45 protein-coding genes (2 of these 45 cut by a window edge) are annotated in these 57,671 nt (G+C 72.5%); 12 read left to right on the top strand and 33 right to left on the bottom strand.

Annotated elements, in window-relative coordinates; translation table 11 throughout:
• Positions 1-595, bottom strand: the start of a protein-coding gene (gene eccD / locus ACIGAN_RS06945; protein WP_399855625.1) for a type VII secretion integral membrane protein EccD. The gene continues 806 nt to the left of window position 1, outside the view; the window shows 595 of its 1,401 coding nt (coding positions 1-595); it begins with the start codon at positions 593-595; the stop codon falls past the left edge of the window.
• Between the two features lie 462 nt (positions 596-1,057).
• Between eccD and eccCa the strand changes: the two genes are divergently transcribed.
• Positions 1,058-5,059: a type VII secretion protein EccCa gene (gene eccCa / locus ACIGAN_RS06940; RefSeq protein WP_399855623.1), complete on the top strand. Its 4,002-nt coding sequence runs from the start codon at positions 1,058-1,060 to the stop codon at positions 5,057-5,059.
• A 128-nt stretch (positions 5,060-5,187) separates the two neighbouring features.
• Here eccCa and ACIGAN_RS06935 read toward each other — a convergent pair whose 3' ends face one another.
• From ACIGAN_RS06935 to ACIGAN_RS06920, 4 genes are all read right to left on the bottom strand, one after another.
• Positions 5,188-6,420 carry a S8 family serine peptidase gene (locus tag ACIGAN_RS06935; RefSeq protein WP_399855621.1) on the bottom strand — a complete coding sequence of 411 codons (1,233 nt, stop codon included), beginning with the start codon at positions 6,418-6,420 and terminating at the stop codon, positions 5,188-5,190.
• Positions 6,417-9,734, bottom strand: coding sequence for a right-handed parallel beta-helix repeat-containing protein (locus tag ACIGAN_RS06930; protein ID WP_399855619.1), 3,318 nt, complete (start codon positions 9,732-9,734; stop codon positions 6,417-6,419). Before ACIGAN_RS06930 ends, ACIGAN_RS06935 begins: the two co-directional genes overlap by 4 nt.
• Positions 9,735-9,879: 145 nt before the next feature.
• Entirely contained in the window at positions 9,880-11,148 is a 1,269-nt protein-coding gene (locus ACIGAN_RS06925; RefSeq protein WP_399855616.1) for a ricin-type beta-trefoil lectin domain protein, read from the bottom strand.
• Complete coding sequence (locus ACIGAN_RS06920; protein ID WP_399856215.1) at positions 11,145-11,840, bottom strand: type VII secretion system-associated protein; 696 nt, start codon at positions 11,838-11,840, stop codon at positions 11,145-11,147. The genes ACIGAN_RS06925 and ACIGAN_RS06920 overlap by 4 nt, the downstream gene beginning before the upstream one ends.
• A gap of 472 nt (positions 11,841-12,312) precedes the next feature.
• On the opposite strand from ACIGAN_RS06920, the gene ACIGAN_RS06915 reads away from it, so the two are divergent.
• Positions 12,313-13,551, top strand: coding sequence for a mannose-binding protein (locus tag ACIGAN_RS06915; protein WP_399855613.1), 1,239 nt, complete (start codon positions 12,313-12,315; stop codon positions 13,549-13,551).
• A 27-nt stretch (positions 13,552-13,578) separates the two neighbouring features.
• On the opposite strand, the gene ACIGAN_RS06910 is transcribed toward ACIGAN_RS06915, so the two are convergent.
• The 10 genes from ACIGAN_RS06910 to ACIGAN_RS06865 form a co-directional block, all read right to left on the bottom strand.
• Complete coding sequence (locus tag ACIGAN_RS06910) at positions 13,579-14,577, bottom strand: aldo/keto reductase family protein (protein WP_365743909.1); 999 nt, start codon at positions 14,575-14,577, stop codon at positions 13,579-13,581.
• 183 nt (positions 14,578-14,760) lie between these two features.
• Entirely contained in the window at positions 14,761-17,073 is a 2,313-nt protein-coding gene (locus ACIGAN_RS06905; protein ID WP_399855610.1) for an FdhF/YdeP family oxidoreductase, read from the bottom strand.
• 36 nt (positions 17,074-17,109) lie between these two features.
• Entirely contained in the window at positions 17,110-17,730 is a 621-nt protein-coding gene (locus ACIGAN_RS06900) for an SRPBCC family protein (protein ID WP_365743913.1), read from the bottom strand.
• A 345-nt stretch (positions 17,731-18,075) separates the two neighbouring features.
• Complete coding sequence (locus tag ACIGAN_RS06895) at positions 18,076-18,756, bottom strand: class I SAM-dependent methyltransferase (protein ID WP_399855608.1); 681 nt, start codon at positions 18,754-18,756, stop codon at positions 18,076-18,078.
• Between the two features lie 81 nt (positions 18,757-18,837).
• Positions 18,838-19,947 carry a glycoside hydrolase family 43 protein gene (locus tag ACIGAN_RS06890; RefSeq protein ID WP_399855606.1) on the bottom strand — a complete coding sequence of 370 codons (1,110 nt, stop codon included), beginning with the start codon at positions 19,945-19,947 and terminating at the stop codon, positions 18,838-18,840.
• Positions 19,948-20,246: 299 nt separating this feature from the next.
• On the bottom strand, positions 20,247-21,077 hold the full coding sequence (locus tag ACIGAN_RS06885; protein ID WP_399855603.1) for a DUF1684 domain-containing protein: 831 nt from the start codon (positions 21,075-21,077) through the stop codon (positions 20,247-20,249).
• A gap of 60 nt (positions 21,078-21,137) precedes the next feature.
• Positions 21,138-22,274 carry a homoserine O-acetyltransferase MetX gene (locus ACIGAN_RS06880; RefSeq protein WP_399855600.1) on the bottom strand — a complete coding sequence of 379 codons (1,137 nt, stop codon included), beginning with the start codon at positions 22,272-22,274 and terminating at the stop codon, positions 21,138-21,140.
• Positions 22,275-22,279: 5 nt separating this feature from the next.
• A complete protein-coding gene (locus tag ACIGAN_RS06875; RefSeq protein WP_399855597.1) occupies positions 22,280-23,641 on the bottom strand; it encodes a bifunctional o-acetylhomoserine/o-acetylserine sulfhydrylase in 1,362 nt (453 codons plus the stop codon).
• A 271-nt stretch (positions 23,642-23,912) separates the two neighbouring features.
• Positions 23,913-24,041: a hypothetical protein gene (locus ACIGAN_RS06870; RefSeq protein WP_399855594.1), complete on the bottom strand. Its 129-nt coding sequence runs from the start codon at positions 24,039-24,041 to the stop codon at positions 23,913-23,915.
• 47 nt (positions 24,042-24,088) lie between these two features.
• Positions 24,089-25,033 carry an SDR family oxidoreductase gene (locus tag ACIGAN_RS06865; protein WP_399855591.1) on the bottom strand — a complete coding sequence of 315 codons (945 nt, stop codon included), beginning with the start codon at positions 25,031-25,033 and terminating at the stop codon, positions 24,089-24,091.
• Between the two features lie 448 nt (positions 25,034-25,481).
• Between ACIGAN_RS06865 and ACIGAN_RS06860 the strand changes: the two genes are divergently transcribed.
• The 4 genes from ACIGAN_RS06860 to ACIGAN_RS06845 all read left to right on the top strand — a co-directional run bounded on the left by ACIGAN_RS06860 (position 25,482) and on the right by ACIGAN_RS06845 (position 29,674).
• Positions 25,482-25,829, top strand: coding sequence for an SAV_915 family protein (locus tag ACIGAN_RS06860; RefSeq protein ID WP_399855588.1), 348 nt, complete (start codon positions 25,482-25,484; stop codon positions 25,827-25,829).
• Positions 25,830-25,843: 14 nt separating this feature from the next.
• The gene (gene lysA / locus ACIGAN_RS06855) at positions 25,844-27,178 is read left to right on the top strand and encodes a diaminopimelate decarboxylase (protein WP_399855585.1); all 1,335 of its coding nucleotides are present in this window, start codon (positions 25,844-25,846) and stop codon (positions 27,176-27,178) included.
• A gap of 25 nt (positions 27,179-27,203) precedes the next feature.
• Positions 27,204-27,584, top strand: a complete 381-nt coding sequence (locus ACIGAN_RS06850; protein WP_365095343.1) for a hypothetical protein — start codon at positions 27,204-27,206, stop codon at positions 27,582-27,584.
• Between the two features lie 344 nt (positions 27,585-27,928).
• On the top strand, positions 27,929-29,674 hold the full coding sequence (locus ACIGAN_RS06845) for a hydroxysqualene dehydroxylase (protein WP_399855582.1): 1,746 nt from the start codon (positions 27,929-27,931) through the stop codon (positions 29,672-29,674).
• 154 nt (positions 29,675-29,828) lie between these two features.
• On the opposite strand, the gene ACIGAN_RS06840 is transcribed toward ACIGAN_RS06845, so the two are convergent.
• Positions 29,829-30,434, bottom strand: coding sequence for a lytic polysaccharide monooxygenase auxiliary activity family 9 protein (locus tag ACIGAN_RS06840; protein ID WP_365095338.1), 606 nt, complete (start codon positions 30,432-30,434; stop codon positions 29,829-29,831).
• Positions 30,435-30,744: 310 nt separating this feature from the next.
• Between ACIGAN_RS06840 and ACIGAN_RS06835 the strand changes: the two genes are divergently transcribed.
• Positions 30,745-31,971, top strand: a complete 1,227-nt coding sequence (locus ACIGAN_RS06835; RefSeq protein WP_399855579.1) for a cytochrome P450 — start codon at positions 30,745-30,747, stop codon at positions 31,969-31,971.
• Between the two features lie 103 nt (positions 31,972-32,074).
• Here the strand turns inward: ACIGAN_RS06835 and ACIGAN_RS06830 are convergent, their stop codons facing one another.
• The 10 genes from ACIGAN_RS06830 to ACIGAN_RS06785 all read right to left on the bottom strand — a co-directional run bounded on the left by ACIGAN_RS06830 (position 32,075) and on the right by ACIGAN_RS06785 (position 44,716).
• Positions 32,075-33,334 (bottom strand): cytochrome P450, encoded by a 1,260-nt coding sequence (locus ACIGAN_RS06830; RefSeq protein WP_365743725.1) that lies wholly within the window; start codon positions 33,332-33,334, stop codon positions 32,075-32,077.
• Positions 33,331-33,948 (bottom strand): GTP-binding protein, encoded by a 618-nt coding sequence (locus tag ACIGAN_RS06825; RefSeq protein WP_365743727.1) that lies wholly within the window; start codon positions 33,946-33,948, stop codon positions 33,331-33,333. Before ACIGAN_RS06825 ends, ACIGAN_RS06830 begins: the two co-directional genes overlap by 4 nt.
• Positions 33,929-34,285, bottom strand: coding sequence for a DUF742 domain-containing protein (locus ACIGAN_RS06820; RefSeq protein ID WP_365095327.1), 357 nt, complete (start codon positions 34,283-34,285; stop codon positions 33,929-33,931). The genes ACIGAN_RS06825 and ACIGAN_RS06820 overlap by 20 nt, the downstream gene beginning before the upstream one ends.
• Positions 34,282-34,701, bottom strand: a complete 420-nt coding sequence (locus ACIGAN_RS06815) for a roadblock/LC7 domain-containing protein (protein ID WP_351357490.1) — start codon at positions 34,699-34,701, stop codon at positions 34,282-34,284. The genes ACIGAN_RS06820 and ACIGAN_RS06815 overlap by 4 nt, the downstream gene beginning before the upstream one ends.
• Positions 34,702-34,827: 126 nt before the next feature.
• Positions 34,828-36,552, bottom strand: a complete 1,725-nt coding sequence (locus ACIGAN_RS06810) for an ATP-binding protein (RefSeq protein ID WP_399855575.1) — start codon at positions 36,550-36,552, stop codon at positions 34,828-34,830.
• 584 nt (positions 36,553-37,136) lie between these two features.
• On the bottom strand, positions 37,137-39,926 hold the full coding sequence (locus ACIGAN_RS06805) for a glycosyl hydrolase (RefSeq protein ID WP_399855572.1): 2,790 nt from the start codon (positions 39,924-39,926) through the stop codon (positions 37,137-37,139).
• A gap of 255 nt (positions 39,927-40,181) precedes the next feature.
• Positions 40,182-41,783: a PTS ascorbate transporter subunit IIC gene (locus ACIGAN_RS06800; RefSeq protein ID WP_399855569.1), complete on the bottom strand. Its 1,602-nt coding sequence runs from the start codon at positions 41,781-41,783 to the stop codon at positions 40,182-40,184.
• Between the two features lie 20 nt (positions 41,784-41,803).
• Complete coding sequence (locus ACIGAN_RS06795; protein WP_399855567.1) at positions 41,804-42,598, bottom strand: PTS sugar transporter subunit IIA; 795 nt, start codon at positions 42,596-42,598, stop codon at positions 41,804-41,806.
• A 592-nt stretch (positions 42,599-43,190) separates the two neighbouring features.
• Complete coding sequence (locus tag ACIGAN_RS06790) at positions 43,191-43,796, bottom strand: dihydrofolate reductase family protein (RefSeq protein ID WP_365743736.1); 606 nt, start codon at positions 43,794-43,796, stop codon at positions 43,191-43,193.
• 251 nt (positions 43,797-44,047) lie between these two features.
• A complete protein-coding gene (locus ACIGAN_RS06785) occupies positions 44,048-44,716 on the bottom strand; it encodes a TetR/AcrR family transcriptional regulator (protein WP_399855565.1) in 669 nt (222 codons plus the stop codon).
• Positions 44,717-44,838: 122 nt separating this feature from the next.
• Between ACIGAN_RS06785 and ACIGAN_RS06780 the strand changes: the two genes are divergently transcribed.
• The 3 genes from ACIGAN_RS06780 to ACIGAN_RS06770 all read left to right on the top strand — a co-directional run bounded on the left by ACIGAN_RS06780 (position 44,839) and on the right by ACIGAN_RS06770 (position 47,811).
• Positions 44,839-45,786, top strand: coding sequence for an SDR family NAD(P)-dependent oxidoreductase (locus ACIGAN_RS06780; protein WP_399855563.1), 948 nt, complete (start codon positions 44,839-44,841; stop codon positions 45,784-45,786).
• A 333-nt stretch (positions 45,787-46,119) separates the two neighbouring features.
• The gene (locus ACIGAN_RS06775; protein ID WP_399855560.1) at positions 46,120-47,328 is read left to right on the top strand and encodes a metallophosphoesterase; all 1,209 of its coding nucleotides are present in this window, start codon (positions 46,120-46,122) and stop codon (positions 47,326-47,328) included.
• A gap of 192 nt (positions 47,329-47,520) precedes the next feature.
• Positions 47,521-47,811 carry a hypothetical protein gene (locus ACIGAN_RS06770; RefSeq protein WP_399855558.1) on the top strand — a complete coding sequence of 97 codons (291 nt, stop codon included), beginning with the start codon at positions 47,521-47,523 and terminating at the stop codon, positions 47,809-47,811.
• A gap of 196 nt (positions 47,812-48,007) precedes the next feature.
• On the opposite strand, the gene ACIGAN_RS06765 is transcribed toward ACIGAN_RS06770, so the two are convergent.
• The 6 genes from ACIGAN_RS06765 to ACIGAN_RS06740 form a co-directional block, all read right to left on the bottom strand.
• On the bottom strand, positions 48,008-49,762 hold the full coding sequence (locus tag ACIGAN_RS06765) for an ankyrin repeat domain-containing protein (protein WP_399855555.1): 1,755 nt from the start codon (positions 49,760-49,762) through the stop codon (positions 48,008-48,010).
• A gap of 309 nt (positions 49,763-50,071) precedes the next feature.
• Positions 50,072-51,040 carry an STM4011 family radical SAM protein gene (locus ACIGAN_RS06760; RefSeq protein ID WP_399855552.1) on the bottom strand — a complete coding sequence of 323 codons (969 nt, stop codon included), beginning with the start codon at positions 51,038-51,040 and terminating at the stop codon, positions 50,072-50,074.
• A gap of 9 nt (positions 51,041-51,049) precedes the next feature.
• Positions 51,050-52,417 carry an STM4012 family radical SAM protein gene (locus ACIGAN_RS06755; protein WP_399855551.1) on the bottom strand — a complete coding sequence of 456 codons (1,368 nt, stop codon included), beginning with the start codon at positions 52,415-52,417 and terminating at the stop codon, positions 51,050-51,052.
• Positions 52,414-53,274 carry an STM4013/SEN3800 family hydrolase gene (locus ACIGAN_RS06750; RefSeq protein ID WP_399856213.1) on the bottom strand — a complete coding sequence of 287 codons (861 nt, stop codon included), beginning with the start codon at positions 53,272-53,274 and terminating at the stop codon, positions 52,414-52,416. The genes ACIGAN_RS06755 and ACIGAN_RS06750 overlap by 4 nt, the downstream gene beginning before the upstream one ends.
• 226 nt (positions 53,275-53,500) lie before the next feature.
• On the bottom strand, positions 53,501-54,634 hold the full coding sequence (locus ACIGAN_RS06745; RefSeq protein ID WP_399855548.1) for an STM4014 family protein: 1,134 nt from the start codon (positions 54,632-54,634) through the stop codon (positions 53,501-53,503).
• Positions 54,631-55,590, bottom strand: coding sequence for an STM4015 family protein (locus tag ACIGAN_RS06740; RefSeq protein ID WP_399855547.1), 960 nt, complete (start codon positions 55,588-55,590; stop codon positions 54,631-54,633). The genes ACIGAN_RS06745 and ACIGAN_RS06740 overlap by 4 nt, the downstream gene beginning before the upstream one ends.
• 178 nt (positions 55,591-55,768) lie before the next feature.
• Here ACIGAN_RS06740 and ACIGAN_RS06735 point away from each other — a divergent pair, with 178 nt between their 5' ends.
• Together ACIGAN_RS06735 and ACIGAN_RS06730 are read left to right on the top strand one after the other, a co-directional pair.
• Positions 55,769-56,095: a hypothetical protein gene (locus tag ACIGAN_RS06735; protein ID WP_365095287.1), complete on the top strand. Its 327-nt coding sequence runs from the start codon at positions 55,769-55,771 to the stop codon at positions 56,093-56,095.
• 100 nt (positions 56,096-56,195) lie between these two features.
• Positions 56,196-57,419, top strand: coding sequence for a DUF6745 domain-containing protein (locus tag ACIGAN_RS06730; protein ID WP_399856210.1), 1,224 nt, complete (start codon positions 56,196-56,198; stop codon positions 57,417-57,419).
• Positions 57,420-57,489: 70 nt separating this feature from the next.
• Here ACIGAN_RS06730 and ACIGAN_RS06725 read toward each other — a convergent pair whose 3' ends face one another.
• Positions 57,490-57,671, bottom strand: the 3' portion of a protein-coding gene (locus ACIGAN_RS06725) for a hypothetical protein (RefSeq protein ID WP_399855543.1). It continues 94 nt past the right edge of the window; the window shows 182 of its 276 coding nt (coding positions 95-276); the start codon falls outside the window, past its right edge; its stop codon occupies positions 57,490-57,492.

The following is a 57,671-nucleotide window of genomic DNA, read 5'->3' as shown; positions in this document are numbered from 1 at the left end:
CGCCGCCGGGCAGCACCCAGCCGGCCAGGGCCAGACAGGGCGCGACCAGCAGCCCGAGAGCCGCGGCCGAGAGCCGGTCGCCCACCGCGCGACTGGCCGTGCCCGCGCCCGCCAGCAGGAGCAGCCCGGTCACGCCCGCGTGGACCGGCCGCACCGAGGAGTCCACACCCGGCCAGAACACCAGCAGCAGTGCCGCCAGCACGGTCGCCACCGCCGTGCCCACCAGCAGGCCGCGGGCCGCCCCGGGGTGCCAGTCGTGCAGCCGCCGGGCCGTGGTGTCGGCTATCCCGTCCACCAGGTCGTCCAGCCGGGCCTCCGGCAACGCCTCGGTGTGCGGGCGCAGATACAGCACCTCGCCGTCGGTGAGCCCGGAGTGGGCGAGGGTGGTCTCCTCGTCGAGCGGGGCGTCACCGAGCCGCTGGAGCACCCAGCCGGCGTGGTCGAGACCGGCCTCCTCGGCCTCCTCGCCGACATAGCGCAGGAGCGTGGGCAGCAGATCGGCGACCGGCACGTCGGCGGGCACCGCCAGATCGACGGAGACGCTCGGCGCGCGTACGGTCAGGCGGCACAGTTCGGCCACCGCGCTGTCGGTCATCAGCTGAACTCTCGTTTTCCGTGGGGGGCTTGGCAGGGAAACGTCCCCCGGGGGAACGGGGAATGGTGAACGGGTGAAGAGTACGTAGGGTGTGTGCGGGTGGGGGAACGCGGGCCGGGGACAACGGAATTGCACCATGCGCGACGGTGAGCACCCCTCCCGCGTGGACAGGTCGCGTCGGGTGAATGCAGACTACTGCCGACACCCGCCGGATTGTGCTGCGGCCCGGACCCGCGCCGGACACGGAGCCGATCCACCCGTGTAGTTGACCACCCTTCCCGCCCGGAACACGCCCCGCATTTCGCCGTGCCCGGTAACCCGCACGAGTCGGCACGGTGCGGCATTTTTCCGCTACCGCCCGTAGCGGCAATCGAAGCGGGCCGGAAAGCCCAGTGAACCCGGAGGTTCTGTCCCTTGAGCGTGGTGCTCTTTCGCCGGCCGGCCCGCAGGCGCGGACCGGAGATGCCCGAGGGCCAATTGACCCTCCAGGAACCACCGGTGCTGTCCGAGACGATTCCGGACACCTCGGCGATATGGACGTATCTGCCGATGGCGCTCATGTCGGTGTCGATGATGCTGATGTTCCTGCGCCCCGGGGGCGGCAACGGCGTCTTCATCTATCTGGCGATGGGCGTCATGGCCCTGTCCGCCGCCGCCATGCTGCTGGGTCAGCTGATGCGCCGCTCCAGCGAGCGCAAGCAGCGCCTCAGGGGCGAACGCCGTGACTACCTGCGCTACCTGGCCCAGATCCGCAAGCGCGTCCGGAGCACCATCGTCGAGCAGCAGCGGGCGCTCGCCTGGCGCCACCCCGAGCCCGCCTCCCTGCGCTCGCTCGCCCGCACCTCGCGCCTGTGGGAACGCCGCCCCGCCGACGAGGACTTCGGCGAGGTCCGCCTCGCGGTCGGCGAACAGCAGCTCGCCCTCACCCTGCAGCCGGTCTCCACCCGCCCCGTGGAGGACCTCGAACCGCTGTGCGCCCACGCCCTGCGCCGCTTCATCCGCGCCTACTCCACCATCCCCGACCAGCCCCTCGGCCTCTACCTGCGCTCCTCCGCCCGGATCCTGCTGCGCCCTGAGGACACCTCCGGCGACCCGTCCGCCGAGCCGGGCACCACCGGCGCCCCGGCCGGCAACGCGGACGGCGACGCCGTGCGCGCCCTGGTACGCGCCGCGCTCGGCCAGCTCGCGGTGTTCCACGCCCCCGAGGAGCTGTGGCTGGCGGTCTGCGCGAGCGACGAGCGCCGGCCCGACTGGGAATGGGTCAAGTGGCTGCCGCACGCCCTGCACCCGCACGAGGAGGACGGCGCCGGCCAGGTCCGCCGCATCACCGCCGACCTGACCGAGCTGGACGACCTGCTGGGCGCCGAGTTCGCCGAACGCCCCGGCTTCGACCCCGACGCCCGCCCCGGCCGCGACGAGCCCTACACCGTCGTCGTCCTGGACGGCGTCACCGTCCCCGAAGGACACCGCTGGGAGGGACACGGCTACCGCAACGCCGTGGTGCTCGACGTCTCCGGGGCGCTGCGCTGGCGGCCCGGCCGCAACACACTCCGGCTCACCGTCGGACCCGGGCAGGTCAGCCTGGTGCGCACCGACCGCAGCCGCAAGGAGCGCTCCGTGCCGCTCGGCCGCCCCGACCGGCTCGGCCCGCTCGGCGCGGAGTCGCTGGCCCGGCTGCTCACCGCCCGCCGCATCAGCCTGGGCACCGACATCGCACAGCCCCTGGACACCGACGTCGAACTGACCACCCTGCTCGGCATCCCCGACCTGCACCGGCACGACCCGCAGACCCTCTTCGCCCGGCACACCGGATCCGCCCGGCTCAGGGTGCCCGTCGCCGTCGGCGTGGACGGCCGCCCCGTGGAACTCGACATCAAGGAGTCCGCGCAGGGCGGCATGGGCCCGCACGGCATGCTCATCGGCGCCACCGGCTCCGGCAAGAGCGAACTGCTGCGCACCCTCGTCCTCGGCCTGGCCCTGACCAACTCCTCCGAGACGCTCAACTTCGTCCTCGTCGACTTCAAGGGCGGCGCCACCTTCCTCGGCCTGGAGGAACTCCCGCACACCTCCGCCGTCATCACCAACCTCGCCGACGAAGTCGCCCTCGTCGAACGCATGCAGGACGCCCTGCACGGCGAACTCATGCGCCGCCAGGAGCTGCTGCGCGCGGCCGGCAACTACACCTCCGCCCTGGAGTACGAGCGGGCCCGCGCCGCCGGCGCCGACCTGGCCCCGCTGCCCAGCCTGTTCGTCGTCGTCGACGAGTTCAGCGAACTGCTGTCCGCGCACCGCGAGTTCATGGACCTGTTCGTCATGATCGGCCGTCTCGGCCGCTCCCTCGGGGTGCACCTGCTGCTCGCCTCGCAGCGCCTGGACGAGGGCCGCATGCACCAGCTGGAGAGCCACCTGTCCTACCGCATCGGCCTGCGCACCTTCTCCGCCATGGAGAGCCGCGGCGTGCTCGGCGTCCCGGACGCCTACCAGCTGCCCGCCCAGCCCGGCAGCGGCTACCTGAAGTCCGGCGTCGAGGCACTGACCCGCTTCCGCGCCGCCTACTCCTCCGGCACCTACCGCCGCCGCACCGGCGCCGTGGTCCAGGCCCGGGTGGCCAGCCAGGTCGTGCCCTGGACCAGCGGCTGGGTCGTACCGCGCACCCTGGAGGCGGCACCCGAACCCGAGCCGGACACCAAGGAGACCGGCGACGAGGAGACCCTGCTCGACGTGGCCCTGGACCGGCTGCGCGACTCCGGCCCCGCCGCCCACCAGGTGTGGCTGCCGCCGCTGGACGAGCCGTCCCCGCTGGACGCCCTGCTGCCCGGCATCGCCCCCGACCCCGAGCGCGGCCTCACCGCCACCGGCTGGCCCGGCACCGGCAAGCTGCGCGTCCCGGTCGGCCTGGTGGACAAGCCCTTCGAGCAGCGCCGCGACCCGCTGGTCGTGGACCTGTCCGGGGCCGGCGGCCACGTCGCCATCGCCGGCGGCTCGCAGAGCGGCAAGTCCACCCTGGCGCGCACCCTGATCGGCGCGCTCGCCCTCACCCACACACCCGCCGAGATCCAGTTCTACTGCCTCGACTTCGGCGGCGGCGGCCTCTCCCAGCTCGCCGGACTGCCGCACGTCGGCGGTGTCGCCGCGCGCCTGAACCCCGAGCGGGTGCACCGGGCCGTCGCCGAGGTGATGACGCTGCTCGCCCGCCGGGAGCAGTTCTTCGTCGACCACACCCTGGACTCCATGCAGTCCTACCGGCGCCGCCGGGCCGCCGGCGAGTTCCCCGACGAGCCGTTCGGCGACGTCTTCCTGGTGGTCGACGGCTGGTCCACGGTCCGCCAGGACTACGACGACCTCATCCCGAAATTCAACGAACTGGCCGCCCGCGGCCTCAACTACGGCATCCACCTGTTCATCACCACCACCCGCTGGGTGGAGCTGTCCGCCCAGGTCCGCGACCAGGCCGCCACCCGCCTGGAACTGCGGATGGGTGACCCGATGGACTCCGAGATCGACACCCGCAAGGCCCGCTCGGTGCCCCGCAGCGGCGGCCGCGGCATCACCGCCGACACCAAGATGCACTTCCTGGCCGGACTGCCCCGGCTCGACGGCAGCGGCTCCCTGGACGACCTCGGCGACGGCGTCTCCCACCTGGCGTCCGAGATCGCACGGCACTGGCCCGGGGCCATCGCACCGCAGATCCGGATGCTGCCCCACCGGCTGCCGCTCGCCGAACTGCCCGCCCCCGAGGCCACCGAGGGCGGCGGCATGCGCCTGCCGCTCGGCATCGACCAGGACGCCCTGGAGCCGGTCTGGCACGACTTCAGCCGCACCCCGCACCTGATCGTGGTCGGCGACACCGAGAGCGGCAAGACCAACCTGCTGCGCCGCGTCGCCGAGGGCATCACCACCCGCTACGCCCCCAACGAGGCGAAGATCATCGTGGTGGACTACCGGCGCACGCTCGTGGACACGATCCCCGAGGAGTACCGCATCGGGCACGTGATCTCCCTGGACAACCTCAAGGAGACCGTCGAGGGCGCGGCCCGCGCCATGAAGACCCGCGTGCCCGGCGCGGACATCGCCCCCGCGCGCATGCGCCGGTGCGACTGGTGGAGCGGCCCGCGTCTGTTCATCCTGGTCGACGACTACGACATGGTCTCCGGCAACGCCTTCCAGAGCCCTTTCGAGCCGCTCTTCGAGCACCTCACCCTCGGCTTCGAGATGGGCCTGCACCTGGTCGTCGCCCGCAGCGCCATGGGCGCCGGCCGCGGCCTGAGCGACGGCCTGCTGCGCCGTCTCGACGAGGCCAACAACCCGGCGGTCCTGCTGTCCTGCCCGCCCACCGAGGGCCGGCTGTTCGGCAACGCCAAGCCGCGCAACCTCCCTCCGGGCCGGGCCCTGCACATCGCCCGCCGCCGCGAGCGGCTCATGCAGACCGCCCTGGTGGGGGAGGGCGAAGGGCAGCAGACCTGACCCGGCGGACGCACGAGGGCCGCACACGGACAGCGGGGGCCACCGAGGTGGCCCCCGCTCGGGGTTTCCGTGCCCTGGGGGCCACTTCGTGTGGCGCCCGCTCGCGGTTGCGTGCCTGACCGGTCAGCTCATCCGCGCTCCGGCTCACCCGCACCCGCCGCCCGCCACCCGCGTGCGCGGGCCCGCGGAACGGCGAAGGCGGCCCACAGGACCGACAGCACGGCCGCGGTCCCCAGCAGGACGAACAGGGTGGCGCGGCCGGTGGCGCGATCGGCGGCGGAGGTGTCGCGCAGGGACACGGGAGCGGAACCGGCGCGGTCCGCAGCGGCCGCCGTCGTGTCCCCGAGGACGGCGGTCACGGCGGCGTAGGGATCCAGCTGCGGCAGATCGGCGGGGTAGGCCGTGGCGGTCAGACGGCGCGTCACGGCCGCCGGGGAGGCACCCGGGTGGGCGGCGCGCACGACCGCCGCGGCCCCGGCGGCGTAGGCGGTCGCCACCGACGCGCCGCCACCGAGGTAGTGACCGTCCCCGCGCGGGCCGCCGGAGACCACTCCGGCGCCCGGCGCGGCCAGGTCGATGCCGTCGGTGCGCGGGGAGCCGTCCGGACGGGCCCCGTCGGGCAGCATGTCGGCGACCGCCAGCACACCGGGCTCACCGGCGGGCCAGTAGGTGCGGGCCGGGATGTCGTCGCCCGAGCCGCGGGACGGCGGGTCGGGCGTGGCGGCCGCGAGCACCACCGCGCCCGCGCGGCGGGCGTCGGCGATGGCGTCGGTCAGTCCGGCGTCACGGCGGGGCAGGGCGACGGCGACCGCGATCACCTCGGCGTCGGCCCGGGTCGCGTCGCGCACCGCGTCCGCGACCAGGTCCGCGTCCGCCCGGCCACGTTCGTCGGTGCCGCGCAGGGCCAGGATCCGGGCCCGCGGCGCCACTCCGGCGAGGCCCGGCGTGCTCCTTCCGTCCCCGGCGATCAGACCGGCGAGGAAGGTGCCGTGCCCCACGCAGTCGGTACCGGCCGCACCCTGGGCGGTGACCCGTCCGTCGAGGCCGGTGGCACCGGCGACGACCCCCGTGTCGATCAGGGCCACGGTCACACCGGCGCCGGTGCCGTGCCGGTGCAGCCGGTCCAGGTCGAGGCGCTGGCGCGACCAGTCCTGCTTCTTCGCCTTCTCGCCGGAGGCGGGCGTGCAGGCCGTGTCCGGGTCGAGCGTGGAGGGCATGCCGGGCAGCTGCTGGCCCGGCCCGTCGGCCGCGGGCGGCACGGACGGGGGCAGGGCCTGCGCCGGGGCGGCCGGCAGCAGCAGGGCGGCGGCCAGACCGGCACCGGACAGCAGGCGGGCGCTCCCGCGGACCGAGGACCTCATCGGGGAGCCGCCTTCGGGGTCGCGGTCACGACGTCCTCGGGCAGGAGGATGCGCAGGTCGTCCAGGGTGGGTGCGGCCAGCGCGCTGAGCCGTCCCGCCTGCCGGGTGACCATCGACTCGACCACCTGGCGGGCCAGCCGGGCATTGCCGAAGGAGCGGTCCCGGGGCAGCGCGTCGAAGTACTCCTTGAGCAGTGGCCCGGTCCCCGGACCGCACTCGTAGCCCATGCTCGCCGCCTGCGCGCGCACGATGGTGACCAGTTCCTCGGAGGAGTAGTCGGCGAACGCGACCCGGCGCGGGAACCGCGAGGACAGGCCCGGGTTGGAGGCCAGGAAGCGTTCCATCTCGTCGGTGTACCCGGCGACGATGACGACCACCTCGTCGCGGTGGTCCTCCATCAGCTTCAGCAAGGTGTCCACCGCCTCCTGCCCGAAGTCGTTGCCGCCCTCGCGCGGGGTGAGGGTGTAGGCCTCGTCGATGAACAGCACGCCGCCGCGGGCCCGTTCGAAGACCTCCCGGGTGAGCTGCGCCGTGTGGCCGATGTAGCGGCCGACCAGGTCGGCGCGGGCGGCCTCCACCAGCTGGCCCCGTCCGAGGATGCCGAGCTGGGACAGGATCTCCCCGTAGAGCCGGGCGACGGTGGTCTTGCCGGTGCCGGGCGGGCCGGTGAAGACCAGGTGGTGGCTGAGCGAGGGCACCGGCAGTCCGGCTGCCGCGCGATGGCGGGCGGTGGTGATGAGGTTCACCAGGTCCGCCACGTCGCGCTTGACCTCGGCCAGACCGATCATGTCGCCGAGACGGGTCAGCGGGTCGTCCGCCGGAGCGGCGCTCTCGCCGGCCTGCGCGGCGGCCGTGGCGGAGACGTCCTCCGGCAGCAGCAGCCGCAGGTCGTGTTCACCGACGTGCTGCTGCGAGGCGAGCCGTACCGCCTGGCGGTCGACCATCTCCTCGAACACCCCGCGCGCGGCACGGCCGTTGCCGAAGCCGGCGTCCCGGGGCATCGCCTCGAAGTGCGCGGCCAGGGCCTCCGCTGTGCCCTCAGCCAGCTCGTACTGGTGCTGGGCGCACATGTTCTCCATGATCGCGACCAGTTCGGGCACCGAGTAGTTCTCGAACTCGACCGTCCGCGAGAAGCGGGACGCCAGACCCGGGTTGGAGGCCAGGAAGGACTCCATCTCACGGGAGTAGCCGGCGGCGACCACCACCACGTCGTCGCGGTGGTCCTCCATCAGCTTCAGCAGCGTGTCCACCGCCTCGCGGCCGAAATCGGCACCGCCGTGGTTGCTGTCGGACGTGAGGGTGTACGCCTCGTCGATGAACAGCACACCGCCGAGCGCCCGTTGGAACGTCTCGGTGGTTTTGATCGCGGTCCCGCCGACGACCTGGGCGACCAGGTCCGCGCGGGAGACCTCCACCAGGTGCCCGCTGCGCAGCGACCCCAGCTCGGCCAGGATCGACCCGTACAGCCGGGCGACGGTGGTCTTGCCGGTGCCGGGCGGGCCCGCGAAGACGAGGTGCCGGCTCATCGGCGGGGCCGCCATGCCGAGCTGCTCGCGCCGCTGGGCAAGCTGCGTCAGGTTGACCAGCGTGCGCACCTGCTGCTTGACGTTCTCCAGGCCGATCAGCGCGTTGAGGGCGCCGAGCGGCCCGTCGGCCCGGTCCGGCGGGGGCGCGTCCGCCGCGCCGGAGCCGGCCGGGTCGGTGTTCTCGGCGCTGCCGCTGCCCCAGGCGTCCCGCTTGCCGTTGCCGGTGCTGTTCAGGCCCTCCACCGCGAGCCGCTCGCCGGGGACGGTCTGCACCAGGCCACCACCCTCGTTCTCCCGGGCCAGGCAGTTGACCAGGGAGACCGGTGCGGTGGACTCCACGCGGAAACCGTCCTGCGCGCCACCGGTGACCTCACAGCCGCTCAGCGAGGCGAGCGCACCCTCCCGCAGCAGGAAGCCATGGCCCTGCGGGGCGTGCACCGCGGTGCGGTTGGCCGTCAGCTCGCCACCCGCGGCGACGACCACGCCCTCCTCGCCGGACATCTCGACACGGAGGTCGCGGACGGTGACATTGCCGCCGTCCTCCACGACCAGGCCGCAGGCCGCCGCGTCGGAGACCGAGCCGCCGGCCAGGTAGAGGGTGCTGCCCGAGGCGACCCGCACGCCCGCGCCCTGAGGCCGCACGACCTCGCAGTCCTCGGCGCGCCCCCGGGCGTCCTTGGTGGCCGACAGGCCGTCACCCGCGGGCTCCACCAGCCGTGCCCGGCGCAGCAGCGGGTTGGCGCCGCCGCGCACCAGGACCGCCGGTGCGCCGCCGATCACCTCCAGGCGGTCCAGCTCCGGTGCCGAGTCCTCCTCCAGGAGCAGCCCGGTCTGCTCGCAGTCGCGGACCGTGAGCCCGGTGAGCGCGGGCGAGGCGGCTCCGGCCACCCGCAGCGCCGCCCCCTGCGCACCGTCCACCCAGCAGTCCTCGAAGGTGCCCCGCGCCCGGTCGGTGACCAGCACGCCGTGGCCGCGGGTGCGCGAGACACGGCAGCGGCGCAGCACCGGGTCCGTGCCGGCGGCCAGCGTGATGCCGTTGCCGGAGGCCCCGGTGACACGCACGTCCTCCAGCGTCGTACGGCCCGCGCTGCTCAGGTGCACCCCGGTGCTGGTGTCGTGCACCACGGTCCGGATCACCGACAGCGAGCAGTTCTGCTCCAGGGCGAGGGAGGGCTTGTCGGTGGAGGAGAGGTCGCAGTCCTCCACGGTGCCCCGGGACTCGCCGTTGGCGAGCAGGCCGTTGCCGCGGGCGTCGCGCACCGTGCAGCCCCGGATGCGTGCCTCACCCTGTTCGGCGAGGACCACACCGCTGGTGCCCAGGTGCTCGAACGTGCACGACTCCACGGTGGTGGGGGTGGTCGAGGTGACCACGACGCCCGCCCCTTGCGCGTTGCTCACCCGGCAGTCGCGCAGGGCGAGCGAGCCGGTGCCCCCGGCCAGCAGGGCCGTCCAGGAGGCGCCCACGACCTCGCAGCCGTCCAGCGCGGCCTGCCCGCGCCGCACGTCCACGGCCGGCTGCTCGGCGTCGCCGCCGCGCAGGGTGAGTTCGGAGAGCATCACGGCATCGGCGCGCAGCGCGAGCACGGTGCCCGAACGCGGCCTGATCTCCACGGTGCCCCGCCCTTCGGCGGCGGCGAGGGTGACCCGGGTGTGGATCACCAGGTTCTCCGGGTAGGTCCCGGGCCGGACGCTGATGAGCGCGCCGGTGCGGGCAGCCGAGAGCGCCTCACCGATCGTCCGGTAGCGGTCCCGGTCTCCCGGACCGACCGTCAGTACCTGGCGCGACACGCACCAACCTCCTTGCTACGGCGTCGTCTTCAGCGTGCGCCCCGCTCGGGCCGGGGGCGCGTGTCGGCGAGCCGACGGTGCCATCATGTCCGCCCTGGCCCGGGCGGTCGCCAGGAGGGGTGCCCCCGGCTGCGCGGAAGCGCGGTCAGACGCTCCACTTCTGGTTGTCGGTGCCGGCGCACGTCCACAGCTGCAGCACGGCCCCGTTGCCCCGGTTGTTGTCCTTGATGTCGACGCACTTGCCCACCACGGTGTTGACCAGGTCGTGGCTGCCGTTCAGCGTGAACTTCTGCGCGGCGTTGCCGTTGCACCAGGCGAGCTGGATCGGGGTGCCGTCACCGAAGTTCGCGTTCGCCACGTCCAGGCACTTGCCTCCGATGCGCATGGTGCCGTCCGAGGCGAACTGCCACTTCTGGACCGGGCTGTCGTTGCAGTCCCACACCCACAGCTGCTTGCCGTCGCTGAAGTCGCCGTCCGGGACGTCGACGCAGCGGCCCGAGAGATGGCTGTGCAGGGACACCGGGGAGCTGAACGTCACCCCCGAACCGGCAGCGGCCGGGCGGTCCTTGCTCGCACCGGACGTGCCGCCGCCCCGCGCGCTCTGCCGTTCCCGTGCCGGATTCTTCGGCTGCTCCTTCGCGGCGGCGTCCTCCTTCGGCCCCTCGTCCTTCTGGTCTCGGCTCGCGGAGGGGGCCGGGGTGTCCGGTGAGGCCGTCCGGGGCTTGCCGGTGCTCTTGCGCACGTCCGCCGAGGGGCTGTTGTCCGGCGAGGCGACCACGAACCGTCCCGGCGCCTCCTGGCCGTTGTCGCCGAGCACGGTTCCGGCGCCCGCCGACGCCTTGCGGGCCTCGCCGTCGTTGCCCCCGAGCACCAGGAACGGCACCGACACCAGCAGCGCGCCCGCGACGGCCGCCCCGGCCAGAACCGCCTTGCCGGGCCGGCCGACCGGGGCGGCCTGCTGCCGAGGCCGGTCGATGGCGGTCGCGGTCATGGTCCGTACGAGCGCGGGCAGCCGGCTCTTGGCGGCCGCGGCGGCGCCGGGATCGGCCTCCGGGGCGACATCGGGATCGGCCTCCGCGGCGGAGCGGGAGGCGGCGGAAGCGCCGGTCTCGGAGTTCGCGGCCGTCGAGGCGGCGGCTCCGCCAGGAGCAGCCGGAGACGTATGCGTGTCGTCGGTCGCTCCGGCGGGCCCGGCGGCGGGGACGACCACCGTGGCCGGGGCTCCGGTCTCCGCCTCGCCCGTGGCCGACGGTCGCGCGGACTCGTCGGGAGAGCCGGGCCCGCCGGACGAGCCGGCTGCGGATGTGGGGGAGGGGGAGGCGACGCCGGTCTTCGCTCCGGGCGTCGCCCCGCCCTCGGCGCCGGACTCCGTACCCGCCCCCGGGGCTGCGGGCTGCTGGGCGGGTCGCGTCACGGGGTACTCCCTGTGGTGGGGGGCCGGGGTTCGGGCACGGCATCGTTCCGGGGCGCGACAGGGGACGCGGCCGCGGAGGCGGCCGGCTCCGCCGGGACGGCGCCGGGCAGGTCGTCCGCCGGGACGAGCAGGGGAGCCGCGGCTGCGGCGTTGACCATGAGCAGGGTGCCGGGCCCGCCGAGCGAGCGGACCAACTCCCGCACCCCCACGGTGTCATGATGAAGTGCCGGGGACATGAACGCGTGGACCGGCGAGGTGAACAACAGCACCACGGGAGCCCCGTCCCGTCCGGCGGCGACGAGCGGTCGGCCGTCCGGGCCGCGCACCACACCGACCTCCGCCTCGGCCAGCACCGCGAGGGCCTCGTCCACCGTGCCGTAACCGGTGGCGGCACGCTGCGCCGCCGCGTCCACCGGATCGGTGGGCTCGGGCCAGCCGAGCGTGCGCGCCGAGGGACGGTAGGCCGGGTTCGCCCGGAACTCCGTGACCTCGCCGCTCTCGTCCGACTGCCATTCCCCGACGACCGCCCAGTCCGGCGGTGTCCGTTCCCCGGTCCACTCCGGGTCCACCACACCGATCCAGTGGCCCGGTGCCTGCCGTGCGGCGGCGCGCACGGCGTCGGGTATGCCGGGGGTGTCGGCGGCTTCGGGCGGGTCGCCTGGGCTGACCGCACGCCGTTCCTGGGGCCGCATCTCCACTGAACTCTCGGGTCCCTACGCCTACTCGGGGTGCCGAACGGCATTGTCTGCATGCCGACGCCGATCCGCCGGGGGCCAACAGGATGCCACACGAACTCGGCCCGTGGACGCCCGGGTTGGCTCCGTTTGGGCCGCCGGCCTGCCCGTTTGCCGCCCGGGTGGGGAACGTTCCGGGACCAGCGAGGCGACGGGGGTCATAACGACGGGGGCGGGCGAGAGGGCAGCGCGGTCGTCGTCCGGGATACGGGCTAAGTTGGCCTTGTCGTCGATCTCGTCGACGTACAGTGCGTGCCGTCCGGCCGGACGGCCAGGCCGGAGCCGTTCGGGGGAGCGGGCGATCCGCAGGGCGCCGGACGGGCTCCCGGCCGCCGTGCCGGGCGTGCCGGGCGCATGACCGGGACGACACACCGCCGCGCGGTTCCCCGTCCACCACCGAGAGCTCCGCCACCGAGGAGGAGTAAGCCGCATGTCCCCCCAGCACCACACCCCCGGCGCGAAAGCGGAGAAGGCCGCCGACTCCGGCGTCGAGGAGGCCGGTACCCCGCCGGGACGCTCCGCGCCGGGCGGGGCGCAAACGGGCCCGGCCGCCGGGGCGGAGGCGCCGGATGCCGCCGCGGCCGGCGAACCGGCTTCCTCCGCAGCGGACGCGGACGGCACGGACCCGGCTGCCGCACCGGCCGGCAAGCGGGCCGCACCCGCGGCCGAGCCCGGCAGCGCGGCGAACGCACCCGCGGCCGACGAACCGTCTGCCACCCCCGAAACGTCCACCGCGCCGCAGCCTGCCTCGGCGGCCCGGACGTCCACGGCGCCGGACACGTCCTCTGCGCCGCGGCCTGCCTCAGCGGCCCGGACGTCGACCGCGCCGGACACCTCGACCGCGCCCGGGGCGTCCACCGCCCCCGACGCGTCGTCCGCCTCGCACGCGTCTCCCGCGGCAGACGTCCCCGCCGCGCGGATCGCCGTGGCGGCGGCCGCTGTCACGGCCCCTCCGGGCGTCACGTCCGTGACCGGCGTGGACACGGGGCGGCCCCGCAAGCCGGTCCTGGCCGGAGCCGCGGTGATGGGCGCCGTCCTGGTCGCCGTACCGCTGCTGCTCGCCGGCGGAGGGAACGACGATGACGGCCGCGGCCCCTCCCGCACCGTGGCGGCCGAGGACGCGGACACCGTGCTCAGGCAGGAGTCGGCCCCCGCCGCCCTGGACGACTACGTGGCCGAGAAGCCCAGCGCGTCCCCGAGCCGGAAGAAGCCGAGCAAGAGCGCCGCGCCGGTCGCCGCCGCGCCCCCGCCCGTGGCGCCCGCGCCACAGCCGAGCAGCTCCCCCTCGAAGACCGCCACACCCAAGCCCAAGCCCAAGCCCAAACCGAAACAGACCCCGCGTCCGAACTGGAGCACCGAGACGGTCTCGGCGGTCAGCGTGCTGGAGGTCAACCAGGCCTGGACCACCAACCGCATCCGCATGGTCATGCAGACGGACGGCAACCTCGTCGTCTACAACGAGAAGGGCAAGCCCATCTGGGCGTCCATGACCTTCGGCCAGAACCACCGGGCGATCTTCCAGGGCGACGGCAACCTGGTCATCCACAACGCCGCCGACCGCCCCATATGGGCTTCCAAGAGTCACGGCCACGACGGCGCGCAACTCGTCCTGCGCGCCGACGCCAAGGTCGTCATCGTGCACAACGGCCAGGTCGTCTGGTCGACCTGACGGCGGATTTCGCCGACGCCTGCGCCCTCAGCGGCGCTTGACGCCCGGCCGGGCCGCCGGCGCGAGGGTCGGCTCGGTGACGGGGACGTCGCCGAGCGCCCGGTCGACGGCCGCGAGCACGTCGTCGGAGAGCCGCACACCGGAGGCGGCGGCGTTGGCGTGGACCTGCTCGGGGCGGGAGGCGCCGGTGATGGCGGAGGCGACCTCGTCGCGGCGCAGGACCCAGGCGAGGGCCAGCGTGGGCAGGCTCAGACCGGCCTCCTCGGCGATCGGCACCAGCCGCTGCACCGCCTCCAGGGCGGCGTCGTTGTACACCAGGTCCTTGGACACCGCCATGTCCGTGGAGGCGAAGCGGCTGCCCTCCGGCACGGGCTGCCCGGGCTTGTACTTCCCGGTGAGCACGCCCTGGGCGAGCGGCGACCAGACGATCTGTGAGATGCCGTTCGCCGCGCACAGCCCGAAGACCTCGGCCTCGGGGGCCTGCCAGAGCATGGAGTACTGCGGCTGGGAGGAGACGAACAGGTCGGGACCGCCGATCTCGACGGCCGTCCGGATCTGTTCGGGTGTCCACTCGCTGAAGCCGATGTAGCGGGCCTTGCCCTGCTCGACGACCTTCCGGAACGCCTCGACGGTGTCCTCGACGGGCACGGTGGGATCGAACCGGTGCGCCTGGTAGAGGTCGACGTAGTCGGTCCGCAGGCGGCTGAGGGAGGCGTCGATCTGCCGGGCGATCTGCTGCGGTGACAGGCCCTGGTCGGCCGGGTCGTCGGACATGGGGAAGTAGACCTTGGTGGCCAGGATGTAGGAGTCACGCGGGTGGGACGACAGGATCTCGCCCCAGGCGGTCTCGGCGGCTCCGCGGCCGTAGACGTTGGCGGTGTCGAAGAAGTTGATGCCCGCGTCGAAGGCCGCTTCGGTGCAGGCACGGGTGGCGTCGGCCTCGATGCCGCCGGAGTAGGTCAGCCATGACCCGAGGGAGATCTCCGAGACCTGAAGGTCCGAGTTGCCGAGTGTGCGGTACCGCATGGGTGCTCCTCGCTTCCGTGGGGCGTACGGACGGCGCCTACCCCGTCACCGCCGCCGCGCCACCGGCTCCGGGCCGAAACGGTGAACGCGACACGTCCGGCCCGAGTGCCGCCGGGTGAGGAGCGGACGGGCACCCCGGGAGGCCCGCCGGCGTGGCGGGCCCCGCGGGGTGCGCGTGGACGGTCAGGCGAGTGTGGGCCGGGTCCGGTCGTGGGCCGGTTCCAGACGGACGACGATGCCCTTGGACGTCGGCTGGTTGCTGATGTCGGCGACGCTGTCCAGGGGCACGAGGACGTTCGTCTCCGGATAGTAGGCGGCGGCCGAGCCCTTGGCGGCCGGGTAGGGGACGATCCTGAAGTTTTCCGCCCGCCGCTCGCTGCCGTCCGCCCACACGCTCACCAGGTCGACGAGATCGCCCTGGGCGAGACCGAGTTCGGTGAGGTCGGCCGGGTTGACGAGGACGACGCGGCGGCTGCCGTGGATGCCGCGGTAGCGGTCGTTGTCGGTGTAGGGGACGGTGTTCCACTGGTCGTGGGACCGCATCGTCTGCAGCAGCAGATGCCCCTCGGGCGCGCGGGGCACCACGGGCTCGTTGCAGGTGAACAGGGCCTTGCCGACCTTGTTGGGGAACACGCCCTCGTTGACCGGGTTGGGCAGCTGGAAGCCCCCGGGACGGGTGACCCGGGCGTTGAAGTCGTGGAAGCCCGGCACGATACGGGAGATGCGGTCGCGGATGGTGCCGTAGTCGCCCTCGAACGTGTCCCACGGGATGTCCGGCTCGCCGTCCAGGGTGAGGCGGGCCAGCCGGCACAGGATGGAGACCTCGCTGAGCAGCAGCCGGGAGGCCGGTTCGAGGCGGCCCTGGGAGGTGTGCACCTCGCTCATGGAGTTCTCGACGGTGACGAACTGCTCCCCGTCCGCCTGGACGTCGCGCTCGGTGCGCCCCAGGGTCGGCAGGATCAGCGCGGTCTCGCCGCACACGGTGTGCGAGCGGTTGAGCTTGGTCGAGATGTGGGCGGTCACCCGGCACGAGCGCATCGCCTCCTCGGTGACCGCGCTGTCGGGAGCCGCGCGGACGAAGTTGCCGGCCAGGGCGAGGAAGACCTTGACGCGCCCCTCCAGCATCGCCTTGATCGCGTTCACCGAGTCCAGGCCGTGCGGGCGGGGCGGGTCGAAGCCGAACTCCCGCTGCAGCGCGTCGAGGAAGGTGTCCGGCATCTGCTCCCAGATGCCCATGGTGCGGTCGCCCTGCACGTTGCTGTGGCCGCGCACCGGGCAGGCGCCGGTACCGGCACGCCCCAGATTGCCGCGCAGCAGCAGGAAGTTAACGATCTCCCGGACGGTGGGCACGCCGTGCTTGTGCTGGGTGATGCCCATCGCCCAGCAGACGATGACGCGTTCGCTGTCCAGGACCTCGTCGCGGACCTGCTCGATCTCCTCGCGGGTCAGTCCGGTCGCCGTGCGCACGTCGTCCCAGTCGATCGTGCGGGCGTGCCGGGCGAACTCCTCGAAGCCGCTGGTGTGGGCGGTGATGAAGTCGTGGTCGAGCACGGCGCCGGGCCGGGCGTCCTCGGCCTCCAGCAGCAGCAGGTTGAGGGCCTGGAACAGGGCGAGGTCGCCGCCCGGCTTGATGTGCAGGAAGCGGTCGGCGATCTGGGTGCCGCGTCCGACGATCCCGCGCGGCTTCTGCGGGTTCTTGAAACGCCGCAGTCCGGCCTCGGGCAGCGGGTTGACCGCCACGATCCGGGCACCGTTGCGCTTGGCCTCCTCCAGGGCGGTGAGCTGACGCGGGTGGTTGCTGCCCGGGTTCTGCCCCACCAGGAAGATCAGGTCGGCGTGGTGCAGGTCGTCGAGGCTGACGGTGCCCTTGCCCGTGCCCAGGGTCTCGCTCAGGGCGGAGCCGCTGGACTCGTGGCACATGTTGCTGCAGTCGGGCAGGTTGTTGGTGCCGAAGGCGCGGGCGAACAACTGCAGCACGAAGGCGGCCTCGTTGCTGGCGCGGCCCGAAGTGTAGAAGACGGCCTCGTCGGGGGAGTCCAGCCCCCGCAGTTCGCGCGCGAGCACGCCCAGGGCGTCGTTCCAGCCGATCGGCTCGTAGTGGTCGGAGCCGGGCCGCTTGATCATCGGCTCGGTGAGCCGGCCCTGCTGGTTGAGCCACTTGTCGGAGCGGGCCGCGAGGTCGGCGACGCTGTGCTCACGGAAGAAGTCGGCGGTGATCCGGCGCGTGGTGGCCTCGTCGTTGATGTGCTTGGCGCCGTTCTCGCAGTACTCGTTGCGGTGGCGCCGGCCCGGGGCCGGGTCGGCCCACGCGCAGCCGGGGCAGTCGATCCCGCCCACCTGGTTCATGGCGAGCAGGTCCACCCCGGTCTTGCGGGGAGAGGTCTGCTCCAGGGAGTACTCCAGGGCGTGCACGACCGCGGGGACGCCGGCCGCCCACTTCTTCGGCGGCGTGACGGAGAGTTCGGACTCCGGCTCCTCGCCGGGCGGGTTCTGCATCGGTTCGCCTTTCTCTCGCCGTGTCCGGCACACCGTTCAGCCGACGGGCCACTGGGCCACGCGGCTCCGGGGCGGTTCCGGCTGGTCGTGCTGCACGCGTCCGTTGCGGATGGTGCCGCGCCAGGCCCCGCCTTCCTGCCCCATGCCCTCGATGAAGTGCTTGAAATTCAGCAGCTCACCGCGCACGAGCCGGGCCGTGAGCCGCGTGGCCCCCGACGAGCGGGTGAGGATGCGCGCGGCTCCCCGCGGCTCCAGGAGCATCCGGACGGTGATCGCGGTGCCGCCGGAGCCCGTCGGCCTGAACTCGACCTCGCCCTGGTGCGAGGGGTGCTGCTCCAGACCGCGCCAGGCCAGGTAGGCGTCGGGGTCCTGCTCCACGATCTCGACGGCGAAACGGTGGCGCAGCGGTCCGTAGCCGATGCTCCAGGCGGTCACGGTGGGCCTGATCTGCTCGACGTCGCGCACCACGGCCGAGAAGCGCGGGAAGGTCTTGAACTGCGTCCACTGGTTGTACGCCGTGCGCACCGGCACCGCGACCGCGACCGTCTCCTCGACGTGCCGCTCGCGCAGCGGACGGCGGCGCGTGACGCCGTCACCGCCGGTGTGCGTCCCCGGCGTGTTCGGCAGGGCCTGCTGGGCGTCGTCTGCGTGCGCCATCGCGGTCTCTCCTCCGGTGAGGGAGCCGGGCGTGCGGGCACCCGGGCCTCCCCTCGTGCGTCAGGGCTGCTCTTTCCGGTTCCCTCATCGCGTCCTTCGAGTCCCCCCGGGTGCGTCCATCTGGTCGGGCAGGCCGCCGAAGGGAGGGGGACGGTCCCTTGCCAGGGGGACGGTGCCTTCCCGCGGCGGCCGGGCCGGCCGCCGCGGCCGCGTCCACCGGCCGGTCCGCGGGCCGGCGCGGTGCGGCCGGGGCCGCGGGAGCCGGCGGTCTCCAGCTTCGGCCACGGCCCGTCCGCCCGCCACTCCCGTGATCCACCGGGGTCCGGCGGCCACCCGGTCCGGACCTCAGCGCAGCCTGCGCACCCGCAGCACCAGGTCGTCGGTGTGGTGTGCGCCGGCGCCGCCTTCGGGGATCACCCGCGGCCGCTGCTCGTCCACCTCCACCTCCCAGTCGTCGTCGAGCAGGTCGACGACCGTCGAGGGCCACACGTAGTCGGCCGGGTCGAACCCGCTCTCCTGCGCCTGCTTGGTGTCCACGCCCGCGTGGTGCACGAACAGCAGCACGCCACCGGGCGCGACGGCGGAGAGCAGCGCCCGCTCGGCCGCGGCGTCGGGGGTGCGCAGCAGGGCCGGGTACTGCGCGGACACCAGGTCGAAGGAGCCCTGCGGGAGCGGTGCCACGGTCAGTGCGGCGTGGACCCAGCGGATCGTGACGCCGGCGTCCTGCGCGTGCCCGGCCGCACGTTCCAGCGCCACGCCCGAGACGTCCAGCGCGGTCACGTCCCAGCCGGCGCGGGCGAGCCAGATGGCGTCAGCGCCCTCACCGCAGCCGACGTCGAGCACGCGTCCGGGTACGAGGTCGGCGACCTCGGCCACGAGCGCGCCGTTGGGCCGGCCGCTCCACAGCTGCTGCCGGTCGGCGTAGCGGTCGTCCCACTCGGCGCGTACGGCGGGGTCTCCGACGTATCCGTCGGGGGGCGAGGGCAGGTCGGACGCGGGCTTTCCCGCTGCGATGTCGTCGGTCACGCGTCCACCGTCGCCCACCGCGCCCGGGCCTGCCCAGTTCTCTTGCCGGTCCGGCAAACCGCGCCGGGACCGGCCGCGCGGTCACTCGAAGAACTTCAGGCCGAAGCCCACGTCGGTGGGGGATCCGGGCACGTTGGCCCGCCGGTAGGTCGTGCCGCCCCACCAGACGGCCGTCCCGGTGTACCAGTAGCGGTTGGCCCAGGAGTACGGCGTCCCCTTCTGGACCGCGTGGAACATGGTCGGGAAGCGGGGGCCCGCGGGCGGGCCGGCGGCGACGTCACCCCGTGGCAGGACGAAGGTGTGGTGCCCGGGTCCGTCGACGTACAGGGTGGGGTGCCACCCCTCCATCATCGTCGAGGCGCGCGAGCCGAACAGGCAGCCGTTGCTCTTGTACCAGTCCCACACGTACGTGGGGTCGCCGCCGGCCCGCAGCCGCAGGTCGGCGATGCAGTAGTCGCTGCTCCAGCTGCCGTTGGCGGAGTAGGCGATGTGCAGGCGGCCGTCCGGGTCGACGACCGGCTGCGGTGCCTCGTTGATGAAGGGGTTGCCGACCACGCGCTCCCAGGGTTCGCGCGGCTGGGAGATGATGTGGCGGCCGCCCGTGGCCGCGGTCGGGCTGCTCATCCGCGCGATGTACAGGTTCTGTTCGACGTTGGTGTCCCCGGCCCAGCCGGACCACACGAACCAGCGCTGACCGCCGAAGGTGAACGGCACCCCGTCGATCGCCCACTTGTCGTCGGGCAGGGCGACCTTGGTGGCGGGGGAGTAGCCGGTGTCCGGGCGGGAGGAGCTGATGTGGTACATCCGGTGGGCGGCGCCCGTTCCGGCGGCGAAGTAGATGCGGTACTGGCCGTCGTGGTGCACGATCTCCGGAGCCCAGACCTCGCCGAGTCCGCCGGTGTCGTTCCAGACCTGGCGCTTGGGAGCGGCCGCGATGCCCTCCAGCGTCGTCGCCGTGCGCACCGCGATGCCGCCGTCCACGGACTTGGCCGCCACGTACAGCTCGCCGACCTTGATGACGCTCGGGTCGGCGCCGCCGAGCGTGGTACGGCCGCGCACGGAGAACGTGTCGTCCGTGCCCGTGACGGCCGCGTGGGCGTGGCCCGCGGGCGCCGCGACCTCCCCGACGGCGAGCGCCGCGACAAGGCTGAACGGGACAAGGGCCGCAAGCCATCGGCGGGAGGGGGACATCCGGGCCTCCTAATCATGCTCACGTCAGAGAGCGCTCTCAGATGGTCCCCGCCCCGCGCACGAGCGTCAATACACCGCGCTGCCCCCGTGCCCGGCACGGGCGACGATGTACGGCGGTACCGGCGACGACCTCCGGCGAAGCGGGCGACGACCTCCGGCGAAGCGGGCGACGACCTCCGGCGGAGCGGCGACGATCGACGACGGAGCGGCGACGATCCACGGCCGCGCCGGTGGCCGGGCCCTCATCGGGTGGCCGGGCCCTCACCAGGTGGCCGGACCCCCACCGGGTGGCCGTGCGCTCACCGGGTGGCCGGGCCGCGCTCGTGGGGGATCTTGTCACCGGCCTCGATCGCGACCTTCAGCCGGTTCTCGGCCGGCGGCAGCGGGCAGGTGGCGAAGTCGGTGTAGGCGCACGGCAGGTTGGTGGCCCGGTTGAAGTCCACCACCACGGTCCCGTCCGGCCCGGGGGCGTCGACGTGCAGGACACGGCCGGCCGGGTACGTCGTCACGCCGGAGGTCGCGTCGGCGAACAGCACCTGCAGGCTGCCGGGGGTGCTTCCCGGGAAGGCGGTCAGCTCCAGCGCCTGACCGTCGAAGGCGAAGCGGATCCTGCCGGGCGCGTCGTAGACGTGCTGCAGTCCCTCCACGGCGGCCCCGACGGTGGTCGGCCGGGGCTCGGCGAACGGCGTGTACGTGCCGGTGACCACCCAGCGCCGGTCCGGCGCGTACGCGGGCGTCCCGGTGAACGCGGTGCGCAGCGGGTGCTGCGGGTGCCGCGGGCGGACGACGTACCGGCCGCCCCGCTTGGCCACCTCGATCACCGCGTCTCCCCAGGCGGCTCCGACGCCGCCGCGTTCCGGGATGTCCCCGAACGTGTGCCGGCCGCGCACCGCGGTCCCGTCGACGACGAGTTCCTCGTCGTCGTCCAGCTCGACGGTGACGCCCCCGGGGCCTGCCGACCAGGCGCCGGGGGCCCCGGGGAAGCGCTCGGGTTCGGCCTCCGGCCAGTACTGGCCGGTGACGGCGAGGAACCCGTGCTCCTGGGCGAGCGCGGCGTCCTTCCGCTGGTGCCATGCCTCCCAGTCGGCTGCGAAGGCGGCGGCGTCGGTGGGGGAGTCCTGGACGGTCATGTTCGCTCCTGCGGGGTCGGGGTGCGGATGGTTCATGAGGGTGGGACGGAACTGCCGTTGTCAGGGCAGGAGTTCACGTACGAGCGCGGCGACCTGTTCCTCCTCGATGAGGAAGCCGTCGTGGCCGTGCGGGGACTCGATCAGCCGCAGGTGATCGGCCGTGCCGATACCGGCCGCCAACTCGGCCTGCTGGGACGGTGGGTAGAGGCGGTCCGAGTCGACCCCGGCGACCAGGGTCCGGGCCGTGATCCGGCTGAGCGCGGCCCGCACGCCCCCGCGCCCCCGACCGACGTCATGGCTGTTCATGGCCTCGGACAGCACGACATAGCTGGCCGCGTCGAAGCGGTGCACCAGCTTGGCCGCGTGATGGTCGAGGTAGGACTGGACCTGGTACCGGCCGCCGCTCCACGGATCCTCCTCGCCCTGGGGCGAGCGGCCGAAGCGAAGCTGCAGTTCCGGCTCGCTGCGGTAGGTGACATGGGCGATCCGCCGGGCCAGGCCGAGCCCTTCGTGCGGGCCCCGCCCGGTGTCGTGGTAGTGGCCGCCGCGCCAGTTCGGGTCGGCACGGATCGCCCGCACCTGGACGTCGGCCCAGGCGATCTGTTCGGCACCGGCCGCGGCCGCCGTGGCGAGCACCAGCAGCGCGCCGGTGCGATCGGGACGGGACACGGCCCATTCCAGCGCCCGCATCCCGCCCATCGAACCGCCCACCACCAGCGCCCACCGGTCGATGCCCAGGGCGTCGGCAAGACCGGCCTCGGCCGCCACCTGGTCCCGCTGCGTCAGGAACGGGAAACTGCCGCCCCACCGCCGGCCGGTGGGCCCGGGCGAGGCAGGACCGGTGCTGCCCTGGCAGCCCCCCAGCACGTTCGGGGCCACGACGAACCAGCGGTCCGTGTCGAGCGCCCTGCCCGGCCCGACGAGGCCGTCCCACCAGCCCGGCGTGGGATGACCGGCTTCTGCCGGGCCCGCCACATGGCTGTCACCGGTGAGGGCGTGCAGCACCAGGATCGCGTTGGACCGGTCCGGCGCGAGCCGGCCCCAGGTCTCGAACGCGAGCCGCACACCCGGCAGTTCGCCACCCGCCTCCAGAGCCAGCGGCTCCTCGCGCCGGTACCACTGGCGGCGCCCGGGCGGGTCCCCCTCCCGCCAGGCCCCGGAGGCCGGCGGAAGGGGAACCTGGGACGGCGTCAGCACGGTGTTCAGGACGCGCCCTTCGCCGCCCGGAACCCGGCCTCCAGGTCGGCCTTGAGGTCGGCGAGGTTCTCGATGCCGACCGACAGGCGCACCAGACCGGGAGAGGCCCCGGTGGCGGCCAGCTGCTCGGCGTCCAGCTGACTGTGGGTGGTGGACGCGGGGTGGATGATGAGGCTGCGCACGTCGCCGATGTTGGCCAGGTGGCTGAACAGCTCGACGGCGTCCACGAACCGCTTCCCCGCCTCCGTGCCGTCCCGCAGCTCGAACGAGACGATCGCTCCCGCGCCCCGCGGCAGGTACTTCCGACCGGCCTCGTACCACCGGCTGGACGCGAGCCCCGGGTAGTGCACGACGGCGACCTCGTCGCGCTGCTCCAGCCACTCGGCGAGCGCCAGCGCGTTCGCCGAGTGCCGCTCGATGCGCAGGCTGAGCGTCTCGATCCCTTGCAGGAGCAGGAACGCGGAGTGCGGGGAGAGCGCGGGACCGAGGTCACGCAGCAGCTGCACCCGCAGTTTGACGGCGAAGGCGCCGGGGCCGAGCGCGGGCCAGTACCGCAGCCCGTGGTAGCTGGGGTCGGGCTCGGTGAAGTCGGGGAACCGGTCGGCGTGCGCCCCGAAGTCGAACGTGCCGCCGTCGACCACGACGCCCGCGATGGCCGTGCCGTGCCCGCCCAGGAACTTGGTGGCCGAGTGCACGACGATGTCCGCGCCGTGCTCCAGCGGCCGCAGCAGGTAGGGGGTGGGGACGGTGTTGTCCACGATCAGCGGTACGCCCGCCTCGTGGGCGACGTCCGCGACCGCGCGCACGTCCAGGACGTCACCGCGCGGATTGCCGAGGGCCTCCGCGAACAGCGCCTTGGTGTTCGGCCGGATCGCCGCCCGCCAGGCCTCGGCGTCGTCCGGGTCCTCCACGAAGGACACCTCGACGCCCAGCTTCGGCAGCGTGTGCCGGAACAGGTTGTAGGTGCCGCCGTACAGCGAGGTGCTGGAGATCAGGTGGTCGCCCGCGCTCGCCAGGGTGAGGATCGCCAGCGTCTCCGCGGCCTGCCCGGAGGACAGCGCCACGGCCGCGACCCCGCCCTCCAGGGCGGCGACCCGCTGTTCGAAGACGTCCTGGGTGGGGTTGTGGATGCGGGTGTAGATGTTGCCGGGTTCGGCGAGCGCGAACAGGTCGGCGGCGTGCTGGGTGTCCCGGAACACGAACGACGTCGTCTGGTAGATCGGCGTCGCGCGGGCTCCGGTCGTGGGGTCGGGCGCGGCACCGGCGTGGATCTGCTTGGTCTCGAAGGACCAGCCCGAGGTGTCGGGCCCGGCCGGCTCGTCATCCGGGGTGTGGCCGGCGGTGACGGAGTCGAGGGGCTGGCTCATGGTGGTGCTCCCTTGTGCGGAGGGGAAGGCGCGCAGGCGCGAAGGGACCGCACAGCCGCGAGGGCACCCCGGAACGGGGGCGACGATCAGCGCGGATGCGGCGGGAAAACGGGAAAGGAACTGCTCAGAGGCCGGAGCGAGGCGTCAGCTCGCGGCGATACAACCCGTGGTGGTGACACGCACGTAATCGACGTGGCGGCGGGTCACGAGCACGGTCATGGAGCCAGGTAACCACATGCGGGCCGCGGCGCACCAGATGATCCGGCAGATTTCACCTCCACCGGGCGGGTGCGGCGGCGTGCGCCTCCGCGACCTCCTCGACCTGCACGACCTGCACGACCTCCTCGAACTCCTCGAACTCCTCGACCTCCTCGACCTCCTCGCCCTGCACGGTCTGCACAGAGCGGTGCCGACGGCCCGTCCCGCGGATGCCGGCTCGCCGGCCGGTCAGGGACGCTGCTCGGGCGGGTGCGGGCGGGTGGCCGCCTGGTAGGCGTCGAAGTCGGCCCTGCCGCCCGCGCCCAGGACCCCGGTGTCCGCCGCGAGCCGGCTCGGTGGCTGCCTGCGCAGTTCCCGGCGGGCGAGGCGGGAGACGAGGGCGGGAAAGGCGGGCCGCAGCGGCTGGCACCAGCGCAGCCACGGGGGCGCGTAGACATGACGGGCACGGCGTGTGATGCCGGAGGTCAGCCATGCGGAGACCTCTTCGGTGCTGTGCACCTTCCTGGCGAAGCGGGGCTGATTGCTGCGCAGGGCCTTGAGGACGGGGTGGTCGTCGATGCCGGTGATCATGTCGGTTCCGGTCCAGTGCAGGTAGGCGATGCCGACGCCGACCCCGTCCGGTTCCACCTCGCCGCGCAGGGCCAGGGCGAACGACTCCGCTCCGGCCTTGGAAGCGCAGTACGCGCTCATCATCGGCGACGAGCCGAAGGCGGCGGTGGAGGCGATCTGGAGGAAGTAGCCCCGCGTGTCCATGAGGTGGGGCAGGAAGGCCCGGGCCGTGTTGGCGGAGCCGGTGAGATTGACGTCGACGACCCGCTGCCACAGGTCGGCCGGTGTGTGGACGAAGGGCCCGCCGGTGGCGATCCCGGCATTGGCCACGACCACGCTCGCCGGGCCCAGCGTCTCTTCGATCTCGCGGGCGGCTCGAGCGAGTGCGTCCTGGTCGGTGACGTCGGTCTCGACGCACACGCTCCGGCCCGGCAGCGACGCGGCGGCCCGGCGCAGCGTGGCCTCCTCGCGCCCCGTCAGCGCCACCAGCATCCCGGCGTCCGACAGGCGCCGGGCGAGAGCCGCCCCCACACCGCGGGCGGCCCCCGTCACCACCGCGACCCGTCCCGCCAGCGGGGAACCGGCCGCCTCACGGAGCCGACCCGGCCCGGAGATCCCACGCATACGTCCCTCGCTCCCGTCACCGCGCCGTTCCGCCGACGGCGCCTTCGCATTCCTTCCGTGATACCCGGCCGATGGGATGCGTTCGAGACGTATCGCGCATTCGGCGTCATCGCCCCCCGCCCCACGGTCGCCGCAGGGCCTCGCCGCGCCCGAGTGAGCCTGCGGGGGACGGGCGGGGCCGGGGAAGCGGACGGGCGAGGGCCCGGACAAGCCGGTCCCCCGGGCGGGTTCCCGCGCGATCCGAGGGCGGCTCGCGCCGAGGCCTGCCTCCGCCGGCGCGTCAGCATGCCGTCAAAGCGGCGGGGAGCGCCGTCAGTGTTCCGTCAGAGGCATCCCGCGGCGCCGCGCACCGGGCCTAACGTCACCGGCGAGCCCGGGTTCGCCTCCCCGCGTCCCGGGCCTCCCCGCAACACGCTCGCACCCCACCTCCCGACGGCTGGAGCCCTCCATGGCAGTACTTCTCGACGGTGACGAGTCCGAACCTCCGGAACGGCTCCCGGCCGGACCGCTGTATGTGCCCGTCCGGCCGGGACCTTCCGGATACGTGGCCCGGCTGTTCCGCACGCCCCTCGGCGCCCGTACCGCCGTCGGCTTCACCAGCGCACGCAGGCTGACCGACACCCTCGGCCCGCAGCAGCGGTGGATCCGGCTCGCCGAGCCGGCCCTGCGGGCACTGACCGCCCCGCTCGGCATCACCACCGTCACGGTGGACCCGCTGTTCACCGCCCCGGCTCCCGCGCCGCTCACCACCCCCGCGGCGGCATCCACCGTCGCGCTGCTGACCACCCGAGCCTGAGAGGGGCCGCGACCGTGACCACAGTCCACGAACCCACCACCACGTCCGCACCGGCCGGAGCGCCGGTGTGGCCCGCCTCCACCACCGAGCCCGTGCGCGGCGATCTCGCCGTGGGCGGCGTCCCGCTCGCCGAGATCGCCGACCGGTTCGGCACACCGGTCTACGTCCTGGACGAAGCCGAGGCCCGCGCCCGCTGCCGTACCTACCGCGACGCCTTCCCCGACGCCGACATCCTCTACGCGGCCAAGGCGTTCCTGTGCCGGGCCATGGCCCACTGGACGGCCGAGGAGGGCCTCGGCCTGGACGTCTGCTCCGCCGGCGAACTGGAACTGGCCGTCACCACCGGCTTCCCGCCCGAGCGGATCGTGCTGCACGGCAACGCCAAGTCCCCGCGCGACCTGGACACCGCGCTGCGTCTGGGCGTCGGACGCATCGTCATCGACAGCCCCGGCGAGATCGCCCGGCTCGCCGCCGCCGTCGGCCCGCAAGGACGTCAGAAGGTGATGGTCCGCGTCGTGCCCGGCATCAACGCGGGCGGGCACGAGAAGATACGCACCGGCACCGACGACCAGAAGTTCGGCCTGTCCCTCACCGACGGCCACGCGGCGCACGCCATCGCCCGCATCCTCGGCCAACCGCAGCTCCGGCTCACCGGCCTGCACTGCCATGTGGGCTCGCAGATCACGAGCGTGCGGCCGTATGTCGTCGCCGTCCGCCGCATGGTCGGCCTGATGAGCCGCCTCCACGCACAGCACGGCCTGGTCCTGCCCGAACTCGACCTCGGCGGCGGACACGGCATCGCCTACCGTCCCGGCGACCCGGCCCTGGATGTGACGGACCTGGCGCGCCGGGTCCGCACGGAGCTGGCCGAGGCGTGCGGCCGGGCCGGCATCCCGGTGCCCCGCCTCGTCATCGAGCCCGGGCGGGCGATCGCCGGACCGGCGGGAGTCGCCGTCTACCGCGTCCTGGCCGTGAAACACACCGGCCGCACCGTGTTCGTGGCCGTGGACGGCGGCATGAGCGACAACCCGCGCCCCGCCCTGTACGGCGTGCGCTACGCACCGCGCCTCGTCGGCCGCCGCGGCACGGGGCGCCCGGCCCGGATGACCGTGGTCGGCCGGCACTGCGAGGCCGGCGACGTCCTGGCCACCGACGCGGAACTCCCCGGTGACGTGCGTCCCGGCGACCTGCTCGCCGTCCCGGCGGCCGGCGCCTACCACCTGTCGATGGCCTCCGGTTACAACCTGGTCGGCCGCCCGCCGGTCGTCGCCGTACGCGACGGGCTGGCCCGCCTCCTGGTCCGCCGCGAGTCCCTGGAGGATGTCCGCAGCAGGGATGTGGGCCTGTAGCGGCCCGCGGTCCTAAGCTCCTGCCATGACCAGGTGGTACGTCCTCGTGGAAGAGGACACACGGGAGACCAGGTACGCCGACGGTGCGGAACTGAGGCTGCACCGCTGGAAGTTGGTGGCCACCAGGGGCATCGGCTCGACCGCGGAGGAGGCGGCCGCGGAAGCGGAGCGGCTCGCTCTGCGGCACGTGCCGGCCGTGATCGCCAGGCACGCCAGACCTGGCGATCAGCCGGCCAGGGAGGCCTATCTCACCCCCGACGGCGCATGGTTGGTGACCGTCCGGCAGCGCGGCCGGGAAGCGCATGTCCGAGTGAGCGTCGCCCGGCTGATGCACAGGCAGCAGGAGAGCGAGGAGCCTCCCCCTCCCGCGCCGAGCTGGAAGGAAAGGCTGCGCAAGACCTTCTGAGGCCCGGCCGGGGAGAGGAGCGGGCGGGCGGTGGATGCCTCCGGCCCGCATGCCGTGTCTGCCGGTCCCCACGTGCGACCGATAGAAGGGACGCCGTCCGGCTGCGGCCCGCCCTGCCCGCCGCCCTGTGCCGGGTTCGCGCGGAGAGCCCCCGCGCCCGCGTGCCGCCCGGCGCGCAGGACCCGCTCGGGTGGCACGTGCATTCCGGCCATCCCGGGAATGCGTCCTCGCGTCACTTCCGGGCCCCCAGGGTTCTCCGTATGCTCCTGCGGCGACACGCTGGTTACCTTCGGTAAGAGGGGGAGCGGATGGTCGGTTCTTCGGGTACCTCACGACGCACGTTCATGACCGGGACCGCCGCGGCGGGCGGGACTGCCGTGCTGGGCACCACCCCGGCCGCGCAGGCCGCGACCCGGGCCCCGCGGGCACGCGTCCCCGCCTCGGTGGCCGTGCTCGGCGGCGGAGTGGCCGGGCTCACCGCCGCGCACGAACTCGCCGAGCGCGGCTTCCGCGTCACCGTCCATGAACGCCGGGCACTGGGCGGCAAGGCACGCAGCATGGGCGTGCCGGGCAGCGCGCGCGGCGGGCGGCGGGAGTTACCCGCCGAGCACGGCTTCCGCTTCATCCCCGGCATCTACCACAACCTGCCCGACACGATGCGGCGCATCCCATTCCCGGGCAACCCCAACGGTGTCTGGGACAACCTCGTCGCCCCGTCCGAGATGTCCTTCGCCCGCACCGGCCGTGAGGACCTGCGACTGCCGCTTCCCTGGCCGGGCCACCAGCCGCCCGACCTCACGCCGGACGACGTCCGCCGCGCCCTGACCGCCGTCCTGGAGACCGTGCGCGCGATCCCCCCGCACGAGGCGGCGTACTTCGTCAACCGCGTCCTGGTCTTCCTCACCAGCTGCGACGAGAGACGTGACGAGGTCTGGGAGAACACACCCTGGTGGGACTACATCAGGGCCGAGCGGATGAGCCGTGACTACCAGCGCATCCTGGCCGTCGGCGTCACCCGCAACATCGTCGCCACCAAGGCGGAGGAGGCCAGCACGCGCACGGTCGCCACTTTGCTGGAGGCATTCGTCTTCAACGGGCTGGGCCGGGGCGCGGACGGCCCGCTCGACCGCATCCTCAACGCGCCGACGAACGAGGCGTGGATCGACCCGTGGGTCGCCCATCTGACCTCCCTCGGCGTCGAGTTCGAGGTCGGCTCGACCGTCCGGGAGGTGCTGTACGGCGGGGGCAGGGTCACCGGAGCGCTGATCACGGACCCGGCCGGCCGGACGCGGACCGTGACCGCCGACCACTACGTCTGCGCGATGCCCGTGGAGCACGCCCGCCGCACCTGGGGCCCGGAACTGCGTGCCGCCGACCCCCAGCTCGCGCGGTGCGACAAGCTGGCAACGGACTGGATGACCGGCATCCAGTTCTACCTCACCGAATCCGCCCCCCTGCTCGACGGGCACCTCAACTGCGTGGACTCGCCCTGGGCGCTGACGGCCATCCAGCAGGCCGGGCACTGGCCGGAACGGGACTTCCCGGCCGACTACGGCGACGGCGCCGCCGTCGACTGTCTCTCCGTCGACATCTCCGAATGGGACAGACCCGGGATCCTGTACGGCAGGACGGCCAAGCAGTGCACCCGAACGGAGGTCGCCAAGGAGGTCTGGGCGCAGCTGAAAGCGGCGCTCAACGACACGGGAAGGGTGGTGCTGAAGGACAGTGCGCTGCACTCGTGGTTCCTCGATCCCGGCGTCGACGGCATCGGCACCCCGCACCCGGTCAACGAGGACGAGCTGCTGATCCACCCCGTGGGCACCTTCCACCACCGCCCGACGGCCCGGACGAGGATCCCCAACTTCTTCCTCGCGGGTGACTACGTCGCCGTCGACATCGACCTGGCGACCATGGAGGGCGCCAACGCCTCCGCACGAGCGGCGGTCAACGCGCTGCTGGACAGCGCCGGTTCGAACGCGCCGCACTGCACGATCACCCCCCTGTACCGCGCGCCGGAGTTCGAGACCCTCAAGCGCCACGACCGGACCCGCCACCGCTGGGGCCTGCCCAACGCCCTGGACCTGGGCTGACCGTCCGCCGGCCGCGCTGCCGGGGTGTCCACACCAGGAGCGCGGAAGGCCCGCCGGGACAGGGCGACCCCATGGGTTCCCTGCCCCGACGGGCCTCGGCCGGCCGGACGCCCGACTCACCGCGCCCGACGGCGCCGGGTGCCGTGTGCGGTACTCAGCCGAAGTTCACGTCACTGCACCACATGTAGGCCTGGTCGAGGTGCGAGGCCTGCCAGATCACGAACAGGATGTGGTGTCCGGTGTAGCCGGAGGTGCTGACGTTGAACCGGATGTCCTGTGCCGGGGCGAAGCGACCGGTCTGCGTGATGAAGTCGAGGTTCCCCCAGCCCAGGGTCTGGGTCTTGGGGTTGAAGCCCTGCTTGCTCACATAGACCCGGAAGTAGTCGGCACCGTGGGACGCCTGGTCGTGCAGCTGGACCGTGAAGTTGTTGCTGACGTTGGTCGTCTTCCACGGCCCGGGCTTGTCCAGGCTGGCGTTGCGCGAGAGGTTGTTGCTGCAGAGCGTCCCGTCGGGCGTCCGCGCCTGGAACTGGCCACCGAGACCGTCGCGGAGGGCGCTCATCCAGTTCCACATGGTGTCGGGGTTGGCCTGGAACGCCTGGTAACACATGGGGTCTTCGGTCTGCATGGCCGGACTCGTGTGGTTGCTGCCCCACGTCTTCCAGCACTGGTACGCGCGGGTGGCGGGGTTGACGATGGTGCCGTGTGCCTGGGCGGGGGTCGACCAGGCCAGCGCGCCGACGACCACGGCGAACACCATGACGAGCGCCTGAAGAGGCCGGCGGAGGGACCGCGAACGCCCGGTTAACGGACTCTGTTTACGCATGTGGGGGGACTCCTTCCCGTTGCTGGGCTGTCATGGGAGCGCTCCCAACATACGACGGCTGAGTGAAATGTCAATGAAACAAACAGGCTTGACGGCAGGGATCACGGAGCGCTGGTGGGATTCACGCCACGCCGGATGCCTTTCCCGTCCGCTCGCCCAACTTCGGCCAGGAAGACACTGTTTCGGCCATGGGAAGATCCATAATCTGTGGTCGCTGACACTCCGTCCCTTCGCAAGGAGTTCCGTGTCCACTACCCAGCAGGTGCCCGACATCCTCTCGCCCGAGTTCGCGGCGGACCCCTACCCCGCCTACGCGGTGATGCGGGAAAAGGCACCCTTGATCTGGCACGAGGCCACCCAGAGTTACATCATTTCCCGCTACACCGACGTCGAGCGGGTCTTCAAGGACAAGGCGTCGGAGTTCACCACCGACAACTACGACTGGCAGCTGGAGCCGGTCCACGGCAAGACCATCCTCCAGCTCAGCGGGCGCGAGCACGCGGTGCGGCGGGCTTTGGTGGCGCCCGCCTTCCGGGGCAGCGACCTGCGGGAGAAGTTCCTGCCGGTCATCGAGCGCAACTCGCGCGAACTGATAGACGTGTTCCGGCATTCCGGCTCCGCCGACATCGTCCAGGACTACGCGACCCGCTTCCCGGTCAACGTCATCGCGGACATGCTCGGCCTGGACAAGGCCGACCACGCCCGTTTCCACGGCTGGTACACGGCGGTCATCGCGTTCCTCGGCAACCTCTCGGGGGATCCCGAGGTGGCCGCGGCCGGTGAACGCACCCGCGTGGAGTTCGCCGAGTACATGATCCCGATCATCCGGGAGCGGCGCGAGAACCCGGGCGACGACCTGCTGTCGACGCTCTGCGCCGCGGAGGTCGACGGCGTGCGGATGAGCGACGAGGACATCAAGGCCTTCTGCAGCCTGCTGCTCGCCGCCGGCGGGGAGACCACGGACAAGGCGATCGCCGGCATCCTGGCCAACCTGCTGCGGCACCCGGACCAGTTGGCGGCGGTCCGGGCCGACCGGAGCCTCATCCCCGCCGCGTTCGCCGAGACGCTGCGGTACACCCCGCCCGTCCACATGATCATGCGCCAGTCGGCCACCGACGTGGAGGTCAGCGGCGGCACCATCCCGGCGGGAGCGACGGTGACCTGTCTCATCGGCGCCGCCAACCGGGACGAGAGCCGTTTCCGCGACCCCGACCGGTTCGACATCCTCCGGGACGACCTGACCACGACGTCGGCGTTCTCGGCCGCCGCCGACCACCTCGCCTTCGCCCTCGGGCGTCACTTCTGCGTCGGCGCGCTGCTGGCCAAGGCGGAGGTCGAGATCGGTGTCGGCCAGCTGCTCGACGCCATGCCGGACCTCCGGCTGGCCGACGGCTTCGAACCGGTCGAGCAGGGCGTGTTCACCCGCGGTCCGCAGTCGCTCCCGGTGCGCTTCACCCCGGTCACCGGCTGAGCGCCGTTCCGCCGTCCCCGCCCCGGGCCCGGCCGCGCCGGCCCGGGGTGGCACCCGCACCGCCGCGTCCCGCGGGGCCCGGCGGGCGTCCGGGCGCGGCCCGCTAGCGGACCGAGGGCGTGAACCGCACCGGAAGAGAGGTCAGACCGCGCATCCAGATGGACGGCCGCCAGGCCAGCTCGTCCGTCTCCACCCCCAGGACGAGGTCGGGCAGGTGCTCCATGAGCGTCTCCACGGCCGTGCGCGCCATGACGTCGGCCAGGAGCGGCGCGGGATAGGGGCAGCGGTGTTCACCGTTGCTGAAGGACAGGTGCGCGGAGTTCTCGGCGCCCACATGCGACTCGGGCCAGATCTGCGGGTCGGTGTTGGCCGCGGCCAGGCCCAGGATCAGGCAGTCGCCCTCCCGGACGAGCCGCCCGCCGAGCTGGGTGTCACGCACCGCCCAGCGGCCGATGAAGTTCTGGGTCGGGGTGTCCAGCCACAGCACCTCGTTCAGCGCCTCCCCGACACTGACCCGGCCACCGGAGACGTTGACCGCGAAGCGCTCGTCGGTCAGCAGCAGCCGCAGCGTGTTGCCGATCCAGTTGGCGGTGGGCTGCTGCGCCGCGGCGATCACGGAGATCAGGTCCTGCACGATCTCCTCGTCGCCGAGGCCGGCCGGGTCCAGCAGCATCCGCGAGGTGACGTCGGGGCCCGGACGCTCCCGCTTCTCCTTCACCAGCCGCAAGATGCGTTCCCCGACCCGCCCGTACGCGGCCACCGGGTCGTCGCCCTCACCGGCGTCCAGGGAGATGCGCAGGTCGTCGACGAGCTGCTCGGTGTCGGCGCCGCCCTGCGGCATTCCGCACATCCACAGCACGGCCCGGGCCGGCAGGGCGTGCGCGTACATGCTCATCAGCTCGGCTTCGCCGCTGCCCGAGAACGAGGCGATCAGCTGCTCGGCGATCAGCTGGCACTCGCGGGTCAGCTCGAACTGGTCGACGCCCTCCAGCGCCTGGGTGATGACACCCGCGCGACGCTGGTGCTCCAGCCCCTCGGTGAAGAGCACCGAGGGCTGGTAGCCGACGTACGGCAGCAGCGGCCAGTCCGCCGGGATGTTCGGCCACTGGTTCCATCGCCGCGAGTCCCGGGCGAACAGCTCGTCGTGGCTGGTCACATAGGACACCTCGGGATAGCCGAGCACCAGCCAGGCAGGGATGTCGCCCTCCAGCAGCACCGGCGCGACGGGCCCCTGCTCACGGCGCATCGTGCGGTACAGCTGCGCGGGCGTCCGCTGGTACTCCAGCCCGCTCAGCCGTACGGCACCCTGATGGGCCGGGCAGCCGGAGGCGGGCGTGCCGACGGACGGGGTGGGATCGCTCACGGTGTCCTCTCCTGAATCAGTGCCAGCGCGTAGAGGTGTTCCACCAGAGCGATCAGGACCTCCTTGCCGGACGACCTGAGCCGTGCGTCGCAGTCGATCATGGGTACGTGCTCACCGAGGGCCAAGGCCTGGCGGATCTCCTCCAGGGAGAAGCGGTTGGTGTCGTCGTCGAACCGGTTGACGGCCACCACGAACGGCGTCTTGTGATGCTCCAGCCGGTCGATCGCGTACCAGGAGTCCTCCATGCGGCGGGTGTCCACGAGGACGACCGCGCCCAGCGTGCCGGAGAACAGACGGTCCCACAGGAACCAGAAGCGTTCCTGGCCGGGAGCGCCGAACAGGTACAGCACCATGTGCTGGTTGAGGCTGATGCGCCCGAAGTCGAAGGCGACGGTGGTGGTGGTCTTGCGTTCCACCCCGGCCGTCTCGTCGACGCCCTGGCCCGCCTGGGTCATCACCTCTTCGGTGTTCAGGGGCCTGATCTCGCTGACCGAGCGCACCAGGGTGGTCTTGCCGACCCCGAACCCGCCCACGACGACGATCTTCAGGCCGGTCTCGGCGGCATCGGCCAGCGGCGTGCGCTGGTGGGGCAGCTCAGAGGTTGCGGAGCCCATGGAGCACCTCCTGGAGCAGGGCGGTTTCGGGGAGGTCCGCGACGGATGCGGCCGCGCGGGGGTGACGGGCGCTCACCTTGCCCATGGCATGGAGGTCACCGAGGAGGATCCGGACGACGGTGATGGGCAGTCTCAGCTCGGCGGCGATCTCGACCAGGGCCGTGGGATGGCGGCACAGTTCGAGGATCCGCACGTGCTCCGACTGCATCCCGGCGGCGGGCTCGCACTCACTGACGATCAGCGTCACCAGGTCGAACGTGTCGTCCGCCTCGCTGCGCCCGCCCGTGACGATGTACAGCCGGTCGGGATCACCGACGTCCACGGGTTTGTGGATCACGCGGTGGCACCCCGGGTGGCGGTCGTACGCGGCTCGGCCCGCAGGTGCTCGCCGATCTGCTCGACCATCTCCGTCATCTGGTGCCCCACGACGCCCGGGTCGGCGCTCTCCTCGGCGACGACCGCGAGGTGGGCGCCCTGGCCGGCCTCGACGATGAACAGCAGCCCGCCGTGGAACTCGGTCATGGAGTGCCGGACGCCGCCCGACCCGTCGCCGAACTCCACGGACGCGCCCTGCGCGAGCGCCTGGATGCCCGAGCAGATCGCCGCCAGCTGGTCGGCCTGGTCGAGCGTCATGTGCTCGGTCCAGCACAGTTTCAGTCCGTCCCTGGACAGGACGAGGGCGTGCCGCGTGCCCGGCGTGCGCTCCAAGAGGTTCGTCAAGAGCCAGGTCAGGCTGTTGTCAGTGGTCTCCATGGTGGGTGGGCCGGGTGGCGACCTTCGCAGGTCACCCGGCCCGTTCCTCCAATCCAACGAGGTGCGGCGAATCGGTGCGGGGGTGGTACGGCCTGTGCGGCCGCGAGGGGTGGGGAGCCCGAGGGCCTAGCTGTCGCTGTCGCCCCCGGTCTCCCTGCCGGCGCCGGGGTCGGCGGCGGTGGCGCCACCGCTCTGCCGGCCGCGGTGGAAGGCGCCGAACCGGCTTCCGGCGTCGCGAGCCGGGCCCGGCCGGGCCTCGGGGGACGGCTCGGCCGACTGCTTCGGCCGGCTGCGCTCCGCTTCGGCCATGGTGCGGCCGGGCGCGCGGACGGGCAGTCCGTTGGGGGTGGCCGGGCCCCGCCTGCGGGGCATCGGCGCGGCCGGCGCCACGTCCTCGGCCACAGCGGCCTCCGGGCGCACGGGGGAGGGGTATTCCTCGCGCGCGGGGGCGTGGGCGGCCGGAACCTCCACGGCGGGGCGGGGCCGCTCGGCGGGCACCGCCTCCCGCTGCTGGGCGATGAGCTCGGGCGGCAGGAGCACGACGACGCCGGTGCCACCCCGGGAGGAGGGCCGGTAGTTGACGCTGATGCCGTACTTGACGGCGAGCCGTCCCACCACGCCCAGGCCGAGGCGGGTGCCCTGCAACGAGGCGAGGTCGGTGGCCTTGCCCGCCACGGACTCCTTGGCCCGGCGCAGGGCGGCGTCGGACATCTTCAGGCCGCTGTCCTCGATCGTGACGACCAGACCGGCACTGCCTTCCTCGACGTACACATGGACCTCGTCGATCGGCGGGGAGAAGTTGGCAGCGTTGTCCATGAGTTCGGCCAGCAGGTGCATCACGCCCTCGGCGGCGAAGCCGGCGATCGCGGCCCGGCTGGAGTTGTGCAGCCGCACCCGCCGGTAGGCGGCGATCCGGCCGACCGCGCCGCGCAGGATGCTCTCCATCACGATGGGCTTGTTCCAGACGCGGCTGGAGCGGCCGCCCATCAGCAGCGCCAGCCGGTCGGTCATCAGTCCCAGCTGCGAGGTGCTGTGGTCCAGGCGCAGCAGGTCCCCGAAGACTTCCTGGCCGTGACGTTCCTGCATGTCCCGGAGCTCGGCGAGCATGCTGACGGTCTTGGCCTGGACCCGGCTGAGCGCCTTCGCGGAGGCGGCCTGGGCCGCCGAGGAGCGGCGTTCGCTGTGGGCCAGGTCGCGCACGAACGATTCGGCCGTGGCGCGCAACAGCGGGTTGCGCGGCCACTCGAACGCGGCGAGGACCGTGTCCGCGGAGCTGCCCTCCCGGAGCATGGTCACGGCCGCGGGCAGCGTGTGCTGGGTCAGCTGCTCCAACTCCTGCGCACCCTGGGCCAGTTCACCCTTCGCTGCGTCCAGCTCGCGCTGCATCCCGGCCGCCTGCCGTACCGCCTCGCTCACCTCGCTCGCGAAGACGTGCAGCACCCGGCGCAGATACGGGTCGGACGGGGAGGGGGCGCCGGACAGGGCCTCGTCCGCGCCGGTGCCGTTCTTCAGCTGGGCCACCAGGGCAGGGAGGACGGTGTTGACCAGCTGCGCCGCCTCGGCGCCCTGCTGCGCCCAGTTGTTCTTGGTCGTCTCCAGTTCGTCGCCACGTGCCGCCGCCTCGCCGCGCGCACGGCGCAGCAGCACCATGGCGGCGACGGTGACGGCGGCGAGGCAGACCCATGCCGCGGCCGCCGTGCCGAGTACCCACGGGCGGGCATGCGCGGGGGCGAGGACGGCCGCCGCTCCGGCCCCGAGGGCCGTCCCGGCCAGCACCACGGGGAACAGGGCCGGGGAGGAGCGTGCCCCGTCGGAGGATCGGCGCTGACGGGTTGGGGCAGGCACTGGCATTCCGCGGTCCCTCGGTCCGTGAGAGCAGGAGGTGCGTGGACGACTGAGCATCGCCGCATCCGGAACATGATGAGGATCTTCCGGATCGAACACCTGGCTCATGCTAGCGACGCCGCCACACCGGAATATGCCGCTGGGCGGGGAGTTGATGCGGGGAAGCTCATTTCGTCGAGAAAAGACGGTGACGGACGAGGCGTGTGATAACCGCAGCGCGCTCCGTCGGCTGGTCCGGACCTGGTGTTTCGCGGTGGCGGTTCGGTATTTCGTCACCGCTCGGCGGGGCGCGGGGACGCTCACCGCGGGATCCCGGGGAGCACTTCCGGCCAAGTTGCGGTCGTTCCGCTCTCCCTCGTCGCGCCACCTCGTGGCCGGCGCCGGGACAGACCAGGACCGACCGGGACGTCGGCCACCGCCCGAGTGTGCGTGGCCGCGGCCGGAAACGGCAGTGGGGCGGGGCCCCCCGGGGGGCGGGGGCCCCCCCCCCCCCCCCCCGGGCCGGGCGGGGGGGGGGGGGGCCCCCCCCCCCCCGGGGGGGGGGCCCGGGGGGGCCCCCCCCCCCCCCCCCACGACCGTCCTGCGCCGGTTCAGCTGTAGGGGATCACCACCACCGCCTTGTCGGTGCCGGTCTGGAGCTTCGAGGTGCCGTTGCCGATGGCGCTCCAGACCTCCAGACGGACGGTGCCGCCCCGGAGATCGCCGAGGGTGCCCGTGGCCGCCTTCAGACCGCGTGCCTGCGTGTACTCCTCCCAGCCCGCGACCGGGTCGGTGGCGAAGTAGTGGTACGTCTCGGTCCGGTCGAACGTGCCGTCACCGGTGAGGTCGTAGCTGACACGTGCCTGCTGGCCGAGGCCTACCGTGGTGCCGGCGTCCACCTGGAGCCGGAACTCCGTTCCCGCGCCCGCGCGCAGTGTCCCGTTGACGCCGCGGACCTCGTAGACGAGCGGCTGGTACGGCGTGCCGTCGTGGTTGGTGCCGCCGCCGGAGGCGATCGTGTCGCTGCCCGCGGTTCCGCCGGTCGCCGTGGTCAGGGTGCCACCGCTGCGCAACTGGAAGGTGTTCCCGGTCGGCGGGTCGGGGTCCGGGTCGGGGTCCGAGGAACCCGACCCCGTGCCGCTCGCGGTGGAACGGGCGGGCACGGAAAGGGTCTTGCCGTCCGAGAAGGTCACGGTGCGCGCCGACGAGCCGTGGTTGTGGGCGACGTACGTGCGGGTCGTCCCCTTGGTGAAGACGGCCGAGGTGGGCAGGTCGCCGGTCACCGTGGCGTCCGGAGCGCCGACCGCGTCCAGCGTGTTGATCCAGTGGTAGGTGTGGGCCTTGGATTCCCCCTGCTCCGGGGTGTATCCGGCGTGGCCCGCGTCCCACTTCGACTTCGCCGCGGCGGGGTCGGCGAGCGACTGGAACTCCCAGAGGATGTCGCGCCATTCGACGGCCGGGCCGCCGTTCTCCCGTTCCATCTCGGCGATGTTGCGCCGGATCGCGGCCTTCTCGCTGCCCAGGTGGAGCGAACCGCCCGTCACGGGCAGGACGTTGATGCCGTGGATCTCCTCCGGGTTGGCGGTCCACCAGGTGGAGTACGCCGCGCCGCTGCCCCACACCATGCCGGCCGTGTCGTGGCCGAAGGAGGACGGGAAGACCTGTTCGTCGGCGTCGAACCAGTACTGCGCGATGGACTCCGACTCGGTGGTCAGCAGGTAGGCGCCGAGGTCGCGCAGCGAGGTGTCCCCGGTGGCGGAGCCCCACAGGACGAGGGCCGCGCTGAGGTTGGTGGACTCCGAGGAGGACTCCTGGTTGTTGCCGGCGGCGAAGCCCTGGTGGCCGGAGGCCCAGCTGTGTCCGGCGTAGACGTCGAAGCCGCGCAGGAAGGGGAACGCGGTGTCGGTGCGACTGGGGTTGGCGGTGTCCCGTACCAGGGTCTTGACCATGCCGCCCCACGCGGAGTCGGCGGCCCAGCCCTGGTCGTACTGCGCGACGATGGCGGCCGCGTAGACGTAGTAGCCGTAGTGGAAGTGGTGGTCGTTGAGTTCGGTGTCGCTGCCGTAGGACGCGGGGTAGCCCGTCAGGGTCTTCCAGTCCTTGTCGTAGCTGAACTCGTTCGCGCCGCCCGCGGTGAACCACTCCTGGAGCTTGCCCTTGATGAGGCCGAGCAGCCGGTCGCGGGTGCCGGTCTCCCCGATCTGCTCGGCCACCGGGACGAGTTGGGCGAGGCGGCCGAGTGCCTTGCCGGTCCAGTAGGTGTCGCTGGCGCCGGAGAAGGGGTCGGAGGCGTTCACGACGTCGTTGAGGTAGCCGCGCAGCCGGGCCGCGTCCACACCACTGGACTTGGGCAGCGCGGGCAGCACCGCCGCCGCCTTCTGGCTCGTGGTGAACGAGGCCGACTCGCGGACCTTCATGGTGCCGCGCGGGGAGACGTAGGTGTAGGAGGTCAGGGCGTCGGTGGTGTTGAGCCACTGGTGGCGGTAGAGCGCCTGGAGCGTGCCCCGCTCGGTGCCCTCCTTCGCCTCCGTGGTGAGCGTGTAGGTGGCCTTGACGGTGCCACCGGTGTAACTCCAGGCCACCTTGGAGTCGGTGACGAAGCTGAAGGCGTACTTCTTGAAGGTCGCCAGCGCGTCGGTGGAGGGCAGCACGGCGACGGAGAAGTAGTCCTTGGAGCCCAGGCCCGCGGTGACGGTGGAGCCGGAGACGTTCCAGTCGCTGCCGGTCGGGGCGAAGAGGGCGTAGTGGTGTCCGGCGACGGTGATGCCGAGGACGTTGCCCTGGTCGGCGAAGACGCTGGGCGCACCGGCGGTGGTGATCTGCGCGTTGCCACCGGTGCCCTGCGCGTATACGAACGGGGAGCCGTGACCGATCGTGGTGCGCAGGGTGCGGGCGCCGTCGGACCACAGGGGGGTGACCGTCCAGTCGGACCAGTTGTCGGCTTTCGTGTCCGGGGAGTTGAGGCCACTGAGCCCGATGGTGAGGTCGCGCTTGTGGGCGTACTCGTACTGGCGGCCGTCTCCGACGATCGAGGGGGAGGTCGGGTAGCCGACGTCGAGCCCGCCGGCCGTGGCCTGGTAGGTGAGGGGGTGCCCGTACATGGGGGTCGACCACGGGTTGTCGCCGTAGCGCTGGAAGGCGAGGGAGGACCACCAGTCGTTGGTGGGCACGGGCCGGTTCCGTGCGGCGGCGGTCACCTTGGGCGTGACGGGAGCGCCCGTGTTGGTGGTGGGCCCCGACGTTCCGGCGGGACGGGAGTCGGAGTAACTTCCCGAGCCCACGGGCACGGTGGCCGCGGCCGCCGGGGTGGCGGCCGGGCCCAGACCGAAGGCGGCGAGGGCTGAGGCCGTCAGGAGTATCACTGCCGGTCTGGTGCGTGTGCGCGTGCGTGGGGATGGCATGGCGACACCTCGAGTCTTCACGGGGAGAGTCTGAGAGCGCTCTCAGATGGCCGGAACGTAAATGCCGGGTAATGCACGTGTCAATGCTTTGAACGCGCCCGGTAGTTGACGACTGATCCATCCCGTTGTGCGTTCGCGTCTTGACGCTGCAGTCCCGGGCATCGAGGAGACCCGGTGGCGGCGTGCGCACGGCCCGCCGTGCGTGACCGGCGGGCCGAGTGCGCGATCCCGTTCGTGCGGGGTGGCCGGGAAAGGTCAGGAGGGCTGGGCGCGCTGTGTCGGCGCCTGAGCCGCCGGTTGCGGGGGCGGCGGGGGAGTGGGGGCACCCGCCGGGGGCGCTATCTTGGCGTGGCGCGTGGGGGCGGCGTTCTCCCCGCCGGTGGTCGCCGGGTCGTGCCGGCCGTCCGAGGGGGTGGCGTCCGGGGCGGCGCCGCCCGGGACCCAGCCGGAATCGACGACACGGACCTGCATGAGCCAGGCACCGGCCAGCACGACCAGCCCGAGGGCGAGCATGCCGACGAGTCCGGCGGCACCGTCGAGTTTGGCAACGTTGCCGAGCAAGGTACCGAACCACCCGAAGTCGGCGTCGCCGAACGTGGTGTTGGCGTCGCCGAAGCTGCCCAGGACACGCAGCAGCAGGGCGGGCAGGAAGGTGATCAGGACTCCGTTGAGGAAGGAACCCGCGACGGCGCCGCGGCGGCCGCCGGTGGCGTTGCCGTAGACGCCGGCCGCACCGCCGGTGAAGAAGTGGGGGACGAGGCCCGGCAGGACGAGGGCGAGACCGAACGCGGGGTTCAGGATCCAGATGAGCGCGGCCAGCGCGGTCAGGCCCCCCAGGAAGCTGAAGATGAACCCGACGAGTACGGCGTTCTGGGCGTACGGGAAGACGATCGGGGCGTCCAGCGCGGGCTTGGCGCCGGGGACGACGCGCTGGGCGATGCCTTGGAAGGCGGGGACGAGCTCACCGAGGATGGTGCGGACGCCGAAGAGGATGACGGCGACGGCGATGCCGAACTGCAGGCCCTGCATGAGGGACTGCATCAGGTAGTCGCCGAGCCCTGTGGCGGGGGTACCGAAGGCCTTGAAGGCGGTGGCACGGCCGGCCTTCGCGAGGAACAGCAGGCTCATCACCAGGTAGATGAGCACCATCGACAGGGCGGTGGCCACCATGGAGTCGCGCAGGAAGCGCAGCCCTTCGGGCAGGCGCATGTCCTCGGTGCTGCGGCTCGGCTTGCCGATCCTGTTGACCACTTGGCCGGTGGCGCCCGCGGTGATGTAGCCGGCGGTACCGAAGTGGCCGATGGCCACGCTGTCGTCGCCGGTCACCTTCTTCGTCCAGGGGTGGGCGAGCGCGGGCAGCGAGACCAGAAGGATGCCCAGCAGCACGCCTCCGCCGAGGACGACGGCGAGGGAGGACTGTCCGGCGGTCGCCATGACGATGGTGAGCAGGGTCGCCATGAACAGCATGTGGTGACCGGTGAGGAAGACGTAGCGCAGCGGCGTGAAGCGGGCCAGCAGGAGGCTGACGAGGAAGCCGGTGATCATCAGCCAGGCGACGCGGGCTCCGAACTCGTCCTGCGCGATGCCCGCGATGGCCTCGTTCGTGGGAATGACCCCGTGCGTGCCGGTGCTGCCCTGGATCATCTTGCCCAGGGGGTCGAGAGCGGCGGTGACCAGCCCCGCCCCGGCGCCGACGAGGAGGAGCCCGAGGGTGGCTTTGATGGCCCCGCCGGCGATCTGCCCGACGCTCTTCTTCAGTGCGATCAGACCGGCGGCGGTGATGAGGCCGATGAGGTAGGCGGGTTGGCTGAGGATCTCGTTGACGAGGAACGTGGCAGGAGTGATGAGCCAGTCCATCAAGGGGCGTCCTTTCCCGATCAGACGCGGTAGGTGTCGCGCAGGACGGAGTCGACCTCGGCGGCGCTGGTGAAGTCCTCGACGACCTTCACGGGCACCCCGACGTCGCCGAGCGTGCGGGCGATCTCGCGCGAGGTGAGGATGGCGACCGCCTCCGAGGCCTTGCCCTTGGCGGAGATGGTGTCGGTGGCCTCCACGCTGACGTGCCGGGACCAGCCCCACCGGTCGAGGACCTGCTCCAGGGTGTTCTTCAGGAACAGGCTCGTGCCCACGCCGTTGCCGCACACGGTGAGGATCTTGTGGTGGGACGCCGCCCCGGCGGCCGGCGTGGCCCGGGCGGCCGGCACGGTTGGCGCGGCCGGAGCCGCGTCACCGTCCAGCAGGGCGAGGACCTCCGCTGCGCTACTGGCCTGTTCCAGGGCGGTGGCCGTGGCGGGGTCGGACAGGGAGCGGGCCAGGGCGGCCATCGCCTCGGTGTGGGCTGACGAGTCGGTGGCGGCCAGGGCCACGACCAGCGAGACGGGGTCGTTGGTGTCATGGCCGAACGGGACGGGCTCGTGCAGACGTATCCACGACATGCCGGTCCTGAGCACGGCCGGCGACGGCCGGGCGTGCGCGAAGGCCAGGCCCGGAGCGATGACGATGTAGGGGCCGTTCTCCTCCACGTTGGCGATCATTTCGGTGGTGTAGTCCGCGGTGCTGACACCGACATCGACCAAGGCCTGCCCCGCGGCGCGGATCGCCGCGCGCCAGTCGGGGGAGTGGACGCCGAGTCGCACGGCGGTGGGGGACAGGAGTGTGGTGAGCGCGGTCATGACGCGGCGACTCCGTGATGAGCGGGGGTGTAGGGGGAGCCGGGGGTGTCCAGGGTGTCGGGGTTGCCGGGGGTCATGGGGGTGTGTGCGAGGGTGCGGCCGGACCGCGGTCGGGGAGCGGGAGCGGCTGCGTGGGATGGGGCCGGCTGTCTGGCGAACGTCGTCATGATCACAGTCGTTCCCCGGCCGAAGCGGAGGCAGTACTACCACTGCCAAATCTTCGCCTCGCGGAGGGCAGGGCCTTCGAAATCCGATCCGCCGCCTCTGCCGGACGACCCTTGCCCGGCCTCTCCCACACCCGGGCGAGGAAGGTACCCCACGGAGCCGGGCTCGCTCCTACGCGGGTCGGGGACCGCACCTGATCGCGACGGACGATGCCGTCGTGGACGCCCACCTGCCGTCTCATTGGACGACTGAGCCCGGCAGCGTGAAGAAGCCGCTCCGCGCATGCACGCCGTCGGGCGGGACGTGGAGTGCGGGGCCTCCTGCGTCTGGGCCGTTCGTCGTCCGTCAGGTCTCGTTGCGCACCCCGCGGCGCCGGGCCGGCGGTCGTCCGGCCCGGCGGTCGTCCGGGCCTGCGGTCAGGGCTTCGTCATGCGGGGACGTCGAGGGGCGGGTGCTCGAGGACGCGGGGCTTGTACTCGACGAGCTGGATGCGGCCGTCGAAGGTGCGGTGCTCGGTCATCTCGAGGGCGACGTCCGGGTAGCCGTCGTAGATGCGTTCCTCACCCGTGGCCCCCGTGATCACCGGGAACATCACCACCCGGAAGCGGTCGACGAGTCCGGCTCGGAGCAGGGACCGGCACAGGCTCAGGCTGCCGATCGTGCTGAGCAGCCCCGAGCCGCTGGACTTCATGGCGCTGACCGCCTCGACGGCGTTGTCACGGACGAGCGTGGTGTTGGCCCACGTCAGTGGCTCCTTGAGGGTGGAGGAGAACACCACCTTGGACGCTTGCGTGAGTTCGTCGACGGATGCTTCTTCCTCGGGCCTGAAGTCGTCCTGGCCGTCCGGGACCTGGCCTTCGGCGAAGCCGGACATGAGGCGGTAGGTGTTGGCTCCCATCAGGTAGGTCGCCTGGGGCTGCTCGCCGAGCCACGCGAGGTACTCCGGACCCTCCAGGCCCCAGAAGCCGGGCCATCCCTTGCCTGACGCGTGACCGTCGAGGGAGGTGATGAAGTCGACGAGGAGTTCCGACATCGGGGTGTCCTTTCTCGGGGTGTCACGAGCTTGGACCGTCCGGGAGCCGCAAACTCATCGGTCGCGCTGCGGAGCAACGAAAAGAGCGAGGACGCCGCAGCCGGGGAGTCCGAAAGAGGTGACGGCCGACGGAGCCGGGCGTGGCTTCCCCGGCCCCTCCGCGCCCCGGCCTCCTCCGCGCCCCGGCCTCCTCCGTGCCCTGGGCGCATCAGGAAGGGAGGCCGTGGCTCGCCTGCCCTGTGCGACCGGAATCAGTGGCGGGGCAGCGCGCCCAGCAGGGTGGTGGTCAGGGCCAGCCGCAGGTAGTCCTTGAGCTCCAGATGGAAGCGCGCGAGGTCGGGTTCGGCCTCGTAGGCCGCCTGCAGGCTCGGCGGCGGTGTGCTGTACGCCGGCAGCGCGCCGGCGGTGAGCATCGCCTGCAGACTGAACACCGTCGCGTTCTCACCCAGCTCCGGCAGGTACCGAAGGAGCAGGGTGGTCATGGTGGTCAGGTGGCTCAGCGAGGCGCGCTTGTAGCGTGTGACGACCTCGACGGAGACGTTGCGTTCCAGGACGCTGCTCTGTGCGCCGAAGAGGTCGCACAGCACCACGCGGCCGGACAGGGAGCGGCTGAGGACCTCGGCCACCGCTGCTGCTCGCTCGGTCATGGGCAGACTCTCGTCGATGCCGGCGGCGTCGAGATCGTCCGCCAGTTCCGTCAGCCACTCCCGTAGGAGCCGGTCGAGCAGTTCCAGCAGCACCGCTTCGCGGGACTCGAAGTAGCGCAGCACGTTCGGCTTCGCCAGTCCCACCCGGCGGCTGAGCTCGTTCAGGGTGAGCGCGGCCACGGGCATCTCGTCGAGCATCTCCGACGCCATGTCGAGGATCGCCCGCCGGCGGATCTCCCGCTGCTCCTCGGTTCGCGCCCGCTGGAAAGTCACGATCACCATCCTAACGGTCACCCTCCCAACTAAGTACTCCCGGTACGTTGACAACATACCGGGGGTACTTTACTGTCGAGAGCACAAGATACCTCCGGTACGTAAGCAGATGGGACCTCGACATGAGCGAGAAGTGGACGACGGCGAACATCCCCGACCAGCACGGGCGAGTGGCCGTGGTGACCGGAGCCAACACCGGCCTGGGCTACGAGACCGCCAAAGCGCTCGCCGAGCGCGGCGCGTCCGTGGTGCTGGCCGTACGCAACGTGGAGAAGGGCGAACAGGCCGCGGCCCGCATGACCGGCGACGTGACCGTGCAGGCGCTGGACCTGACCTCGCTCGACTCCGTCCGGACCGCGGCGGCGACGCTGCGCTCCCGGCTCGACCGGATCGACCTGCTGATCAACAACGCCGGCGTGATGTACACGCCCAAGCAGACCACCCGGGACGGCTTCGAGATGCAGTTCGGCACCAACCACCTCGGCCACTTCGCGCTCACCGGCCTGCTGCTGGACCTGATGCTGCCGGTGCCCGGCTCGCGGGTGGTGACGGTCAGCAGCACCGGCCACCGCATCCGGGCCGCGATCCACTTCGACGACCTGCACTGGGAGCGGTCCTACGGCCGGGCGGCCGCCTACGGCCAGTCCAAGCTGGCGAACCTCATGTTCACCTACGAACTGCAACGCCGCCTCGCCGCGCACGGCACCACCGTCGCGGTCGCCGCGCACCCGGGCCTGTCCAGCACCGAACTCGCCCGCAACAGCCCCACGGCCCTGCGGCTTCCACTCACCTGGCTCGCGCCGCTGATCACCCAGACGCCGGCGATGGGCGCGCTGCCCACCCTGCGCGCCGCCACCGACCCCGCTGTGCTCGGCGGCCAGTACTACGGTCCCGGTGGACGCTACGAGGTCAAGGGCCACCCCCGGCTGGTCACCTCCAGCCCGCAGTCGTACGACGCAACCGTCCAGCAGCGGCTGTGGGCCGTCTCCGAAGACCTCACCGGGGTGAAGTTCCCCCTGGCCGAGTCCACGCAGAGCCCGCTGCCCTCCGGGGCTGCCGCCACTCTGTAGCGGGGGCCGGCCCGCGACCACGATCGCGGGTCCGGCCGGACGCGGTACGAAGTGATCGTGACGGCCGCGCGATGACGGTGCGGAGGCCCGTCCCGCAAACCGGCAGCACCATGGCGGGGTGGCCCCGCAGCCGCAGCCGCAGCCGCAGCCGGAGCCGGCGGTTGCCTAGCCGTAGCCCTGGCTCTGACCTTGACCCTGGCCGTGATTGTGGCGGTGGCCGTCGTCCGGGCTCGCGGAGCGGATGGCACGCGTCGAAGCGAATGCGGGTCCCGCCGCCCCGAGGACGGCCGGATACAGTGCGCGGAACGGCAAGAGGGTCTGTGAGGGGTAAGCGTGACCGAGACGAACGACATCCGACCCGCCGACGGTGAAGCGCAGGCGCCTGGACGAAACTGGCTGCGTAACCTGTTGCGCTACCTCCCCATGATCGCGCCTGTTCTCCTGTGGGTCGTGCCGTGCTGGGTTCTCCTGCACACCGGCCAGCACTGGCCGATGCCGGCCACGCTCACAAGTACCGCCCTCTTCGTACTCGGCCTCGTCGGCATGCCGCTCGCGATGGCGCGCGGCCACGGCCGGCGCCAGGACGACCGGGCGGCGATCATCGGTGACACCTTGCTGGGCGTCAGCTGGGTCCTGTTCACGTGGTCCGTCGCGCTCGGGGTCGTGCTTCGGCTCGCCCTCGCGATGGCCGGTGTTGAGGAGGGACAGGACCGCGCCCGCATCGTCACCTGGGCCGTCCTCGGCGTCAGCGCCGTACTGCTCGCCTGGGGGTACACCGAGGCACGCCGTGTGCCCCGTGTGCGCAAACTCGACGTGCAACTCCCGCGCTTGGGAGCTGGGTTGGATGGTCTCCGTGTCGTCCTGATCACCGACACCCACTACGGCCCCCTCGACCGCGCCCGCTGGTCCGCGCGCGTGTGCGACACCGTGAACACGCTGGACGCCGACCTGGTCTGTCACACCGGCGACATCGCCGACGGCACCGCAGACCGCCGACGCGCCCAGGCCGCCCCCCTCGCCACCGTGCAGGCGACTCATGCCCGCGTCTACGTCACCGGCAATCACGAGTACTACAGCCAGGCCCAGGGTTGGGTGGACCTGATGAACGAACTGGGCTGGGAGCCGCTGCGCAACCGCCACGTTCTGCTCGAACGCGGCGGCGACACGCTCGTGGTCGCGGGCGTGGACGACGTCACCGCAGAGTCCTCCGGCCTGGCCGGTCACCGCGCGCACCTGGCCGGAGCCTTGGACGGCGCCGACCCCGACCTGCCCGTCCTGCTCCTGGCGCACCAGCCCAAGTTCATCGACCGCGCGGCAGCCGCCGGCGTCGACCTCCAGCTGTCCGGCCATACCCACGGCGGCCAGATCTGGCCCTTCCACTACCTGGTCCGCGTCGACCAGCCGGCCCTCGCGGGCCTCAGCCGCCACGGCGCCCGCACGGTCCTCTACACAAGCCGAGGCACCGGCTTCTGGGGACCGCCGTTCCGCGTCTTCGCCCCCAGCGAGATCACCTTGCTCGTGCTGCGCTCCCCGAAGCGTTGATCGGCGAGTTCGACAGCTCGCCGGAGCGGGGATCATCGGTAGATGCCGTCCGCCTCGTTCCGGCCCGGGCCAGCATTTCGCGAACCGGGTGGCGGCAGGGCCGAGTTCTCGGTGAACCAGGTCGCGCGGCAGGTCGGCTGAGCGGTCGTTTCCCCACCGGCGACAACCGCGTTGACGCCCTAGGATGCCTGAATGCCCAAGCCGTTACGGATGAACCGCCGCACGTGGGGTGTCGCGTGGGCGGTGCTGTGTGCGGCCGCTGTCGCTGCCACCGCCGTGCTAAACGCCTCTCCGGCGCCTGGTCAGCGGCCCGAGAAGCCCGTCAGCGCAGAGTGCGCCGAGTACATCGCGAACATCGAGACGCAGCTGGCCGAAGCCAAGGAGGAGGGAAACGAAGACGGCGTGCTGGCCTTCACGCGGACTCGTGTCGGTGCGGATGACTGCAGCGATGAGATCCTCGACCACTTCAGCGGCGACCGATGAGGCTGCCGCAGCTCAGTCCGGCCCAGTGCTCGGGCCGCGGCGCCTCCAAACTCGGGCAGCGCTGGTGTGTCGGCCCTGCCGCACGGTCGGGAACCTGACGTGACGAGGCAGTGGTGTCGCGCAGGGGCCGAGGAGGCGATCCGGCCCCTCTGGGCATGGCGAAGGCGCCTCCCCGACCCACCCGCGCATCCGGTACTCAGCGCTGGAGTTGAGGAGCCAGCGGAACCCAGCGGCGGGGAGCGTTGCGGTCCGTGATGTCCTGGGCGTCGCGGATCCTCAGCCCGGCCGCCGCACAGGCGTAGGCGAGTGTGTCGGCGCCGTACGGGAAGGCCGACCGGCGCTGCCAGAAGCGGAAGTGCCAATAAGCGGCCGGATCGTTCCCGTCCGGGTAGAGCCCTATCTCTTCGTGCTCGACGACGTCGCCGTCGCGAGCCAGGCTCCCGAAGGTCCCGCCCTTGGGATTGAAATAGATTCCGTAAGCGGTGGTGCCGGTTGATATTGCCCGCATGACGGCGTCGTCGCTCGGCATGTAGCCGTCCTGCGTGATCACACAGCCGCCAGGGGTCCCGGACACGCTCGTGACCCCTACGTAGCGGAGGGACTTGTCGTAGTCCATCGGATCGAAGGGCGCATGCTCGGAGTCTGCCCGCGGGCACTGCGCGGGATCGGCGCCCAGCCGCCGGATCACCTCCTCCTCGCTCAGGCCCCGCACGAAGCAGATCCCGAGCCCTTCCGTCCACAACTCCTGCTCACCGAAGGCGGCGATGAGCGCGTCCGCCGCTGCGAAGGCCGCGGCTTCCTCCGCGGGCAGTTCCACCGCCCCCGGCAGATCCGCGACGAGCGGCGCGAGCGGCGTGGTCAGCAGCAGCCGGCCCGGGGACCAGGGCCCGGCCTGCGGCGTCCACACATCGGCCCCGGCGTCGATCAACGCCTGGACACTGCCCGCGTCCACACTGCAGGCGGCATACCACAACGGTGTGTGTCCGTCCTCGTCGCGTGCGTCGACCTCCGCTCGATGCGACAGCAGCGCGGCCACCGACTCCGCCGCCCCTTGCTCCGCGGTGATATGCAGCGCAGTGCCGCCACGCCAGCCGACGCGGGCGTCGGGCGGCGCCCCAGCGTCCAGCCGAGCCCGGATCAGGGCCGCGTCCCCCCAGTCCTGATAGCCCAGTTGCTGCCAGTCGGCCCGCGGCAGGTAGCGCATGCGGGCTGCCTCCTGGCGGCGCAGCATCTCGCGCTGATGCCGGGACAGGGGCGGCGCCAGGAAGGAAGGCGGTCCACCCAGCTCGACGTACCCGAAGGCACCTGGCTGCCCCGACGGATCCGGAGGCTCGAGCGACGGCCAGACCTCGAGCGCCCGAGCCGATGCGGCATGGAGGGCCGCCACGTCGATCGAGGTGCGGGTTTCGGCGATCGCCTCGTCCGGCCACTCCACCACCAGCTGAGCCTCGCCGGCCGGTGGGAGCTCCGGCAGATACAGGTCGACGTCGGTCTTGAAGAGGGACCGGCGGGAATGGTGCGAGCCGGGATCGAGCGGGATCAGCCCGACCGCTTGCGGCGTCGATGCCACCCTCACCTCCCCCTGCGAATCGGTGAACTCCACCCTCCGGTCGATCGTGCCGTCCAGCGAGGTCACCCGGCGGCCGTCGGAGAAGAGCAGGCCCACCCGCAACCCGGACTGCCGTCCCCCGGCCACGCTGTCGTGACGGGACCTGCGGAAGACCGCCAGGTGCAGCGTGGCTGCCTGCGGCCACACGGACCATCCCGTCAGCAGCACCTTCGTGTGCGGACCGGCGCCGAGCACCTCAAGCTGCGGCAGCAGCGCAGGAGCGAACCAGTCGACCGGCGGCGCGTACCGCCCGGCGTCCTCTCCCGGAGGGCCTAACCGGACCACTACCGTCCGCTCGTCGGCCGGTTCCTCCGGCATCACCAGATCGTCGAAGAATCCCATGTGCCGATCCTGGCAGAGGGGTCTGACAGTTGGTCGAAGCCTGAGTAGCCGGTACGGAGAAAGGTGGTCTGAGCCAGCTGTGGAAGGTGGTTGAAGCGGGCGGACGTTGCTCTGCAGAGCGTGGTGGTCTTGGGTGACGCTCCGGCATGTGTCGCCGACGGGCGAGAGGCAGGTGTCCGCGTGGTGGCGGTGGCACGGGCGTACCGCGGGAACCGACCTGCGCGGGACTGGCGCACACGTCGTACCGGACGGGGCTGTCGGACACCGGCCAAGCGCGCGCAGCGATTCACAGCCCCTGCCGGAGCGCCTTCACGTGGCCGTTCCGCTGCACGTCGACGGTTTGTGACCGGACACCGGGATGACGGTCGGTACACGCGTGGCTGACGGCCCCGAAACGGACCCGGACCCGAATCCGGACCCGAATCCGGCCCCCGGGACCCGCGCGGGGATCCGTTCCAGCACTCCGCCGGCGAAGACGTCGTACAGCGGCAGCGTCTCCAGATGGACGTAGCCGATGTGGCAGTCGCAGACGGCGAGTGGGCAGGCGCGTGGACGCAGGGCGGCGCGGTAGGAGCCGTCGTAGAGGTTGCCCAGCGGGGTGGGTACGAAGTGGCAGCGGCGGACGGTGCCTTCACCGTCGACCGAGATCACGGAGTCGCCGGTGCGGCACGGCAGACCGGCACTGGTGTGCGGGTGACGGCTGTACGGGAAGAGCGGGTCCAGCGCCCTCCACACGTCGGCCTCGGCGTCCGTGTAGGAGTGGCCCTCGGCGGCGTTGACCCACAGGTAGACATGCTCCGGCAGGTCGGCGCGCAGCCGGCGGGCCGGTTCCAGGTGCTCGGGCAGTCCCACGATGCCGACGCTGAACCGGATGCCGCGCGCTGCCAGGTCGCGGCACTTGGCCAGGAAGCGGTCGTAGGGGGTCTGGCCCGGGTGGTAGGTGCACCACAGGGCGATGGTCCCGGGATCGGCCTCGGCCAGCCAGTCGGTGCGGCAGCTCAGGTTGGTCTGGATCGCCACCCGCCGGATGTGCGGCAGACGGGAGAGGTCCGCCAGCGCGCGCCGGTACCAGGAGCGCACCAGCCCCTCGCCCCACGGAGTGAACAGCAGGGACAGACGGTCCTCGGTCCGGCTCGCGGCCCAGGCGGCGAAACGGTCCAGGGCGGCGCGGTCGGCCCGCAGTTGGGCGCCGCTGTCCCGGCGCTTGGCGAACGGGCAGTAGGGACAGTCGTAGTCGCAGGAGGCCAGCGGGCCGCGATAGAGGAGGGTGAGGTCCATGCGGGCCGGTCACTTCCTCTCGTAGGCGGCCATGGCTTCGCGCACGGCCGGGGAGAACAGGGCGGGGCCGACCGCGTCGGAGTGGGCGAGGCCTTCCGGGCTGAGCCGGAGGGTCTCGGAGTCGCCGTCGGCCAGCCAGCCGCGTTCGGCGAATGCGGCCAGTTCGGGGCCGAAGTCGTCGGCGGGGGAGACGCCGAAGCGGGCCCGGTAGTCGTCGAGGCGCAGTCCCTCTGCCTGGAGCAGCGACTGCAGCAGGTGACGGCGGCGCGCCTCGTGCGCGTCCATGGCGTAACCGACCTCGGCGCGGGAGAAGTCGGTGGCGCCGACGTAGTCGTCGATGATGGCGCGGATCTCCTGCATGCCCACGGCGTAGTCGAAGGAGTAGTGCAGGTCGGCGGTGTAGGAACGCGCACCGCAGCCGAGGCCGATCATGCCGTCCGTCTGGCAGGCGTAGTCGTCGGCACCCTGCGGCGGGGCGTCGGCGCGGCGGAACATGCGCATGGACTGCTGGGTGTAGCCGTGCGCGAGCAGGTGGTCGCGGCCGGCGCGGTACAGCCGGAGCCGCTGCTCGTCCCACGCGGGGTCGGGGCCGCCGCCGCGGCGGCCGAGACCGGTGAGGGGGCGCACGTACAGGGGGTAGAGGTACAGCTCCTCGGGCCGCCAGGCCAGGGCCGCGTCCAGTGACCGGCGCCAGGTGGCCTCCGTCTGGCCGTCGATGCCGTAGATCAAGTCGATGTTGAGCACCGGGATGCGCGCGTCGCGGACGCGTCCGAGCGCGGACTCCACGTCGGCGCGGCGTTGCGGGCGTACGGCGGCGCGGGCCTCGGAGTCGACGAAGCTCTGTACGCCCAGGCTGAGGCGGGTGGCTCCCCGGGCGGCCAGCACGGCCAGCCGGTCGGCGGTGGCCGTGGCGGGCGACGCCTCGACCGACAGCGGAACGGCGCGCAGGTCGGCGCCCATGCGGTGCTCGGCGATGTCGCAGAGGCGTTCCAGCTCGGCGGCGGTGAGGAAGGTGGGGGTGCCGCCCCCGAACGCCGCGGTGGCGAAGCGCACCTCGTCGCCGTCCCCGAGCGCCCCACGTACGGCCTCCGCCTGGCGTTCCATGGCATCCAGGTAGGCGCCGGTCAGGCCGTCCGGGGCGCCGATGCGGGTGAAGAGGTTGCAGAAGCCGCAGCGCACCTCGCAGAAGGGGACGTGCAGGTAGAGGGAGAGGGCGTCCTTCGGCTCGGCGGCCCACAGGGAGTCGAGCGAGGGGCGGTGGGGGAGGGGACGGTAGGCCGTCTTGTGGGGGTAGGCGTAGACGTAGCTCTGGTAGGGGCCGCCGGCGAGAGGGGCCCTGGCTCGGGTCGCGGCCGTCGCAGACGCGGTGGCGGTCATCGGGCGGTCTCCGTCGGGCGGGGGGCGGGGTGCGTCGCCGGTGCGGTCGTGGAGGGTGCGGGTTCGAGGACGAAGTGGCCGTAGGGCACGGTCCAGACGCAGTCGTGCCCGAGACGGTGGCCGGTGTAGCCGTCGTCGCCGTAGGCGGTGCCGTGGTCGGAGCAGACGATCGCGAAGCAGCGGCGCCTGCCGCTCACCGCGGCGAACAGTCGCCCGATGTGCCGGTCGACGTACTCCAGCGCGGCGGCGTGCGTCTCACGGGTGTCACCGTCCTCCCGGGTGGAGCCGGGCCGGTGGAACCAGTTCGGCTGGTGCAGGGCGGACACGTTGACGAAGAGGAACAGCCGCCGCTCCGCAGGGAGTTTACTGATGACCTGTTCCGCGCGAGCCACCTGGTTCTCGAAGGACGCGGGGGAGGTGACGCCGAACTCCGGCTCCCAGTGCGACTCCTCGAAGAGCCCGGGCAGGACCGAACCGAGCGGGCCCTGCTTGTTGAAGAAGCCCACCCCTCCGATGCAGACGGTGTGGTAGCCCACCTTCGCCAGCCCGGAGACGAGGTCGGGGGTGTCGTAGACGAAGGTCTTCGGGGCGGTGGTCTCGCTGCCGGCGAAGCTCGCCGCGAACAGTCTCGGATGCGGTCCGGGCGCGGCCGGGGTGGGCAGGAAGCCCGCGAAGATCGCCTGGTGCGAGGCGTAGGTGAAGCTGCCCGGGGCGTGCCGCTTCTCCCATCGGCCGCCGGGCAGGTGGCGGGTGAGGTTCGGTATGCGTCCGGCGGCGGCGAGTTCGGCGGCGACGTCGTAGCGCAGGGTGTCGAGGGTGACGAGGAGCAGGTCGTGGCTGCCGACGATCTCGTTCATGTCCGGGTCGCCCGCTTCCGGCGTGGGCGGGAGCGGCTCAGGGGGCGGTGCGGGCGACGGCATGGGCGCTTGTTCCTGTTCTGTCGGCGTGCGGTCGTGCTGGTCGTAGGGGTTGTGCTGGCTGTGGCTGCCTGGGGCGGCCGGCTGCGGCTGCCTTTACTCACTGTGGCTGTGGCTATGGCTGTGGCTGTGCTGGTCGTGCTCGTCGGGGTGGCCGTGTCGGTGGTCAGTCGGCGGGTCGGCCGCCGTACGCGAGCAGGGCGGCCGCGACCTGGGTGGCGTACGTGTCGAGGCCCTCCGCTCCGCTGCCGGGCAGGCCGGTGAGCCGGGGCAGCAGGTCGCCGAAGGCGTTGACCTCGCCGACGGCGGCTCTGCGCCACCCGACGGCCAGCAGCAGGTCGACGCCCACGCACAGGGTGCGCGGGAAGCAGGCCGCTGCCCGCTCGCACACGTCCAGCAGGTCGGTCCAGCGGGCGCCTGCCGCCTCGACGGCCCGCCGGGCCGTGTCGAGGTCGCCCCGGCTGCCGCCGAGGTGGAGATTGGTCAGCGGCCAACGGCTGGTGCGCACCACCGCGTGGGTGGCTCGGCCGGCCACCACGACGACTCTCAGGTCCGCGACGCGGCCCTGCTGCGACGCCTTCGGCAGCCAGCGTTCCAGGTGCAGGCCGTCGGGAGCGAGCGTGTCGACGATGGCCGCGATGTCCCCCTCGCGCTCGTAGCGGCGCACCTTCAGCGAATTGAAGAGCCGCCCGTCCGCCCCGATCTCCACCGAGGTGGTGGCCCGGATGCGCCCGCCTCCCGCCGATTCCACCGCCAGCACGCCCGAAGCGGAAGAGCCGTGCGCGGGTTTGACGAACAACCGGGGCATCCGGTGCTCCCGCATCAGCGTGCGTACGTCGTCCCAGCCGCGGACCGGTGCGGCCCCCGGCCCCGACGTGGGCGAGGCGGGGACCGGCACGCCCGCCGCTTCGAGGACGGCGTGGCAGCGCCGCTTGTCGAAGAGCACGGCCAGGTCGTCGGGGTCGTCGAGGCGTATGCCGCCGCGCAGGGTGCGCAGCGCGGCGGTGAACCCGGCGTACCAGCGGGCCGAGCCCTCCACCCGGGTGGGATCCTCGACGCCGCGGAGCAGCCGGTCGACGTCGGCGTTCTCCCCGGGTGAGTCGATACGGACGATCTCCCCGTCGTCGAACTCGGCTCCGCCGGCGCGCAGTACCTCCGGCCAGGGGACGACACGCGGAGCCGGCAGTCCGGCCGCGCGTACCGCCTCGGCGAACAGCGTGACCCGGCGGTTGTCCGGATTGCCCACGACCGCGAAGCGGCGGCCGGGGGCCCGGCCGGAGTGCACGCCCGTGGCGCTCATTCGCCCACGGCGACGTACCGCCACACCGTGCCGTCGCCGTCCTGGTCCTCGTCGGCGTCGTCGCGGTCCAGGTCCAGGGCGACGCCGGCGGGTTCGAGCGTCTGCCGCAGGCGCTCCAGGAGGGGTTCGCTGATGTAGTGGTGGTGCAGGTCGAGTTCCTTCAGGTGGGTGAGCGGCTGCCCGGCCAGGAGGGCGGAGGCTCCGTCGTCGGTCAGGACGCCCATGGACAGGTCCAGCACCTCCAGGCGCGCGACCACGGCAGCGGAGGCGACCGCCGCGGCGACGGCGTCCTGCATCTCGCTGTTGCACAGGGCCAGGTGGCGCAGACGCGGAAGCCGGGCGCCGGAGAGGATGGGCTCCAGGTCGGCGGCCTCGCTGTCACCGCCGTAGTCGGGCGTGCCCAGCCACAGGTCGAGAACCTCCAGGGCGGGCAGGTCGCTGTGGGCGACACCGCGGACGACCTCGGCGGGCAGCCCGCCGGACTCCATGGTCAGCTTGCGCAGTCCGGAGTGGCTCAGGGCGGGGAAACGCAGCCCGGTCCCGCCCCGGACGCCGAACTCCTCCAGGTCGGGGAAGGCGCTGAGCAGCGGTGTGACGTCGGTCTGGTTGATCCAGGAGATCTCGCACTCCTCCATCACCATGTCACCGATGAACAGCGCCCGCAGCGCGGGGAAGCCGTCCCGTGCGGCCACCAGCGCCTCGATGACGTCGGACGGGTCGGTCTCGTACGCCTCCTGCCAGGCGCCCACGATGAGCGCACGCACGCGCGTGGTGTCGACGGTGGCGCGGAACCGGGCGAAAGCTTTGGTCCAGGCCTCGTCGGAGTCGTAGACGTCGCTGGTGATGCGCCATGCGACCGAGTCCGCCTCGGGCAGGTCGTCCGTCCGCTCGTCGGGGCCGGGGAAGGTGTGGGCGGGCAGCCGGTAGAACGCGTCGAGGTGGGAACCGATGGTCATGCGGCTGCTCCTGTGAAGAGTGCGAAGGGGGACGGGACGTTCCGTCGTGACCGCAGTTCTACCAACTGGCACTGACAGTGCCCGCGACGGGGGCCGTGGTCCGGCCCGTTGTCAGTGGCTGCCCCTACGGTCTGCGTCATGAGTCCGGCGCGTGGGCGCCGGTGGGAGGGAGGCTGCCGTGTACCGGCAGGGAGACGTGCTGATCGTGCCCTTGGACGATGAGGCGGTGCCGGCGCATGTCGCCGCCGCGCCCCGGGAGCCGCGCGACGCGCGGGGCCGGCTGGTGCTGGCGCTGGGCGAGGTCACCGGCCACGCGCACGCGGTCGTCGGCCCGGGTGAACTGGTGCGGGAACGTGGGGCGTTCGGTCCTCTGCTGCTGCATCTGCCCCAGGGGGGACGTGTGGTGCACGAGGAGCATGCGGCGATCCCCCTTCCCCGGGGGTGGTATCGGGTGATCCGGCAGCGGGAGTACGTGCCGGGGTCCGTGCGGATCGTTGCGGACTGAGGGGACGGGCGCGACGGGGTCGACGGAGTGGATCCAGTCGTTGCAGCCATGAGGCGGTGCAGCCGACGAAGTGATGCAGTCGATCAAGCCGATCAGGCCGATGAAGCTGATCAAGGCCGATGAAACCGATGAGGCCGATGAGGCCGGTGAAGGAGCGAAGGTGACGGGTTCGACGGGTTCCCCCTCTACGGCGACGGAGAGGCCGGAGGAGTTCCAGGCGAGGACGGGGGCGGGGGAGAGGACGGGGGTCCTCGAAGACATTGGATTCTGGCGCGCGTGTGCCACGGCGACCGCTCCGGCCGACCGCGCGGCGGCCGAGGCAGGTGTACGCCTCGCTTACCGGCGTGCCGGTCTCGCGGAACCTGAGCGGGTGCTGTGGGCCGACTCCCCGCGCGCGGCGGTCACGCTGCTGCTGGGCCTGGAGGACAGGGGCCCCAGCGTGCGAGAGGAGGTCCGGACGAGGCCGTGGGCGCTCGAACGCAACCGGCTGCACCGGGAGTTGGGCCCTGCGGGTTGGTCGGCTCACTGGGAGGCGACCGGTGGCCGCCTCTGGGAGTCGACCCAGACGCTGGTCGACCGGATCCGCACGGGGCTGCTGAACGACCTGTGCGGCGGCGCGGACGACACCGCCGGCTCGGGTGGCACGGGCGGTGGGTCCCTGTCCACCGGTCGCGCAAGTGCCCGCGACCGCGCCAAGGAGACCGCGATCCGGCTGCTTCTGCTGGACGCGGTGCTGGGCCAGCACGACGCGCCGTGGCTCGCCGCCTTCCCCACCGACCGGGCGCCGTTGGACGGCCTGGGCGCGGTGTGCCGCACGGCGGGCTGGTGGTGGCCGTTCGCATCCGTCGCTGTCGTCTGCGAACGCCCTGTCGCCCTGCACCGCGACGAGGCGGGCCGCCTGGACCGCGGGGACGGCCCCGCCCTCGCCTACCGGGACGGGTTCGCTCTGCACGCCTGGCGCGGCATGCCGGTCCCCGCCGCTTTCCTCGCCGAGCTGTCCACGCTGACACCGGACCGCATCCGGGCCGAGGAGAATGCCGAGCTGCGCAGGGTGATGCTGGAGTACTACGGCTACGAGCGCTACCTGGCGGACTCCGGCGCGCGCCCCCTGCACTCCGACGAGACGGGCACCCTGTGGCGGATCGACCTGAACGGCGACGAGCCGGTGGTGATGGTCGAGGTCCTGAACAGCACACCGGAACCGGACGGCACCCGGCGCACGTACTGGCTGCGTGTCCCGCCCTCGACCCGCACGGCGCGGGAAGGCGTCGCCTGGACGTTCGGGCTGGGGGCGGACGTGTACGCACCGGTACGCGAGACCTGACGGCGGTGGCCGACGTGCGGCTCCCGGCCCTCACTCGCCCGTATGGTGCCGGCGTCCGAGCACTTGTACGTCATTGCATGGCGCAGCCGGGCTGCCGGGACAGCCACGTGACTGCCGCGCTCACGACGGGGTCTTCGCCGCCCCTGCGCCCGGGGTTGTCGACGACTGGCTGGTCGGGGGGTATGGGGCTGTCGTACGTACGCCCCGTGCGGTCGGCGTCCTTCACCTCGGTGAGGTTGAGGATCGCTCCGT

Source organism: Streptomyces sp. NPDC085931 (assembly GCF_044540565.1).
In the GTDB taxonomy this organism is placed as follows: Bacteria; Actinomycetota; Actinomycetes; order Streptomycetales; family Streptomycetaceae; genus Streptomyces.
This window is presented reverse-complemented; position numbering and strand designations above follow the sequence as displayed.

Bases quoted from the DNA above. Each gene is read 5' to 3' on its own strand.
- eccCa (WP_399855623.1), top strand. From the start codon at position 1,058: ATGCCCGAGGGCCAATTGACCCTCCAGGAACCACCGGTGCTGTCCGAG.
- ACIGAN_RS06935 (WP_399855621.1), bottom strand. From the start codon at position 6,420: ATGAGGTCCTCGGTCCGCGGGAGCGCCCGCCTGCTGTCCGGTGCCGGT.
- ACIGAN_RS06920 (WP_399856215.1), bottom strand. From the start codon at position 11,840: ATGCGGCCCCAGGAACGGCGTGCGGTCAGCCCAGGCGACCCGCCCGAA.
- ACIGAN_RS06915 (WP_399855613.1), top strand. From the start codon at position 12,313: ATGTCCCCCCAGCACCACACCCCCGGCGCGAAAGCGGAGAAGGCCGCC.
- ACIGAN_RS06910 (WP_365743909.1), bottom strand. From the start codon at position 14,577: ATGCGGTACCGCACACTCGGCAACTCGGACCTTCAGGTCTCGGAGATC.
- ACIGAN_RS06905 (WP_399855610.1), bottom strand. From the start codon at position 17,073: ATGCAGAACCCGCCCGGCGAGGAGCCGGAGTCCGAACTCTCCGTCACG.
- ACIGAN_RS06900 (WP_365743913.1), bottom strand. From the start codon at position 17,730: ATGGCGCACGCAGACGACGCCCAGCAGGCCCTGCCGAACACGCCGGGG.
- ACIGAN_RS06890 (WP_399855606.1), bottom strand. From the start codon at position 19,947: ATGTCCCCCTCCCGCCGATGGCTTGCGGCCCTTGTCCCGTTCAGCCTT.
- ACIGAN_RS06885 (WP_399855603.1), bottom strand. From the start codon at position 21,077: ATGACCGTCCAGGACTCCCCCACCGACGCCGCCGCCTTCGCAGCCGAC.
- ACIGAN_RS06875 (WP_399855597.1), bottom strand. From the start codon at position 23,641: ATGAGCCAGCCCCTCGACTCCGTCACCGCCGGCCACACCCCGGATGAC.
- ACIGAN_RS06865 (WP_399855591.1), bottom strand. From the start codon at position 25,033: ATGCGTGGGATCTCCGGGCCGGGTCGGCTCCGTGAGGCGGCCGGTTCC.
- ACIGAN_RS06860 (WP_399855588.1), top strand. From the start codon at position 25,482: ATGGCAGTACTTCTCGACGGTGACGAGTCCGAACCTCCGGAACGGCTC.
- ACIGAN_RS06850 (WP_365095343.1), top strand. From the start codon at position 27,204: ATGACCAGGTGGTACGTCCTCGTGGAAGAGGACACACGGGAGACCAGG.
- ACIGAN_RS06845 (WP_399855582.1), top strand. From the start codon at position 27,929: ATGACCGGGACCGCCGCGGCGGGCGGGACTGCCGTGCTGGGCACCACC.
- ACIGAN_RS06840 (WP_365095338.1), bottom strand. From the start codon at position 30,434: ATGGTGTTCGCCGTGGTCGTCGGCGCGCTGGCCTGGTCGACCCCCGCC.
- ACIGAN_RS06825 (WP_365743727.1), bottom strand. From the start codon at position 33,948: ATGGGCTCCGCAACCTCTGAGCTGCCCCACCAGCGCACGCCGCTGGCC.
- ACIGAN_RS06815 (WP_351357490.1), bottom strand. From the start codon at position 34,701: ATGGAGACCACTGACAACAGCCTGACCTGGCTCTTGACGAACCTCTTG.
- ACIGAN_RS06810 (WP_399855575.1), bottom strand. From the start codon at position 36,552: ATGCCAGTGCCTGCCCCAACCCGTCAGCGCCGATCCTCCGACGGGGCA.
- ACIGAN_RS06805 (WP_399855572.1), bottom strand. From the start codon at position 39,926: ATGCCATCCCCACGCACGCGCACACGCACCAGACCGGCAGTGATACTC.
- ACIGAN_RS06800 (WP_399855569.1), bottom strand. From the start codon at position 41,783: ATGGACTGGCTCATCACTCCTGCCACGTTCCTCGTCAACGAGATCCTC.
- ACIGAN_RS06795 (WP_399855567.1), bottom strand. From the start codon at position 42,598: ATGACCGCGCTCACCACACTCCTGTCCCCCACCGCCGTGCGACTCGGC.
- ACIGAN_RS06790 (WP_365743736.1), bottom strand. From the start codon at position 43,796: ATGTCGGAACTCCTCGTCGACTTCATCACCTCCCTCGACGGTCACGCG.
- ACIGAN_RS06780 (WP_399855563.1), top strand. From the start codon at position 44,839: ATGAGCGAGAAGTGGACGACGGCGAACATCCCCGACCAGCACGGGCGA.
- ACIGAN_RS06770 (WP_399855558.1), top strand. From the start codon at position 47,521: ATGCCCAAGCCGTTACGGATGAACCGCCGCACGTGGGGTGTCGCGTGG.
- ACIGAN_RS06765 (WP_399855555.1), bottom strand. From the start codon at position 49,762: ATGGGATTCTTCGACGATCTGGTGATGCCGGAGGAACCGGCCGACGAG.
- ACIGAN_RS06760 (WP_399855552.1), bottom strand. From the start codon at position 51,040: ATGGACCTCACCCTCCTCTATCGCGGCCCGCTGGCCTCCTGCGACTAC.
- ACIGAN_RS06755 (WP_399855551.1), bottom strand. From the start codon at position 52,417: ATGACCGCCACCGCGTCTGCGACGGCCGCGACCCGAGCCAGGGCCCCT.
- ACIGAN_RS06750 (WP_399856213.1), bottom strand. From the start codon at position 53,274: ATGAACGAGATCGTCGGCAGCCACGACCTGCTCCTCGTCACCCTCGAC.
- ACIGAN_RS06745 (WP_399855548.1), bottom strand. From the start codon at position 54,634: ATGAGCGCCACGGGCGTGCACTCCGGCCGGGCCCCCGGCCGCCGCTTC.
- ACIGAN_RS06740 (WP_399855547.1), bottom strand. From the start codon at position 55,590: ATGACCATCGGTTCCCACCTCGACGCGTTCTACCGGCTGCCCGCCCAC.
- ACIGAN_RS06730 (WP_399856210.1), top strand. From the start codon at position 56,196: ATGAAGCTGATCAAGGCCGATGAAACCGATGAGGCCGATGAGGCCGGT.